At 71.4% G+C, this 57,388-nt stretch carries 52 protein-coding genes and 1 pseudogene; 25 read left to right on the top strand and 28 right to left on the bottom strand.

Going from position 1 to position 57,388, the window contains the following annotated elements; all coding sequences use genetic code 11:
- Positions 1-105: 105 nt before the first annotated feature.
- The 4 genes from ACXAHD_RS06330 to nadA form a co-directional block, all read right to left on the bottom strand.
- A complete protein-coding gene (locus tag ACXAHD_RS06330) occupies positions 106-3,411 on the bottom strand; it encodes a WG repeat-containing protein (protein ID WP_475049104.1) in 3,306 nt (1,101 codons plus the stop codon).
- A 300-nt stretch (positions 3,412-3,711) separates the two neighbouring features.
- A complete protein-coding gene (locus ACXAHD_RS06325) occupies positions 3,712-4,329 on the bottom strand; it encodes a DUF3043 domain-containing protein (protein ID WP_289213271.1) in 618 nt (205 codons plus the stop codon).
- A 177-nt stretch (positions 4,330-4,506) separates the two neighbouring features.
- Positions 4,507-5,931, bottom strand: a complete 1,425-nt coding sequence (murA, locus tag ACXAHD_RS06320; protein WP_281550761.1) for a UDP-N-acetylglucosamine 1-carboxyvinyltransferase — start codon at positions 5,929-5,931, stop codon at positions 4,507-4,509.
- A 281-nt stretch (positions 5,932-6,212) separates the two neighbouring features.
- Positions 6,213-7,382 (bottom strand): quinolinate synthase NadA, encoded by a 1,170-nt coding sequence (gene nadA, locus ACXAHD_RS06315; RefSeq protein ID WP_281550760.1) that lies wholly within the window; start codon positions 7,380-7,382, stop codon positions 6,213-6,215.
- 69 nt (positions 7,383-7,451) lie between these two features.
- Between nadA and ACXAHD_RS06310 the strand changes: the two genes are divergently transcribed.
- From ACXAHD_RS06310 to ACXAHD_RS06300, 3 genes are all read left to right on the top strand, one after another.
- Positions 7,452-8,618, top strand: a complete 1,167-nt coding sequence (locus tag ACXAHD_RS06310; protein ID WP_289213270.1) for a glycerate kinase family protein — start codon at positions 7,452-7,454, stop codon at positions 8,616-8,618.
- A gap of 181 nt (positions 8,619-8,799) precedes the next feature.
- Positions 8,800-9,168, top strand: a complete 369-nt coding sequence (erpA, locus tag ACXAHD_RS06305; protein ID WP_278170370.1) for an iron-sulfur cluster insertion protein ErpA — start codon at positions 8,800-8,802, stop codon at positions 9,166-9,168.
- A 185-nt stretch (positions 9,169-9,353) separates the two neighbouring features.
- Positions 9,354-10,331, top strand: a complete 978-nt coding sequence (locus ACXAHD_RS06300) for a carbohydrate kinase family protein (RefSeq protein ID WP_289213269.1) — start codon at positions 9,354-9,356, stop codon at positions 10,329-10,331.
- Between the two features lie 168 nt (positions 10,332-10,499).
- Here the strand turns inward: ACXAHD_RS06300 and ACXAHD_RS06295 are convergent, their stop codons facing one another.
- Together ACXAHD_RS06295 and ACXAHD_RS06290 are read right to left on the bottom strand one after the other, a co-directional pair.
- Complete coding sequence (locus ACXAHD_RS06295) at positions 10,500-10,700, bottom strand: DUF397 domain-containing protein (protein WP_281550757.1); 201 nt, start codon at positions 10,698-10,700, stop codon at positions 10,500-10,502.
- A 14-nt stretch (positions 10,701-10,714) separates the two neighbouring features.
- Positions 10,715-11,563, bottom strand: coding sequence for a helix-turn-helix domain-containing protein (locus tag ACXAHD_RS06290; RefSeq protein ID WP_475049097.1), 849 nt, complete (start codon positions 11,561-11,563; stop codon positions 10,715-10,717).
- A 102-nt stretch (positions 11,564-11,665) separates the two neighbouring features.
- Between ACXAHD_RS06290 and ACXAHD_RS06285 the strand changes: the two genes are divergently transcribed.
- Entirely contained in the window at positions 11,666-11,974 is a 309-nt protein-coding gene (locus tag ACXAHD_RS06285; RefSeq protein ID WP_475049094.1) for a hypothetical protein, read from the top strand.
- Between the two features lie 10 nt (positions 11,975-11,984).
- Here ACXAHD_RS06285 and ACXAHD_RS06280 read toward each other — a convergent pair whose 3' ends face one another.
- The 3 genes from ACXAHD_RS06280 to ACXAHD_RS06270 all read right to left on the bottom strand — a co-directional run bounded on the left by ACXAHD_RS06280 (position 11,985) and on the right by ACXAHD_RS06270 (position 14,256).
- Positions 11,985-12,599, bottom strand: a complete 615-nt coding sequence (locus tag ACXAHD_RS06280; protein ID WP_475049091.1) for a class I SAM-dependent methyltransferase — start codon at positions 12,597-12,599, stop codon at positions 11,985-11,987.
- Positions 12,600-12,829: 230 nt separating this feature from the next.
- Positions 12,830-13,054 (bottom strand): sulfurtransferase TusA family protein, encoded by a 225-nt coding sequence (locus ACXAHD_RS06275; protein ID WP_281555642.1) that lies wholly within the window; start codon positions 13,052-13,054, stop codon positions 12,830-12,832.
- Positions 13,055-13,116: 62 nt separating this feature from the next.
- Positions 13,117-14,256: a cysteine desulfurase family protein gene (locus ACXAHD_RS06270; RefSeq protein ID WP_475049089.1), complete on the bottom strand. Its 1,140-nt coding sequence runs from the start codon at positions 14,254-14,256 to the stop codon at positions 13,117-13,119.
- Between the two features lie 203 nt (positions 14,257-14,459).
- Here ACXAHD_RS06270 and ctaC point away from each other — a divergent pair, with 203 nt between their 5' ends.
- A complete protein-coding gene (gene ctaC / locus ACXAHD_RS06265) occupies positions 14,460-15,425 on the top strand; it encodes an aa3-type cytochrome oxidase subunit II (RefSeq protein WP_475049086.1) in 966 nt (321 codons plus the stop codon).
- A gap of 9 nt (positions 15,426-15,434) precedes the next feature.
- Complete coding sequence (locus ACXAHD_RS06260) at positions 15,435-15,860, top strand: cytochrome c oxidase subunit 4 (protein WP_123602747.1); 426 nt, start codon at positions 15,435-15,437, stop codon at positions 15,858-15,860.
- Positions 15,861-15,915: 55 nt separating this feature from the next.
- On the opposite strand, the gene ACXAHD_RS06255 is transcribed toward ACXAHD_RS06260, so the two are convergent.
- The 4 genes from ACXAHD_RS06255 to ACXAHD_RS06240 form a co-directional block, all read right to left on the bottom strand.
- Positions 15,916-16,302, bottom strand: a complete 387-nt coding sequence (locus ACXAHD_RS06255; RefSeq protein WP_281550752.1) for a glycosyltransferase family 2 protein — start codon at positions 16,300-16,302, stop codon at positions 15,916-15,918.
- 48 nt (positions 16,303-16,350) lie between these two features.
- Complete coding sequence (gene trpD, locus ACXAHD_RS06250) at positions 16,351-17,433, bottom strand: anthranilate phosphoribosyltransferase (RefSeq protein ID WP_281550751.1); 1,083 nt, start codon at positions 17,431-17,433, stop codon at positions 16,351-16,353.
- Positions 17,434-17,536: 103 nt separating this feature from the next.
- Positions 17,537-17,944: a hypothetical protein gene (locus ACXAHD_RS06245; protein ID WP_278170359.1), complete on the bottom strand. Its 408-nt coding sequence runs from the start codon at positions 17,942-17,944 to the stop codon at positions 17,537-17,539.
- Between the two features lie 73 nt (positions 17,945-18,017).
- Complete coding sequence (locus tag ACXAHD_RS06240) at positions 18,018-18,923, bottom strand: cytochrome c oxidase assembly protein (protein ID WP_475049081.1); 906 nt, start codon at positions 18,921-18,923, stop codon at positions 18,018-18,020.
- Positions 18,924-19,030: 107 nt separating this feature from the next.
- On the opposite strand from ACXAHD_RS06240, the gene ctaE reads away from it, so the two are divergent.
- From ctaE to ACXAHD_RS06215, 5 genes are all read left to right on the top strand, one after another.
- Positions 19,031-19,630 (top strand): aa3-type cytochrome oxidase subunit III, encoded by a 600-nt coding sequence (ctaE, locus tag ACXAHD_RS06235; protein WP_123602742.1) that lies wholly within the window; start codon positions 19,031-19,033, stop codon positions 19,628-19,630.
- A 79-nt stretch (positions 19,631-19,709) separates the two neighbouring features.
- Positions 19,710-20,570, top strand: a complete 861-nt coding sequence (gene qcrC, locus ACXAHD_RS06230; RefSeq protein ID WP_281550749.1) for a cytochrome bc1 complex diheme cytochrome c subunit — start codon at positions 19,710-19,712, stop codon at positions 20,568-20,570.
- Positions 20,567-21,673, top strand: a complete 1,107-nt coding sequence (gene qcrA / locus ACXAHD_RS06225) for a cytochrome bc1 complex Rieske iron-sulfur subunit (protein WP_475049077.1) — start codon at positions 20,567-20,569, stop codon at positions 21,671-21,673. The genes qcrC and qcrA overlap by 4 nt, the downstream gene beginning before the upstream one ends.
- Positions 21,670-23,334, top strand: a complete 1,665-nt coding sequence (gene qcrB, locus ACXAHD_RS06220) for a cytochrome bc1 complex cytochrome b subunit (RefSeq protein ID WP_475049074.1) — start codon at positions 21,670-21,672, stop codon at positions 23,332-23,334. Before qcrA ends, qcrB begins: the two co-directional genes overlap by 4 nt.
- A gap of 223 nt (positions 23,335-23,557) precedes the next feature.
- The gene (locus ACXAHD_RS06215; RefSeq protein WP_289213262.1) at positions 23,558-23,950 is read left to right on the top strand and encodes a peptidase inhibitor family I36 protein; all 393 of its coding nucleotides are present in this window, start codon (positions 23,558-23,560) and stop codon (positions 23,948-23,950) included.
- A gap of 149 nt (positions 23,951-24,099) precedes the next feature.
- Here the strand turns inward: ACXAHD_RS06215 and ACXAHD_RS06210 are convergent, their stop codons facing one another.
- The 5 genes from ACXAHD_RS06210 to ACXAHD_RS06190 all read right to left on the bottom strand — a co-directional run bounded on the left by ACXAHD_RS06210 (position 24,100) and on the right by ACXAHD_RS06190 (position 29,555).
- Positions 24,100-24,387 carry an Lrp/AsnC family transcriptional regulator gene (locus tag ACXAHD_RS06210; RefSeq protein WP_281550745.1) on the bottom strand — a complete coding sequence of 96 codons (288 nt, stop codon included), beginning with the start codon at positions 24,385-24,387 and terminating at the stop codon, positions 24,100-24,102.
- A 55-nt stretch (positions 24,388-24,442) separates the two neighbouring features.
- Entirely contained in the window at positions 24,443-25,303 is an 861-nt protein-coding gene (locus ACXAHD_RS06205) for a nucleotidyltransferase family protein (RefSeq protein WP_281550744.1), read from the bottom strand.
- Entirely contained in the window at positions 25,300-25,836 is a 537-nt protein-coding gene (locus ACXAHD_RS06200; RefSeq protein ID WP_281550743.1) for an NUDIX hydrolase, read from the bottom strand. The genes ACXAHD_RS06205 and ACXAHD_RS06200 overlap by 4 nt, the downstream gene beginning before the upstream one ends.
- Positions 25,837-25,879: 43 nt before the next feature.
- A complete protein-coding gene (locus ACXAHD_RS06195; RefSeq protein WP_281550742.1) occupies positions 25,880-27,661 on the bottom strand; it encodes a RelA/SpoT family protein in 1,782 nt (593 codons plus the stop codon).
- Between the two features lie 124 nt (positions 27,662-27,785).
- A complete protein-coding gene (locus tag ACXAHD_RS06190; protein ID WP_475049116.1) occupies positions 27,786-29,555 on the bottom strand; it encodes a DEDD exonuclease domain-containing protein in 1,770 nt (589 codons plus the stop codon).
- Between the two features lie 177 nt (positions 29,556-29,732).
- On the opposite strand from ACXAHD_RS06190, the gene ACXAHD_RS06185 reads away from it, so the two are divergent.
- The 4 genes from ACXAHD_RS06185 to ACXAHD_RS06170 all read left to right on the top strand — a co-directional run bounded on the left by ACXAHD_RS06185 (position 29,733) and on the right by ACXAHD_RS06170 (position 33,990).
- Positions 29,733-31,127 (top strand): NYN domain-containing protein, encoded by a 1,395-nt coding sequence (locus ACXAHD_RS06185; RefSeq protein WP_281550741.1) that lies wholly within the window; start codon positions 29,733-29,735, stop codon positions 31,125-31,127.
- A gap of 144 nt (positions 31,128-31,271) precedes the next feature.
- On the top strand, positions 31,272-31,505 hold the full coding sequence (locus tag ACXAHD_RS06180; protein ID WP_281550740.1) for a hypothetical protein: 234 nt from the start codon (positions 31,272-31,274) through the stop codon (positions 31,503-31,505).
- A 104-nt stretch (positions 31,506-31,609) separates the two neighbouring features.
- A complete protein-coding gene (locus tag ACXAHD_RS06175; protein WP_281550739.1) occupies positions 31,610-32,869 on the top strand; it encodes a M48 family metalloprotease in 1,260 nt (419 codons plus the stop codon).
- Positions 32,866-33,990: a glycosyltransferase family 4 protein gene (locus tag ACXAHD_RS06170; RefSeq protein WP_289213261.1), complete on the top strand. Its 1,125-nt coding sequence runs from the start codon at positions 32,866-32,868 to the stop codon at positions 33,988-33,990. The genes ACXAHD_RS06175 and ACXAHD_RS06170 overlap by 4 nt, the downstream gene beginning before the upstream one ends.
- Positions 33,991-34,047: 57 nt before the next feature.
- On the opposite strand, the gene ACXAHD_RS06165 is transcribed toward ACXAHD_RS06170, so the two are convergent.
- The 5 genes from ACXAHD_RS06165 to ACXAHD_RS06145 form a co-directional block, all read right to left on the bottom strand.
- The gene (locus ACXAHD_RS06165) at positions 34,048-35,829 is read right to left on the bottom strand and encodes a putative bifunctional diguanylate cyclase/phosphodiesterase (RefSeq protein WP_281550737.1); all 1,782 of its coding nucleotides are present in this window, start codon (positions 35,827-35,829) and stop codon (positions 34,048-34,050) included.
- Complete coding sequence (locus ACXAHD_RS06160; protein ID WP_289213260.1) at positions 35,822-36,631, bottom strand: SAM-dependent methyltransferase; 810 nt, start codon at positions 36,629-36,631, stop codon at positions 35,822-35,824. Before ACXAHD_RS06160 ends, ACXAHD_RS06165 begins: the two co-directional genes overlap by 8 nt.
- A 182-nt stretch (positions 36,632-36,813) precedes the next feature.
- Positions 36,814-37,482 (bottom strand): response regulator transcription factor, encoded by a 669-nt coding sequence (locus ACXAHD_RS06155; RefSeq protein ID WP_123602728.1) that lies wholly within the window; start codon positions 37,480-37,482, stop codon positions 36,814-36,816.
- Positions 37,483-37,489: 7 nt separating this feature from the next.
- Positions 37,490-39,130, bottom strand: a complete 1,641-nt coding sequence (locus tag ACXAHD_RS06150; RefSeq protein ID WP_281555640.1) for a GAF domain-containing sensor histidine kinase — start codon at positions 39,128-39,130, stop codon at positions 37,490-37,492.
- A 71-nt stretch (positions 39,131-39,201) separates the two neighbouring features.
- Complete coding sequence (locus ACXAHD_RS06145; protein WP_289213259.1) at positions 39,202-40,998, bottom strand: AMP-dependent synthetase/ligase; 1,797 nt, start codon at positions 40,996-40,998, stop codon at positions 39,202-39,204.
- Between the two features lie 171 nt (positions 40,999-41,169).
- Between ACXAHD_RS06145 and ACXAHD_RS06140 the strand changes: the two genes are divergently transcribed.
- The 6 genes from ACXAHD_RS06140 to ACXAHD_RS06115 all read left to right on the top strand — a co-directional run bounded on the left by ACXAHD_RS06140 (position 41,170) and on the right by ACXAHD_RS06115 (position 46,514).
- Positions 41,170-41,631 (top strand): SRPBCC family protein, encoded by a 462-nt coding sequence (locus ACXAHD_RS06140; RefSeq protein WP_281550734.1) that lies wholly within the window; start codon positions 41,170-41,172, stop codon positions 41,629-41,631.
- A gap of 14 nt (positions 41,632-41,645) precedes the next feature.
- Complete coding sequence (locus tag ACXAHD_RS06135; protein WP_289213258.1) at positions 41,646-42,353, top strand: hypothetical protein; 708 nt, start codon at positions 41,646-41,648, stop codon at positions 42,351-42,353.
- 105 nt (positions 42,354-42,458) lie between these two features.
- Positions 42,459-43,406 (top strand): ROK family glucokinase, encoded by a 948-nt coding sequence (locus tag ACXAHD_RS06130; RefSeq protein ID WP_289213257.1) that lies wholly within the window; start codon positions 42,459-42,461, stop codon positions 43,404-43,406.
- Positions 43,407-43,430: 24 nt separating this feature from the next.
- On the top strand, positions 43,431-44,258 hold the full coding sequence (locus ACXAHD_RS06125) for an endonuclease/exonuclease/phosphatase family protein (protein WP_289213256.1): 828 nt from the start codon (positions 43,431-43,433) through the stop codon (positions 44,256-44,258).
- A 37-nt stretch (positions 44,259-44,295) separates the two neighbouring features.
- Positions 44,296-45,699, top strand: a complete 1,404-nt coding sequence (locus ACXAHD_RS06120; RefSeq protein WP_281550730.1) for a flavin-containing monooxygenase — start codon at positions 44,296-44,298, stop codon at positions 45,697-45,699.
- A complete protein-coding gene (locus ACXAHD_RS06115) occupies positions 45,696-46,514 on the top strand; it encodes an alpha/beta hydrolase (RefSeq protein WP_281550729.1) in 819 nt (272 codons plus the stop codon). The genes ACXAHD_RS06120 and ACXAHD_RS06115 overlap by 4 nt, the downstream gene beginning before the upstream one ends.
- A 23-nt stretch (positions 46,515-46,537) precedes the next feature.
- On the opposite strand, the gene ACXAHD_RS06110 is transcribed toward ACXAHD_RS06115, so the two are convergent.
- From ACXAHD_RS06110 to ACXAHD_RS06095, 4 genes and pseudogenes are all read right to left on the bottom strand, one after another.
- Positions 46,538-47,950, bottom strand: a complete 1,413-nt coding sequence (locus ACXAHD_RS06110) for an alpha,alpha-trehalose-phosphate synthase (UDP-forming) (RefSeq protein ID WP_289213255.1) — start codon at positions 47,948-47,950, stop codon at positions 46,538-46,540.
- A 167-nt stretch (positions 47,951-48,117) separates the two neighbouring features.
- Positions 48,118-48,948, bottom strand: a complete 831-nt coding sequence (locus ACXAHD_RS06105) for a DUF308 domain-containing protein (protein ID WP_281555639.1) — start codon at positions 48,946-48,948, stop codon at positions 48,118-48,120.
- A pseudogene (locus ACXAHD_RS06100) lies at positions 48,928-49,200 on the bottom strand (DUF308 domain-containing protein); the annotation flags it as partial. The gene ACXAHD_RS06105 and the pseudogene ACXAHD_RS06100, both read right to left, overlap by 21 nt.
- 150 nt (positions 49,201-49,350) lie before the next feature.
- A complete protein-coding gene (locus ACXAHD_RS06095; RefSeq protein WP_289213254.1) occupies positions 49,351-52,932 on the bottom strand; it encodes an ATP-binding protein in 3,582 nt (1,193 codons plus the stop codon).
- A gap of 218 nt (positions 52,933-53,150) precedes the next feature.
- Here ACXAHD_RS06095 and ACXAHD_RS06090 point away from each other — a divergent pair, with 218 nt between their 5' ends.
- Positions 53,151-53,345: a hypothetical protein gene (locus tag ACXAHD_RS06090; RefSeq protein ID WP_281550726.1), complete on the top strand. Its 195-nt coding sequence runs from the start codon at positions 53,151-53,153 to the stop codon at positions 53,343-53,345.
- A gap of 80 nt (positions 53,346-53,425) precedes the next feature.
- Here ACXAHD_RS06090 and ACXAHD_RS06085 read toward each other — a convergent pair whose 3' ends face one another.
- Positions 53,426-54,118 carry a Crp/Fnr family transcriptional regulator gene (locus ACXAHD_RS06085; protein WP_281550725.1) on the bottom strand — a complete coding sequence of 231 codons (693 nt, stop codon included), beginning with the start codon at positions 54,116-54,118 and terminating at the stop codon, positions 53,426-53,428.
- Between the two features lie 358 nt (positions 54,119-54,476).
- Here ACXAHD_RS06085 and ACXAHD_RS06080 point away from each other — a divergent pair, with 358 nt between their 5' ends.
- The 3 genes from ACXAHD_RS06080 to proC all read left to right on the top strand — a co-directional run bounded on the left by ACXAHD_RS06080 (position 54,477) and on the right by proC (position 57,140).
- Positions 54,477-54,983 carry a polyadenylate-specific 3'-exoribonuclease AS gene (locus ACXAHD_RS06080; RefSeq protein ID WP_281550724.1) on the top strand — a complete coding sequence of 169 codons (507 nt, stop codon included), beginning with the start codon at positions 54,477-54,479 and terminating at the stop codon, positions 54,981-54,983.
- 177 nt (positions 54,984-55,160) lie between these two features.
- Positions 55,161-56,189, top strand: coding sequence for a 6-phosphofructokinase (locus ACXAHD_RS06075; RefSeq protein WP_278170326.1), 1,029 nt, complete (start codon positions 55,161-55,163; stop codon positions 56,187-56,189).
- A 132-nt stretch (positions 56,190-56,321) separates the two neighbouring features.
- The gene (proC, locus tag ACXAHD_RS06070) at positions 56,322-57,140 is read left to right on the top strand and encodes a pyrroline-5-carboxylate reductase (RefSeq protein WP_281550722.1); all 819 of its coding nucleotides are present in this window, start codon (positions 56,322-56,324) and stop codon (positions 57,138-57,140) included.
- Positions 57,141-57,388 lie beyond the last annotated feature (248 nt).

Below are 57,388 nucleotides of genomic sequence, written 5' to 3'. Positions count from 1 at the left end.
CGGCCCGCCGGGGGGGTTCGGCATGAGCTTACGTACAGCGGTAAATCGATCTCGCGATGGTGCCGACGGACCGGTTGTCCGGTACGGGCGCCGAGTACCGCCGCGTCACAGCAGCGGTTTGGTGTCGGCCAGCAGCCGGTCGATCTCGTCCATCACGTCCGCGCGGCTGGGCAGCACCGGGTCGATCAGCGGTTCCCCGCGCCGGTCCAACGCCCCCCAGTGTCCGTTGGGGGCCGCGACCAGGAACGCCACCGGATGGATCGCCATCGCCGGATGCACCGGTGGTACGACCATGCGTCCGGACCGGTCGACCACGCCCTTGCGCCCACCCGAGTCGATGATCGCCAAACCCTCGTCGGTGAAGCCGTCGATGTAGCGGCCGTCGGTGAGTGCGGTCGGGAAGCCGCCGAACCGGGGCGGGAGCAGCATCCGGCCGGTCTTGTCGACCGCGCCCCAGCCCCCGCGCCGGACCACCGCGACGCCGCGCCGGAACGGGCGTACGTCCTCGAAGCCGGTCCCGATCACCACGGTGTTGTTCCGGTCGATGGCGATCCAGCTGCCGGTGCCGTCGGCGGTGACCCAGGCGAGTCCGTCGGAGAACGAGCCGACCCCGATGTAGCCGGCGGTTGGCGCGATCACCGTCGTCCCCGACTCGTCGATCAGCTCCCACCACTTGGCCTCCGGCCGGCGGACCCAGGCCACCCCCTCGTGGAACGGCTGGACGTCGGCGTAGCCGGGAGCGATCACCAGCTCGCCGTCGACCCCCGCGTACCCCCATTGCTGGGCCCGGTCGTTGAAGGTCGGTCGCGGCGGACGGTGCAGCCGCAGGATCTCCTCCCGGTCCCGGGGGTACGGCCCCCAACCGTTCTCGGCGACCTTGGCGAACACCGCGTCCAGCGCGAGTTCGGTACGCGCGATCAGGTCCGGATCCTCGACCTTGCGCAGCTCCAGCGCACGTTCAAAGTGGTTGCACGCCTCCATGTAGCGGCCCTGGTCGTAGCAGGACCGGCCGGCATGTTCGTGCATCGTGGCCCGGAGCCGGTCGGGTAGCTCGGCCGAGTTGGCCTCCTCGAACAACCGGTCCGCCTCGGCGAAGTCACCCCGCCACTGCAGCACGTGCGCCAGCCGCGCCTGGGCGATCGCGACCCGGCGTAGCTCCCCGGTCGCCTCGGCGTGCGCCAGCGCCAGTTTGGCGTCGGCCAGTGCCTTGCCGAGGTCGCCGAGGATCCGGGAGACGACCGCCCGCAGGCTCAACAGCCGGGCCCGGGTGGCGTTGTCGGTCGCCGGTTCGATCTTCTCGGTGAGCCGGTCCCGGATGGCCCGGAACTCGTCGGGATTGTCCACCAGCTCACGCAGCGTCTCGTGGTGGAAACGCCAGTGGTACGACGACAGCATCTGTTCGGGGTCGCTGAGCTGGGGCTCGGTCTCGTCCGGTGCGGTCTCGGGATCCGGTGCCGGGTCGGGTTCGTCGGCCGGCTGGTCCGGCTGTACGAGCGGGGCCAGCATAGTGGGTGCGCCGAGCGCCGTTGCCGAACCGGCGGCGGTCCCGGTGACCGGTAGGACGGTGTCCGGACTGGCCGGCGGCCCGGTAGGGCCGGAGCCGCCATCGTTGTCGTCCGGGGCGGTACCGGTCGGATCGTCGGTTGGTCCGGCAGCAGGGTCGGTGTCGACCGGGTCGGTGTCGACCGGGTCGGTGTCGACCGGGTCGGTGTCGACCGGGTCGGTACCGGCTGGGTCGGTGTCGGCCGGGCCGCTATTGAGCTGGTCGGGCAGCGGAGCCGGTCCACCGTCGCTGTCCGCAGTGGTGGAGGTTTCCGCAGCGGGCGCTGCGTCCGGCCGTACCAGCGCGGCGGCCGGTGACACCGAAAGGTCCGACTGGAGTGGGGCCTCCGCCGGGACCTCGGCTGGGGCCTCCGCCGGGACTGGGACCGAGGCGTCGGACGGAACCCGACCGGACGGTGCGGCGGTGGGGAAGACCGGCGTCGGCGGAGCAGCCATGGGCACCGTCGGGGAGGCTTGCGCCGGTCGCGGCGGTGCTGGCTGGTCTGGCTGCGGGCGCACGATGTACGGCGGCGGGGCGTGCCGCGGCTCGGCCTTGGCGCGCACCACGTACTCCGGTGTGGCGGCATCCTCCCCTCGGGGGACCGGCCGGATCTGCGGGTGCTCGCCGGTCGGCGTCTGCACCCGGAACTCCGGGGGCGGCCCGGCCGGGGCGGAGACCGGAATCGGCAGTTGTTCGCCGGTCTGACCCGGAACCGGTCGGTGGATCCGGCCGTCGGTGACCGCCCCTGCCGTGGGCATCCGACCCGGCGGTGGCGGGACCGCGCCGGAGACCTGACCCTCCGGGGACGCTGTCGGACGCTCCGGGGCGACCGGAGCGGCTGGCCGGGGCCGTGCCGCCGGAGACGTGGGTGCCAGCGTCGGAGTGGGCGTCGGCGGAGGCGCCTGGGCGGCGGGCTTGACCCGGTACACCTCGTCCGGCCCCGGCTGCCGGGCGTGTTGGCGGGCGGCCGCCGGGCGATCCGGTGCCGGTGTCGGCGGTGCCGTCGGTGGTGCGGGTGCCGTCGGTGGTGCGGGTGCCGTCGGTGGTGGCGCATGCCACCGCTGCGGGGTGCGGCGCGGGTCGGCGTCCGAGGGCTGCTGTCCGTCCCGGCGAGGGCCGTCCGGTGGGCCTGCCCGGTGGTGCTGGTCCCACCGGGACACCGGGCCGTCCGGCCGCACCGGCGGCCGTTGGTCACGAGGCTGCGGCCGGTCCCGGTCGAACGGCTCAGCCGGTTGCCATTGGGGCCGCTCCCGCTCGGCGGGTGGACCACCACGGCGTCGCTCCGGTGGGTGCGGGCGCTCATGGAAGACAGCGTCCGGATGCCGGCGGCGTTGGTGGAACACGTCGTCGGGATGCTGCCGACGGCCGGTCCCGTCGGTGTGGGACGGCTGCTGCTGGCCGCCCTCGGCGAACCAGCCAGCGGCTCCGGCGGCTTCCGGCCCAGGTCCGTTCGGGCGTGGCGCCTCGCGGTGACCGTCCCGCCGGGCCCGGTCGGCGTCAAACTGCGGCCTGCGGGCCGGGGGCTGGTCTGTCCGGTCGCCGACAGGTGCCCGCCCGGATCCGGAACCGGACTGGTAGACGTTGGCTCGCCCACGGCTGACACCGCGGCTGGTCGGCTCCCGTCGGACCGACCGACCCGCGCCGTTGTCGCCGGGGTAGCGCTGACCCGGCAGCGGCACCCATTCGCTGGTCGGATCGGTGACCCAGCCCGGTTCCTGCGGCCGGTGATCCCGCGCCCGGCGCATCGCTTCCCACCGGTCGTCGTCGTCCCAGCTGACGTCACGATGTCCGTCGGCCGAACGGTCCGGTGCGCCGTCGTCTTCCCACTGCCAAGATTGCCAACGACGGTCGAAGTACCCCTCGGTCACGCCGGCACCTCGCCGCGGGTGTCGTTACGGGCGGCCCGCCGGGCAGGCGAGAACCGTGTCAGCGGTCCGTGTGGCTCGCTCACGGCGTGTCACCTCGTCGAATACTCGCTGAGCGACCGTGGCAACCCGATCGGGTCCCCCCGGCCCAGTGGCGGCGTGGTTGCGGATGGAGGGTAGCCGCGCGGGCTCGGTCGACGCCACCGAACCGCCCGTACTGAATCGAAACAGTGTCTTTTCCGCCCTCGCCGAGGCGCTCCGGCTGCTCGGGTGCCGTAGCCCGTCCAGCGCCCGCCGGGCCGGTCAGATCTTGTCGCCGAGCTCCACCCGGGGGATCGGGGTGCGCATCCGGCGGAACGTCATCGCGCGCATGATGGCGTAGAAGTACAGGCCGCCCATCCGCTGGTCCGACTTGGGGAACCGCTCCCGGACCAGTTTACGAATCCGGCGGGAGATCAACACCGAGTCGAGGACCACCAGCACCGCCAGCGTCACCCAGAGCAGATTCGACGCCAACTGCACCACCGGTGGCATCGTCGGCCCGGACCCGATCAACACGAGCAGCGCCCCGCCGAAGAACCAGGTGCCGACCGTACGCCGGGAATCCACCACGTCGCGGGCGAGCCCCCGCTCCGGGGCCCGGTCGCGGGGCCCGCCCTCGCGGCGGAACTCCTCCGAGATCGCCGCCCGCCTGGCCCGCCGCTGCTCGCGGGCCTCCTGCTTGGTCAGCGGCTTGGTGCTGCCCGCCGGTCGGCGGCCGGCACCCGGCCGCTTCGGGGTGACCACGCCGAGTTCCTTCTTGCTCGGCGTGTGGCTGCGGGCACGGGTGGACCCGGCCTCGTCCTGCGACGGGGGAACATCGTCCTCCGGCAGGTCGGCCTCCACGACATCGGCGGACTTGCGGCGAAACAGCGACGGCACGCGTGAAGGGTAGCCAACCAGGTGCGTCACCCGCACCTCGCACCCGGTCGTCGTGCGCCGACCGGTGGGTGAAGGCCCCGCGACCGTGCCCGGTCCGGGCCACAACGGCACGAACCGGGCACGGGTACGTCAGACCCGGGCGAGGACGCGTCGGGTCGGCGACTGGACGCGTTCGGATCAGGGGCGTTCCACGTGGGCGCCGAGGTCGGCCAGCTTGGCCTCGAAGTCCTCGTAGCCGCGGTTGATCAGGTCGACGCCGTACACCCGGGAAGTGCCCTCGGCGGCGAGCGCCGCGATCAGGTGGCTGAACCCGGCCCGCAGGTCCGGGATGACCAGGTCGGCGGCGTGCAGCTTGCTGGGCCCGGCGATCACCGCCGAGTGCTTGAAGTTGCGCCGGCCGAACCGGCACGGCGTACCGCCCAGGCACTCCCGGTAGACCTGGATCGTCGCGCCCATCGTGTTGAGCGCCTCGGTGTAGCCCAGCCGCTGCTCGTACACCGTCTCGTGGACGATCGACAGCCCACGGGCCTGGGTCAACGCGACGACCAACGGCTGCTGCCAGTCGGTCATGAAGCCCGGGTGCACGTCGGTCTCCAGGGCCACCGCGCGCAGTTCGTTACCCGGGTGCCAGAACCGGATGCCGCCCTCCTGGCCGGCGCTGCCGACGCGCGGTGGGCGGGCGTCGGTGACCTGGTACGCGCCGCCGACCGACCGGAACACGTTCAGGAAGGTCATCATGTCGGCCTGCTGCGCGCCGAGCACGTTGACGTCGCCGCCGGTGGCCAGCGCCGCCGCCGCCCAGCTGGCTGCCTCGATCCGGTCCGGGATCGGCCGGTGCGAGTAGCCGCCGAGCCGGGGAACGCCGTGGATCTCGATCACCCGGTCGGTGTGCACCTTGATGATCGCGCCCATCTTCTGCATGACGCAGATCAGGTCGACGATCTCCGGCTCGACCGCGGCGTTGCGCAGCTCGGTCACCCCGTCGGCGAGTACGGCGGTCAGCAGCACCTGCTCGGTGGCGCCGACGCTCGGGTACGGCAGCTCGAACTTGGTGCCGTGCAGACCGTTGGGCGCGGTCAGGTGCAGCCCTTGCGGGGTCTTTTCGACGACCGCGCCGAACTCGCGCAGCGCCTGCATATGGAAGTCGATCGGCCGCGGACCGATGTGGCAACCGCCGAGGTCCGGGATGAACGCGTGGCCGAGCCGGTGCAGCAGCGGGCCGCAGAACAGGATCGGAATCCGGCTGGACCCCGCGTGCACGTTGATCTGGTCGAACGAGGCGCTTTCCACATTGGCCGGATCGAGCACCAGCTCGCCGTCCTCAACGCCGTCGCTGACCTTGACCCCGTGCAGTTCGAGCAGGCCCCGGACGATCTCGACGTCGCGGATCCGCGGTACGTCGTACAACCTGCTCGGCTCGTCGCCGAGCAGGGCGGCCACCATCGCCTTGGAGACGAGATTCTTGGCGCCTCGAACCCGGATCTGCCCGTGCAGGGGAGTGCCGCCGTGCACGATCAGGACGTCGTCGGTCAAGGAAACCTCCAGCGCGTCGATGCTGCCGTCTTGTGGGGTGGAGCTGGCCCGGCGAGATGGGATCAACATGTCCCGACCGGCGGTGAGTGAAACCGGACGACCCGCGTACGGAGCCGGCGGTCGGTGGACCTCGGGTGACATCCGGTTACCGGCTGTCACCGGGGAGCATCGAAGATCCGCGCTGCCCGTTCGTCGCCTGAGGCAGCATAGCGCTCCGTGATGGAAGTGGGATCCCGCAGCGGCTGCGATTGGCACGAATTCGGGAACGATGGCACGTATACGTAGGAGCTAGATTACGTTGGGTGATCTGGTGATGCGGTGTCCGCTATCCGATCAGGGAGCCTGTCCGATCAGGGCAGTGCCAGCATCTGGTCCAACGCGACCCGCGCGAAGTGCGCCGTACGCGGCTCGACCGTGATCTGGTTCGGCACCCGGCCGGCGACCAGCTCTTCCAACGCCCACACCAGGTGCGGCAGGTCGATCCGGTTCATCGTCGAGCAGTAGCAGACCGTCCGGTCCAGGAACATGACCTGCTTGTCCGGGTGGGCCAGCGCCAACCGGCGGACCAGATTCAGCTCCGTGCCCACGGCCCACGCCGATCCGGCCGGGGCGGCCTCGATGGTCCGGATGATGTACTCCGTCGAGCCGATCTGGTCGGCGGCGGTGACCACCTCGTAGCGGCACTCCGGGTGGACCAGCACGTTGACCCCGGGCACCCGCATCCGTACCTCGTCGACGCTGCTGCGGGTGAACCGGCCGTGCACCGAACAGTGCCCCCGCCAGAGCACCATCTTCGCCTCGCGCAACTGCTGCGCGGTCAGCCCACCACCGGGCTTGTGCGGGTCGTAGAGCACACAGTCGTCGGCGTCCAGCCCCATCTCCAGCACCGCCGTGTTGCGGCCCAGATGCTGGTCCGGCAGGAACAGCACCCGCTGACCGCGCTCGAACGCCCAGGTCAACGCGCGCTTGGCGTTCGACGAGGTGCAGACCACCCCGCCGTTGCGGCCGACGAAGCCCTTGATGTCCGCCGACGAGTTCATGTACGTCACCGGCACAGTCGAGTCGGCCGCGCCCGCGTCGGCCAGCGCCTCCCAGGCGGTCTCCACCTGGCCGAGGGCGGCCATGTCCGCCATCGAACAGCCGGCGGCCAGATCCGGCAGCACCACCCGCTGCGCGTCGCCGGTCAGGATGTCGGCGCTCTCCGCCATGAAGTGCACACCGCAGAAGACGATGAACTCGGCCGACGGCCGTGCGGCGGCCTCCCGGGCCAGCTTGAACGAGTCGCCGGTGACATCGGCGAACTGGATGACCTCGTCGCGCTGGTAGTGGTGACCGAGCACGAAGACCCGGTCGCCGAGCGCCGCCTTGGCGGCGGTGGCCCGGGCGACCAGATCCGGATCGCTGGGTGCCGGGAGCTCGCCCGGGCAGTCGACGCCGCGCTCGCTGGCCGGGTCGCTGCCCCGGCCGAGCAGCAACAGGGCGGTCGCGGTGCTGGAAGGCTCAACCCACGTCGAAGTCACGAGATCCATGCTCGCACAGGTCCGCCCGCCTGCGACCAGCCCAAGTGTGGCCTGCCACACTGCCAGACCATGCGGGTCCTGATCTGTCCGGACAAGTTCGCCGGCACCCTGCCCGCCGCCGAGGTGGCCGCCGCCGTCGCCACCGGGTGGCGGGACCGGGCGCCCACCGACGAGCTGGTGCTGCGCCCGTTGTCCGACGGCGGTCCGGGATTCGTCGAGGTGCTGGCCGAGTCGACCGCCGGCCGGCGGGTCCCGGTACCGACGGTCGACCCACTCGGCCGACCGGTACCCGGGGAGATCCTGCTGGTCGACGGCCCGGGGGCCGGGGCGACCGTGACCGCCGGACCGACCGCGTACGTGGAGAGCGCCCAGGCGTGCGGCCTGCACCTGCTCACCGAGGCCGAACGTGACCCGAAACACACCACCTCGTACGGCCTGGGGTTGCTGCTGGTCGCGGCGGTCGAACACGGTGCCCGTCGAGTGGTCGTCGGGCTCGGCGGGTCGGCCACCAACGACGCCGGGGCCGGCATGCTCACCGCGCTGGGGGTCACCCCCCTCGACGCCGCCGGCTACGCCCTGCCGTACGGCGGCGCGGCCCTCGCCGGGGTCGACCGCCTCGACGGCGCACCCCGGCTGCGCGGGGTCGAGCTGGTCGCCGCGACCGACGTCGACAACCCGCTGACCGGGCTGCACGGGGCCAGCAACGTGTACGGGCCGCAGAAGGGCGCCGACCGGGCCGACGTACTGCTGCTCGACGCCGCGCTGCAGCGGTTCGCCGGCATCCTGGTCGCGGACCTGCCCGGCTGCCCGCCCGAGCTGGCCGCGCTGCCCGGGGCCGGCGCCGCCGGAGGCATCGGCGCCGCGCTGCTCGCCCTCGGCGGGCGGTGCGAGTCGGGCATCGACCTTGTCACCGCGTTGATCGGGCTGTCCGCCGCGTTGGACGCCGCCGACCTGGTGATCACCGGCGAAGGGTCGTTCGACCACCAGTCGCTGCGCGGCAAGGTGGTCGCCGGGGTGGCCGGCGCGGCCCGGGACCGGGGACTGCCCTGCGTGGTGGTCGCCGGCCAGGTGTCCACCGGTCGGCGGGAGTCGGCCGCGGCCGGCGTCACCGAGGCGTGCGCCCTGGTCGACCACTTCGGCGGGGAGACCGGCGGTGGGCTGGCGCAGGCGCTGGCCCAGCCGGCGGACGGGCTGCGTGGGATCGCCGCCCGGCTGGCCGGACAATGGAGCCGCTGACGGCGTGCCGGCGGCCGGGGAACGGTGAGTTTCCGGTGATCTTGCGCTGGTGATCTTCCGGATGGTGGGATGCGCGGCGCATCACGTACGGATTGTGGCCACCCGGATTGGGAATCGTCGCCCGGCCGGTTAGCGTTACCTGATACGGACGAATTCGCACCGTCGCAGGGGAGACCTTCACGTGAGCACATCAGCGCAGTCCGAAACGGCCGAGACCGCCGCCTCGACCACCGTCGTCCTCACCGACGTGGCGGCCGAGAAGGTCAAGGCACTGCTCGACCAGGAAGGCCGCGATGACCTGCGGCTGCGGGTCGCCGTCCAGCCCGGCGGCTGCTCCGGCCTGCGGTACCAGCTGTTCTTCGACGAGCGGTCGCTCGACGGGGACATCGTCGACGACTTCGGCGGCGTCGAGGTCGTGGTGGACCGGATGAGCGCCCCGTACCTGACCGGCGCGAAGATCGACTTCGCGGACCGGATCGACGCTCAGGGTTTCACCATCGACAACCCAAACGCGCAGAACTCCTGCGCCTGCGGCGACTCCTTCCACTGAGCCGCCAGGGGGTACGTGTCCGCAGCCGCGTCCGGGGCCGGGAGACCCGACTCGGACGTCGGCTGACGGCGAGGGTTGACGGCGCGGTGATCGTGCCGATTCGAGAGCGGTAGGGGTTCTGACGGTCCCCGTACCGGTAAGCTGGCCCGCGCACGATTTCCCCACCCCGACACCCGAGGGCCGACATGAAGATCGCCGTCACCGGCTCGATCGCCACCGACCATCTGATGCACTTCCCCGGCCGGTTCGCGGGTCAGCTCATCGCGGACCAGCTGGACAAGGTGTCCCTGTCGTTCCTCGTCGACGACCTGGTCGTCCGCCGTGGCGGGGTGGCGGCGAACATCGCCTTCGGGATGGCCCAGCTCGGTCTGCGTCCAGTACTGCTCGGCGCGGTCGGCGCCGACTTCGCCGACTACCGTTCCTGGCTGGAACGCCACGGCGTCGACTGCGACTCGGTGCATGTCAGCGAGTTGGCGCACACGGCCCGCTTCGTCTGCACCACCGACGACGACCTGTGCCAGATCGCGTCGTTCTACGCCGGTGCGATGAGCGAGGCCCGCAACATCGAGTTGGCACCGGTCGCCGCCCGGGTGGGCGGCCTCGAACTGGTGCTGGTCAGCGCCAACGACCCCGAGGCGATGCTGCGCCACTCGGCCGAGTGCCGCGACCGGGGCTACCGGTTCGCCGCCGACCCGTCCCAGCAGCTGGCCCGGATGAGCGGCGAGGACGTCCGCCGGCTGATCGACGGTGCCGAGTACCTGCTGACCAACGAGTACGAGCGGTCGCTGCTGGAGAGCAAGGTCGGACTCATCGGCGACCAGGTGCTCGACCTGGTGTCGGTACGGGTCACCACGCTCGGTGCCGACGGGGTGGAGATCACCGGCCGGGGCATCGAGCGGATCCACGTACCGGTGGCCCGCGACGTGGTCGCCGACGACCCGACCGGTGTCGGTGACGGCTTCCGCGCCGGCTTCTTCGCCGCCCTCGGCTGGGGCCTCGGTCTGGATCGCGCCGCGCAGGTCGGCTGCCTGCTCGCCGCGCTGGTGCTGGAGACCACCGGGCCGCAGGAGTACGCCGTCAAGCCGGACATCTTCCTCAAGCGGCTCGCCGACTCGTACGGCGACGCCGCCGCCGACGACGTCCGCCCCTACCTGCCGGCCTGACCAACTGCTTGCACCGCCGGCCACGCCGCCTACCCGCTCACCCGCTCGCCCCGCAACAGCGTCGGCTTGCGCACCCACGACAGCGTCGGTGGCCAAGATCAGGTGAGCGCCATGGACCTCACCTCGCGGTTGAGACGTCCGCAGCGCTCACCTGATCTTGATCTCTGCTCAGCTCACCTGACGCGCGGTCAACTGGGTGACGAAGGTGATCCATTGGTCGGCGGAGAAGTGCAGCGTCGGTCCGGTGCGGTCCTTGCTGTCGCGGACCGCGACGGCGTCCGGCAGTACGGCGCACTCGACGCAGTCGCCGTTGTTGGCGCTGCGGCTGCTGGTGAACCAGCGGGCGGTGGTCAGGTCGGGGGTGGGCATGACAGCCTCCAGCGCTATGCCGCGTCGGCCAGCTCCCGGATCAGCGCGCGGGAATCGGCGGGCGAGAGAGCGGCCTGACGCAGGTTGTCCGCCACCATCGTATAAGTGCGGACACCGTCCGGGTCCTGGATGTACATGGCACCGTCGAGCAGTTCGGTGTAGGCGATCGGCCGGACCCGGTCGAAGTCCAGCACCACGAACTTGCCGAGCGGCGTAGCGGCATGCGGCCCGTCCTCGGGGCGGATGACCTGGACGGTGACATGCGGCAGGCTGGCGAGGTCGGCCAGGTGCCGCAGTTGTGCGCGCCTGGTGTTGTCGCCGTTGACCCGTAACCGCAGCGCCGCCTCGCCGATCACCGCGTGCAGCGTCAGTGGCTCGTCGTCGGTGAGCCGGCGGGCTCTGGCCTGACGGAACGACACGAACCGTTCAGCGTGGTCGGGCCGGACGAACCCGGTGCCGAGGGTGAGCGCCTGGGCGTACTCCTCGGTCTGCAGCAGGCCGGGGAGCACCATCGACTCGAAGACGAACGCGCTGTCGGCCAGTCCTTCCAACCCGACGTAGGTCCGGAACCAGTCGGGCACGACGTTTGCCCAGGGAGCCCACCAGGTCTTGGCATCCGACCGGCCGGCCAGCGAGGTGAGCCGTTCGATCGTCGGCTGATCGGCGCCGCAGGTCCGCAGCACCTTGGCGATGTCGTCCGGGAACTGCTGGTAGCGGCCGGTCTCCATGTGCCCGAGCTTGGGTTTGCCGATCCCCGTCTCGGCGGACAGTTCACTCAGCGACATCGGCACGTCGCGCCGGTAGCGACTCAGCTCGGCACCGATCAGCCAGCGCAGCGCCGAGGGGTCCATCCGTGTGCTCATCACTCCCGCCTTCCGCTAGCGATGCAGTCATCATTGCCTATTGCCAATCTCGATGCAACTGCTTACGTTAGACGTCTAGTCATCGATGGAGGGGAGCGTGTGGTGAACGAGAGCGAAGAACGATGGTCGTCGGAGACGGTTGACGAGCAGCGCAGGCTGCTGGAAGACCTGCACGGGGAGCCGCCGGCGCGCTTCGCCATCTGTGCGGATACTGAGGCCGGCGAGGACAGCGAGGACGGTGGAGTGCTCGGCTGGGGGCTGGCGTTCGACGACGAAGCCGTGGTCGTACCGACCAACGGCGGCCTGCCCAACCCGTTCAGCGGCATCAAGGCAGCACTGCGGCTGTACGGGATGGTCCACCCCGTACAGCCGGTGTGGGTCGACCCGCCCGACGGTCGCCAGCTGACCTGAACCGCGGAGGTCAGGCCGGTCGCAGCACCGCGACCAGGAAGCCGGAGTCGTCGCGGTACGGGCGCAGGTCCCAGGTCGCCAGCAGCAGATCCTCGACCAGATCGGCGGCGTGCATGTCGGCCAGGAAGTCGGTGACCGGGTAGCCCCGGTCGGTGCCGAACCCGACCACGATCCGGCCGCCGTCGCGCAGGTGCAGCCGCATCCGGCGCAGCACCTCCTGGCGGGTGTCCGGCGCCAGGAACGTCATGACGTTGCCGGCGCTGACGATCGCGTCGAAGCCGTCGGTGATGCCCTGTGCGGGCAGGTCCAGCTCGGCCAGGTCGCCGACCAGCCACCGCGGGCCGGGGTGGTCCTGCCGGGCGGCATCGATCAGCACCGGGTCCAGGTCGACGCCGACGACGTCGTGACCGGCGGCGGCCAGCGCCGCGCCGACCCGGCCGGGTCCGCAGCCGGCGTCCAGCACCCGTGCCGTACGGGGCAGCATCGCGTCGACCAGCCGGGCCTCACCGTCGAGGTCGGCCCCGTCGCGGGCCAGCGACCGGAACCGGTCGACGTACCACTGTGAGTGCCCAGGGTTGGACTCCAGCAGCTTGCTCCACCCGTTCTGCGCGCTCACGCCCGCCATCCTCGCACGCCGGCATTCTGCTGGGCCTGGTGCCGTGGACCAACAGGCCTGGCCGAACGGCACGACGTGCGCTCCGCCGGAGGGCGGTTGAGGTGTATCCCGAAGAGGTGTCTCAACCGGCTGTCGCGGACACGCCGATGTGAGGCTGAGTTACGTATCAACGAGCAGGTTAGGTACCTCAGCCTCACATCGGTGGCGCTGCTGATCGACTAGCAGTTCGGCGGGAGGCTTCAGTGGCTGCGGCGGACGTCGAAGGCGGGGGAGTCGGCGACGGTCGACGCGGCGACGAACTCCTGGCCCCGGATCCGGCACCAGGCCGGGATGTCCAGGGCGGCCGCCGGATCGTCGGCCAGCACCCGGACCACCGACCCGACCGGCAGCTGCGGCAGCCGCCGGGCCAGCGCGATCACCGGCAGCGGGCAGCGCTGACCCAGGCAGTCGAGAGTCTCCGCCACCTCGCTACCAGGTGGCTGCGCCGTCTCGCCGCCGGAGCGCTGCGGTGCCGTGTCGTCGTCGGTCACAGGCCGACCACCCCGGCCTCGGCCCGCAGGTCGGCCACCACCTGCGGCAGCTCGGCCAGGAACCGGTCGACCTCCGCGTCGGTGGTGTCCCGGTGCAGCGACACCCGGACGTTGCCGTGTGACAGCACCCCCATCGCCTCCAGCACGTGTGACGGGCGCAGCGTGGACGACGTACACGACGAGCCGGAGGAGACGGCGAAGCCGCGCCGGTCCAGCGCGTGCAGCAGCGCCTCACCGTCGACGTACAGGCAGGAGAAGGTGACCAGGTGCGGCAGCCGGTCGGTCGGGTCGCCGACCACCTCCACGTCGGGCACCGTCGCGGCCACCGTCGCGCGGATCCGGTCCACCAGTGCCGATAACCGGGCGGCCTGCGCGTGCGCCTCGGCGGCCGCCGTGCGCAGCGCCGCCGCCGACGCGACCACCGCCGGCAGGTTCACCGCTCCGGGCGTACGGCCGAATTCCCGCTCGTCGGCCGGGTAGGGCGACTCCCACCGGGTGCCCTTGCGGACCACCAGCACCCCGACGCCCGGCAGCCCGCCCCACTTGTGAGCGCTGGCCGTCAGCACCGACCAGCCGTCCGGCACCGGCATCCGACCCACCGACTGGGCGGCGTCGACGTACAGCGGCACCTCGTGCGCGGCGCAGGCCCGGGCCGCCTCGGCGACCGGTTGGACCGTACCCACCTCGTGGCTGGCGCTGATCAGTGCGGCGAACGCCACACCCGGCCGGGCCACCGCCCCCGACCAGGCGGCCATATCGAGCCGGCCGAGCCGGTCCACCGGCACCGGCACCGCCTCGCCGCCGTCGGCGGTGTGCCGCTGCCCGGCGTGCAGCACCGCCGAATGCTCGATCGCCGAGTGCACCAGGGTGCGCCCGACCCGACGCCGCCCGGCGAGACCGCCGAGGACGGCGGCGTGTGCAGCGACCGTACCGCTGGGTGTGAAGGAGATCTCGTCGGTGCGGACCCGCAGCACGTCGGCGGTGACCTCGCGGGCCGCGTCGAGGAGCTGACCGGCCCGGCGGGCCCGGGTGTACAGCTTGGCCGGGTCGGCCCAGCCGTCGGTCAACGCCGCCGACAGTGCCTCCCGGGCGACCGGGTGCAGCGGTGCGGCGGTCGCGGCGTCGAGATAGTCCACAGCCGTCGACGGTACCGGCCGTGGGCTGGCCCGCCGGTGGTCGTGGCGGGTGACAAACCAGACCCCACGCCGATGGTGACCCGTCGGGTCGAGTAATCTGCGACCGTCGGTGACGCCTTTGATCGCCGATGTCGTCACGCGTGGCCAGGTCGATCCGGTTGCCACAGGTGGCATCGGTGGCACCGCGAGGGAGGCAGGACCAGGTGGTCGCAAGCGATTCAGCAGGGCAGCCGTCGGCCGTCGGCCGGCAGCCGACGCACGCACGGCGCGCGCCCGGTCGGCGACAGCTCCGGTTCCGGGCCGCTGGGCTCGGTCTCGGCGGCGCGGCACTGCTCACCCTGCTCACTGGCTGCGACGTCGGGGAGGCGTTCGGCGGCTTCGGCTGGCCGCAGGGCATCACACCGCAGGCCCACCGGATGTACGACCTGTGGATCGCCTCGGTGATCGCGGCGCTCGCGGTCGGCGTCTTCGTCTGGGGTCTGATCTTCTGGTGCATCATCCGGTACCGCAAGCGCGGCGACCAGTTGCCGGTGCAGACCCGGTTCAACATGCCGATGGAGTTCCTCTACACCATCGCGCCGATCCTGGTCGTCTCGGTGCTGTTCTACTACACGGCCGTCGTGCAGACCGATGTCGACCGGCTCAGCGAGGACCCGGACGTCACCGTCGAGGTCGTCGCGTTCAAGTGGAACTGGCAGTTCAACTACCGCGACGGGGTCGGTGAGGACGCCAACACGGTGGCGTCGACGGTCGGTTCCTCCGACATCATCCCGGTGCTGGTGGTCCCGTCGGAGCGGACCATCCGGTTCGAGGAGACCAGCACCGACGTGATCCACTCGTTCTGGGTGCCGGAGCTGCTGTTCAAGCGGGACGTCTTCCCGGGCAGCATCCGTAACCAGTTCGAGGTGACCATCGAACAGAACGGTGCCTACGTCGGCCGGTGCGCCGAGCTGTGTGGCACGTACCACTCGATGATGAACTTCGAGATGCGGGTGGTCGACCCGGAGCAGTACGACCAGTTCATCGCGGCGAAGCAGGCCGGTAGCTCGACGCCGGACGCGCTGGCCGCGATCGGGGAGGAGCCGTACGCGGTGACGACCTTCCCGTTCGACACCAAGCGTGACGCGCAGAACTTCGGGAACGCGAGCGCCCAGGGCGCGGGAAGCTGAGGGCCGGTCATGAAGACCGAGTGGCGACTGTTCGGCATCGTCGCGGCGTTCCTGCTCGTCGTGTCCGGTGTCTACCCGGCGTGGACCTACGGGCAGCTCGGGCACGTCGAGTGGATCGGCACCACGGCGCTGATCCTGTCCTTCCTGCTCTGCACGATGTGTGGTGGCTTCTTCTGGTTCGTGTCGCGCCGGATCGATCTGCGCCCCGAGGACCGGCCGGACGCTGAGATCTCCGACGGAGCGGGCGAGGTCGGCTTCTTCAGCCCGGGCAGCTACTGGCCGTTCGGGGTGGCGCTGGCCGCGACCGTCGCCGGTCTCGGCCTGGTCTTCTGGCAGTGGTGGCTGCTCATCTTCGGGCTGCTCTCGGTGATCGCCACCGCAGCCGGTCTGCTGTTCGAGTACTACACCGGCACCCGGCGTACCGCCGAGCACTGAGCCGGGCCGAGCACTGAGCCGGTTCGTCGCCGGCGTCGGCTGAGCCGGCCGACCGTCACCGGCTGTTGCGGCGGCGCAGCTTGGCGCCCCAGCCGGCGACGGCTGTCGGGGCGCCGCCGACAGCTACCGGGGTGCCGATCCGCTCCGGCGAGGACCAGACACAGCGGTCGACGGTGGGTTGGCGGACGGCCTTGACCGCCGCGTGGACGAAGATCACCCGGTAGATCACGTCGGCGACCATGATCAGCGGGAGCAGGAGCAGCAGCTGCCGGTGGTGTAGCCGCCAGGCGGACAGCACCCAGCGCAGGATCAGCAGCAGGTACGCGTAGTCGAAGGTGCTGACCTGCCGCCCCACCCGGTGACCGAGGATGCCCCGGAAGGTGCCCCAGAGCCAGCGCAGATTCTGCTTGTACCAGTCCCGCAGCGAGGTCGGGTCCTGCAACAGCGCGGTGGCCCGGGGCGCGTGGACGACAGGAGTCGCAGCGGGCGGTCAGCCGGCGGTGGTACCCGCAGCCGACTGGGCCACCTGCACCCACCGGTCCAGCAGCGCGGCGGCCGCGCCGCTGTCCACCGCCTCGGCGGCCCGGCCCAGCTGCGCCCGCATCGTCTCCAGCAACCCGTCAGCCGGCGCGGCGCCGGTCTGTACCGCCTGAGCGGTCAGCGCCGCTGCGGCGTTGACCAGCACCGCGTCCCGGACCGGACCGGACCGTCCGGCGAGCAGCCGGCGGGTGACATCGGCGTTGAAGGCGGCGTCCCCACCCCGGAGATCGCCGGGGGCGCTGCGGGCAACCCCCAGGTCCTCGGCGGCGTCCACGACCATCGCGCGCACCACGCCGTCGGCGGCGAACCAGACCCTGGTCGGGGCGGCGGTGCTGAGCTCGTCCAGCCCGTCCTCACCCCGCATCACCAGTGCGGTGTCGCCCCGGCTGGCGAACACCTGCGCCATCACCGGCGCCATCCGGGTGTCGAAACAGCCGATCGCCCCGGCCTGAGGCCGGGCCGGGTTGGTCAGCGGGCCGAGGAAGTTGAAGGCAGTCGGTACGCCGATCTCCCGCCGGGTCGTCCCGGCGTGCCGCATTCCCGGGTGGTACCGGGCGGCGAAGCAGAACCCGATGCCGACCTCGGCGACGCACCGGGCCACCCCCTCGGGGCCCAGGTCGAGCGGGATGCCGAAGTGCTCCAGCAGGTCGGCGGCCCCACACGACGACGAGGCGGCCCGGTTGCCGTGCTTGACCACCCGGGCACCGGCGGCTGCCACCACCAGCGCCGCCATCGTCGAGATGTTCACCGTGTGGGCCCGGTCGCCGCCGGTACCGACCACGTCCACCGCGTCGGCGCGCAGCGCTTCCGGCAGGTCGACCGGTACGGCGTCGGCGAGCATCGCCTCCACCAGACCGACCAGCTCCGCCGGGGTCTCGCCCTTGGCGCGCAGCGCGACGGCGAACCCGGCGATCTGGGCCGGGGTGGCGGAGCCCGCCATGATCTCGCCCATCGCCCAGGTGGTGTCGGCGGTGGAGAGCTGCTCGCCGGCGAGCAGCGCACTGAGCAGATTCGGCCAGGACCGTTCACCCATGGGGTCTCTCCCAGGTGCGATGGGGCGTGTGCGCGATGCGGTACGGGACGGTGCGGCGGAACGTGGACGGTGCAGCCCGGTGCAGGTGCGGTGCGGGGGTGGGTCAGGCGGCGGGCAGCTTGCCGGACCGGCCGCGCAGCATGCCGGCGACGGTCTGGCCGGTGGTCACCGGGTCGAGCGGGTGCATCAGGGTGGCGTCGACCTCGGCGAACGAGGCCAGCCAGCGGTCGGCGGCGCGGGCGATCACCACGCAGGTCGGCGGCGCGTCGGCGCGGTCGTCCTTGATCTGCCGGGCGATGCCGAGCCCGCCGCCGGGGGTGGCCTCACCGTCGAGCAGCATCAGGTCGATCTCGTACTCGTCGACCAGCCGGACGCACCCGGCGTAGTCGGACGCCTCGACGAACTCGACGGTCAGGTCGGTGGCGGGGCGGGTGCCGACGGCCAGCCGCATCCGGTCCCGCACCTGCGGGTCGTCGCTGTAGAGCAGGACGGTGTGTACGCGCTCGGTCATCTTGTCGCTCGACTCCCACCTCGTAGCTGCGCGCTGATCGTACCGTCCGACCGCGTCGCGTCCGGCGAGCGGGTCAGTCGGCGGCGGCCGCCGCGCGGGCCTGCCGTGCCTCCTGACGGTCGAGTTCCCGGTCGACGCGTCGGGCCTCCCGCTCGGACTGGCGCATCCACTGCACCACCAGTACGGCGAGCATGGTGACGCTGACGAACTCCCCGCCGGCCCACAGGACGCCGCCGGCCACCTCCTGGTCGGCCCACGGGTCGGCCCAGGTCAGCCCGAGCGACGGGTACCAGTCGCCGCCGAACAGGGTGTTGCTCTGCATGACGGTGAGCCCGAGCACGGTGTGGAACGGCACGGAGAGCACCATCAGCAGCGCCCGGGCCGGGTACGGCCAGCGGCCGGGCAGCGGGTCGAGCCCGACCAGCGGCCAGAAGAACAGGCAGCCGGTCATGATGAAGTGGGCGTGGACGAACTCGTGGGCGAGGGAATTTTCCAGGGTCAACCGGTACAGATCAGTGAAATACAGCACAAACGGGTTGATGACGAACAGGCCGAAGGCGACCAGCGGGAAGGTGAGCACCCGGGCGTACCGGCTGTGCAGGACGGCGAGCAGGCGACGCCGCGGCGCGCCGGGCAGGGTGCGCAGCGCCAGGGTGACCGGTGCGCCCAGGGCGAGGAAGATCGGCGCGATCATCGACAGCACCATGTGCTGGACCATGTGCACCGACAGCAGCGTGGTGTCGTAGGCGCCCAGCCCACTCACGGTGACGGCGGCGATGCCACCCAGTCCGGGGCCGAGGAACAGTACGGTGCGTGACACCGGCCAGTGGTCGCCGCGTAGTCGTAGCCGGTGCACTCCGTACAGGTAGAGGCCGGCGGCCACGACGAGCACCAGCGCCAGCCAGTTGGTCAGCTGGATCTCGGTGAACATGGCCGAGACCGTGAACGGCGGGACGGCGATCGCAGCGACATCTGCCACGTGACGAGGCTAGGCCAGCGGCCTCGGTCGACGTTATCCGGCCCTCCAGTGGGTCGGGTTTGCCACCCCGCCGTCCGTGGGCACTGACCGGCAGCAATAATGACCGCGTGACTGCGGCCCCAGCGATTGACAAGAGCCGGATCCACTCGCTGACTCGACCGAACATGGTCAGCGTCGGGACGATCGTGTGGCTCTCCAGCGAACTGATGTTCTTCGCGGCGCTGTTCGCGATGTACTTCTCCATCCGCGCGGCGGACTACAGCATGTGGGAGGAGCACACCCCACAGCTGAACATCCCGTACGCGACGGTCTTCACCGCGATCCTGGTGGCTTCCTCGGTCACCTGCCAGATCGGGGTGTTCGCCGCGGAGCGGGGAGACGTGCACGCGCTGCGGCGGTGGTTCACGATCACCTTCGTGATGGGCCTGATCTTCCTGCTCGGCCAGATCAACGAGTACCGGGAGCTGGTCCACCACGGCATCAAGATCAACGGCGACGGGTACGGCTCGGTGTTCTACCTCACCACCGGCTTCCACGGCCTGCACGTGGCGGGCGGCCTGGTCGCCTTCCTGATCTACATGGTCCGTACCACGATGGGGCGGTTCACCCCGGCGCAGGCCACCTCGGCCATCGTCGTGTCGTACTACTGGCACTTCGTCGACGTGGTCTGGATCGGCCTCTACTTCATGATCTACTGGCTGCAATGATCATCAAGCGGTCACTCACCGTGATGGTGCGGCGTCGTGCCGACCAGGCAGGTCGCAAAACCGACAAGGATTCAGGTCAATGACATCTGACACCCCCGCCGACCGGCGAGCCGACCGCGGACGCGGTCTCCTCGCCCGGCTGCGCAGCGGGCGGGCCACGCCGCGAGGTCGGGGCCGCCGCCGGCTGGGCACCGCGGTCCGGTTGCTCGCCGCGCTGTTCCTGGCCGGCGGTGCGTACACCGTCTTCGCCCCGGGCCTGCAGGCACAGGACACCCCGCAGCTGTCCCAGGCGGCCGAGGACGGCAAGGCGCTGTTCGACCAGAGCTGCATCTCCTGCCACGGGCGCAACGCCCAGGGCGTCGAGGGACGCGGCCCCAGCCTGATCGGTGTCGGATCGGCGTCGGTGGAGTTCCAGGTCGGCACGGGCCGGATGCCGATGGCCCGGCAGGAGGCCCAGGCCGAGCGCAAGCCGGTGGTCTTCACCGAGGAGGAGATCCGCCAGCTCGGCCAGTACATCCAGGAGCTGGGCGGCGGCCCGCAGCTGCCGGACGGTGAGATGCTGCGTACCGGCGGTGACATCGCCGTCGGTGGCCATCTCTACCGGATCAACTGTTCGTCCTGCCACGCCTTCAGCGGCGGCGGCGGCGCGCTGTCCTCCGGCAAGTACGCACCGAGCCTGGAGCCGGCCACCGACCGGCAGCTGTACGCCGCCATGCTGACCGGTCCGCAGAACATGCCGGTCTTCGGGGACAACCAGCTCACCCCCGAGCAGAAGCGCGACATCATCGCCTTCGTGCAGGAAGGGCTGAAGACCGACGGTGACCCCGGCGGGCTGGCCAACCTCGGCCGGTACGGTCCGGTGACCGAGGGCATCGCCATCTTCCTGGTCGGCATCACCGCGCTGGTCTTCGCCAGCCTGTGGATTGCGGGGAAGTCATGAGCACCGACATCGACACCACCCAGCAGCACCGCCAGTCAGCGCAGGTGAGCCTGGACGACCCTCGGCTGACGCCGTTCGACGTGCTGCGCGAGGGTGCCCGTCGCGACGACATCGAGATCGTGCACTACGAGCCGCCGTTCCCGGTGCCCGGCACCAGGGCGGAGCGTCGGATCAGCCGGTTCGTCGCCGGGCTGTTCCTGCTCGCCGGGCTCACCGCGACCGCGTTCCTGGTGGTCTACATCTGGTGGCCCTGGGAGTACGAACTCGGCACCGGGATCAGCAAGTTCTACACCCCGCTGCTCGGCGTCAGCCTCGGGCTGACCCTGCTGGCCATCGGCGTCGGCATCCTCACCTGGGGCAAGAAGCTGCTGCCCCACGAGGTGGCGATCCAGGACCGGCACGATGGTCCGTCCAGCCCGGACGACCGCAAGATCACCGGCGGCACGCTCACCTACATGGTGGACGAGCTCGGGGTCAAGCGCCGGCCGCTGCTCGGGGTGTCGCTGCTGGCCGGGTTGGCTCCGGTCGCCGCGGTCGCGGCCGCTCCACTGGTCGGCGGCCTGATCCGGGATCCGCACACCGACAACCAGATGGCCACCACCGGCTGGGAGCCGGTCGAGACGACCGGTGGCGGCACCGAGCTGGTCCGGCTGACCAGGGAGGACGGCTCACCGATCCGGCCCGCTGACGTCAGCGTCGGTGGTCAGATGACGGTCTTCCCCGGAATTCCCGGCGGACACACCAACCGGTACGCCGACTCGCCGACCCTGCTGATCCACCTGCGGCTGGACGACGCCCGGACCGCCCGGCAGAACAACGAGGCGGCGGGCAAGCCCGACTACATGTGGGGCAACTACATCGCGTACTCGAAGATCTGCACCCACGCGGGCTGCCCGGCGAGCCTGTACGAGCAGCAGTCCAACCGGCTGCTCTGCCCCTGCCACCAGTCGCAGTTCCTGATCACCGACAACGCCAAGCCGGTCTTCGGCCCGGCCAGCCGTCGGCTGCCGCAGCTGCCCATCTCCGTCGACGACGAGGGCTTCTTCGTCGCCACCTCCGACTACACCGAGATCGTCGGACCCGACTTCTGGGAGCGGCCATGAAACGCCGTAAGTTCGACGCCCGGGCGCTGCCCGGCCAGGCCGCCGGGCAGCTCGACGACCGGTTCCAGGCAGCTACGCCGCTACGCAAGCTGCTGAACAAGGTCTTCCCGGATCACTGGTCGTTCCTGCTCGGCGAGATCGCGCTCTTCTCGTTCGTCGTCGTCCTGCTCACCGGTGTCTACCTGACCTTCTTCTTCGACCCGTCGATGGAGGAGGTCGTCTACGACGGCAGCTACGCTCCGCTGCGCGGGATCCCCATGTCGGCGGCGTACGCGTCGACGCTGGACATCTCGTTCGACGTCCGGGGCGGCCTGATCATGCGGCAGATGCACCACTGGGGGGCGCTGCTGTTCATGGCCTCGATCGTGGTGCACATGCTGCGGGTGTTCTTCACCGGCGCGTTCCGCAAGCCGCGTGAGGCGAACTGGATCATCGGCTCGCTGCTGTTCTGGGTCGGCTTCCTCGCCGGCTTCACCGGCTACTCGCTGCCCGACGACGGCCTGTCCGGCACCGGGCTGCGGATCGCCTCCGCGATCATGCTGTCCATCCCGGTGATCGGGTCCTGGGTCACCTCGTCGATCTTCGGCGGTGAGTTCCCGGGCACGATCATCATCAGCCGGTTCTACATCGCCCACGTGCTGCTGATCCCCGGTCTGCTGGTGGCGCTGATCAGCGCACACCTCGGCCTGGTCTTCAAGCAGAAGCACACCCAGTGGGCCGGCCCGGGACGGACCAACGACAACGTGGTCGGTGAGCGGATGTTCCCCCGCTACGCGATCAAACAGGGCGGCTTCTTCATGATCGTCTTCGGGGTGGTCGCCCTGATGGCGGGGGTCTTCCAGATCAACCCGGTGTGGCTGTTCGGCCCGTACGAGGCCGCCGTCGTCTCGGCGGCGAGCCAGCCCGACTGGTACGTCATGTTCCTGGACGGCTCCACCCGGTTGATGCCAGCCTGGGAGCTGACCATCCCGATCGGCGACGGGTACGTGATCCCGCCGCTGTTCTGGCCGACCGTGGTGCTGCCCGGCATCCTGGTCATGCTCTCCCTGGCGTACCCGTTCCTCGAAGCGCGGTACACGAAGGACAAGGCCAGCCACAACCTGCTGCAGCGGCCCCGGGACGTGCCGGCCCGTACCGCCGTCGGCGCCATGGCCGTCACCTTCTTCATCGTGCTGACCATCTCCGGCGGCAACGACGTGTTCGCCGACAAGTTCTTCATCAGCCTGAACGCGATGACCTGGGCCGGTCGGATCGGATTGATCCTGCTGCCACCGCTGGCCTACTACGTGACCTACCGGATCTGCCTCGGTCTGCAGCAGCACGACCGCGAGGTGCTGGCGCACGGCGTCGAGACCGGAATCATCCGCCGGCTGCCCGACGGCCGCTTCGTCGAGGTGCACCAGCCGCTCGGGCCGACCGATGAGCACGGCCACGGCAAGCTGGAGTACGTCGGCTGGGTGGTACCCAAGAAGATGAACCGGCTCGGCGCACTCGGCCCGGCCGTCAAGGGCTTCTTCTTCCCGATTGAGAAGCCGGCACAGGTTCCGCCGCCGGCGCATGTGGCGATCGACCCGGCCGAGGAACAGCCGGCCGAACTGCGGTCGGCTGGCAAGGAGAAGCAGCCGGCCGACCGCGAGGAGATCAGCAGCGGCAGCCGCTGACCACCGCGCACCCGGAGTTGACAGAGGCGTCCGCCGAGCAGATCGGCGGGCGCCTCTGTGATCTCACACCTGCACCGGCCGCCCCCACAAGCCCTGTCGCCACGGTAGTAGCGGTATCCCTAAGAGACTGCGGTGATCCATTGGTGACGGTTTCCTCTCGACGTAGCGTCATGGTCGACAGTGATCGATCAACCGCAAGGTAGTCGCTCGGAGGAGGAGCTACGTGAAGCTGGCAAGGAAGTTGCTGACGTGGGCCATGGGCGCCAGCATGGCCCTGGTAGTCGTGACGCCGTCGCCTGCGCAAGCCGCGTACTGGGACTGTCCGACCAACGCCATGTGCATGTGGGAGCACAGCGGAGGTAACGGCCTGATGGTCTGGGTATCGGTCAACACCGGCAATCAGCCGGATCTACGGGCATGGAGCTTCGACGACAAGATCAGTTCGGTCCGGAACACTTCCGCCCGGGGCGTCTGCCTGTATCCTGACCTCAACTACGATGGCAACTGGTACATCTTCGTCCCGCCGTACAGCGGCGGTGGCAACGTTGATCCGCTCGCGAACGATCAGATCACCTCGTTCCGCTGGGCACCGTCGACCTCACCGCCCGTCTGCTGACGGGCAGTCGACGTCAGACACCGAACGGTAACGCGGCTGGTAGCCAGTGGGTCTGTGGCCCCCGACGACCAGCCGCGTCGTTATGTCTCCTGGGCGGCTCTGCCTGCGGCAGCTGCCAGTTCCCGCTGTTGGCTCAGCGCTGTCGTCGGTCAGTCCGCGTCGGCCAGCCCGATGGCGAAGGCCGCCTCCAGATCGTGCTGTGAGTAGGCGCGGAAGGCGATGTGCGACTCGGTGTTGAGCACCCCCGGAACCTTCGAGATCCGTCCGGCGATCACGTCGGCGATCTGGTCGAACTCCCGCACCCGGACGATCGCGATCAGGTCCACGTGCCCGGCCACCGAGTAGACCTCGCTCACCCCGTCGAGACCGGCGAGCGCCTCGGCCACCTCCGGGATCGAGTCCGTGGCGCAGTCGATCAACACGATGGCAGTGATCACGCAGGTCCTCCGTCTCTCACCGGCGTCCGCCGCCGATGTTACTCAAGCCGGGTGCTCAGCCGGCGGACACCGTCAGATCGCTGTCCACCCGGATCGCGTCAGTCAGCCGTTCCCCCGTATGCACCTGTGCGCCGGGCCACACCACCGAGCGGACCAGCGTCCCCCGTACCACCGCGTCGGCGCCGACGACGGAGCGGTCGACCGGGCCCGTCACCGTGGCCGACGGGTCGACGAGGCTCCGGCCACCTGCCGCGTGCAGATTGGCCGCGAGGTAGTCCGGTGGTGTCCCGGTGTCCAGGTAGGTCCCCGAGTAGTTGATCACCTGCAGCGCGCCGGCGGCCTCCGCCGGCCGCCAGACGGTACGGACCAGTTCGCCGGGAGTGGCCGCTAAACCGCTGACGTAGCGCCACGGCAGCAGCGAGAAGCCGGCGAACCGGTGCCCGTCGAAGCCGCCCCGGGCGGCCGGGTGGGTGAACCGCTGGCCGAGCAGCCGGACGGTCTCGCCGTCCCAGCCGTCGAGCAGTGCCGCGATGTCCGGCCCAGGGTCGAGCTCTGGATGGGCGAGATAGCCGTCGACGTTGCCGACCAGCACGCCGCGACCGCTGATCCAGTCCCGTAGCCGGCCGACGCCGCCGGAGGTGCCCAACGGGTCTCCTGGCTCCACGGACAGCTGTGCCCGGTCGCCGACCTGGGTCACCACCTGCCGGCCGAGGTAGCAGGCGTTGACCGCGACCGCCGCCGGCCCGGTGAAACCGAGGGCACCGACCCGGGCGAGCGCCCGGTCCAGCAGCGGTACGTTCCCGACCGGGCAGAGCGCCTTCGGGACGAGACCGGTCAACGGCCGCAGCCGGCGGCCTTCACCGGCGGCGAGGATCACCGCGCAGATCCGGTCCGGTCCGGCCGCCGGTGCGCTCACCCCGGCTCCTGGGCCGCTGGCGGGCTGACGAGTGGACCGATGCCGTAGCGCGCGAGTAGCCGGGCGGTCGCCGGGGTCAGCCGGGGCAGGTCGTCGAGCCGGTGCCAGGCGGCTTCGTACACCTCGGCCCCGTCAACCACCAGTTGGGTTCGCGACGCTGCCACGGAGGCTTCGAAGACCACGTCCACCCAACCCTTGGCGTGCACCACGGCATTCGGCACCGCCGGGCGTAGCTGGTCCGGGGCGAGCCGGATGCCGGTCTCCTCGGCGAGCTCCCGGGCCGCGCCGACCACCGGCGCCTCGCGGTGTCGCAGCAGACCGGCGGGCAGTGTCCAGCCCCGGCCGGGCGGCTGGCGCAGCAGCAGTAGCCGGGCGGGTGTCGACGGGCCGACTTCGGAGTCGGTCACCAGCGTCACGGCGCCGACGATGTACTTCTGCACGGCGAGCCGGACCAACCGCCGACGGACCGGGTGCGGTAACCGGTAGAACACGCCGTACAACAGGGCGCGTGCGGGGGATCGGCGGGTGATCATATGGTTCAGGCTAGAGGTAGCCGGTCGTCGGCGCCGGGTCAGGTCAGCCCGGCTGGTCGACCAGGGCGATGAGCTGGTCGACGACGGCCTCGGGCTCGATGGTCCGGTCCACCACCGCGACCAGCAGGGTCTCCATGTCCGGGTACTTGAGGTTCTCCGCGAGCTGGCGCAGTGGTTTGTCGTTGGACAACGCCCGGTCGTGTTTGCGCAGGATCAGGCTGACAGTGGCGCGGCCGAGGCGTACCTTGTCGCTGATGCTGATGCCCGGTTCGGAGTGTTCGGCGAACCAGCGGTTGATCTGCATCTGGGCCTGCGGCGACTTGACGAAACCCAGCCACTCCTTTCGCGGCCCGGCCGACGTCGGTGCCGTCCCGGTCGGCTGGTCGTCGGTCTCGGTGAAGATCTCGACCACGTCGCCGTCGGTCAGTTCGGAGGCCAGTGGGGCCAGCCGGCCGTTGATCCGTACGGCGAGACAGTGCGCGCCTTTGCGCGGATCCAGCTCGTATGCGAGGTCGACTGGCGTCGACCCGGCCGGCAGCACGATCGGGCGGCCGTCGGTGAAGACCTGGATCTGCGCGTCGACCAGGTCGCAGCGCAGCGAGTGGACAAATTGGTCAGCGTCGATGTTTTCCTGCGACCAGTCGATCGCCCTGCGGAGCCAGGCCAGCTCGTCGGCGCGGGCAGCGGCACGACTGCGGCCGGGCTTGGGGAAGTGGTACGGCGCGGCGATGCCGAACTCGGCGGACCGGTGCATCGCGTCGGTCCGGATCAGCACCTCGAGCGGACGCTCGTCCGGGCCGATGACGGTGGTGTGCAGCGAGCGGTAGAGGTTGTTCTTCGGCGCCGCGATGAAGTCCTTGAACCTGCCCGGTACCGGTCGCCAGCGGCAGTGGACCGCGCCGAGCGCCGCGTAGCAGTCGGTGTCCGGCCCGGTGACCACGACCTCGATGCGGGGTAGGTCGAACGGTGCCCGGTGGCCGCCGGTGACGGTGTCCTTCCAGATCGAGTAGCGGTGCCGTGGCCGGGGCGCGACCCGGGCGGCGACCTTCTCCCGGCGCAGCGTCACCCGTGCCTGTCCGCAAACGGCGTCCAGGTACGTCGCCCAGCCCGGCCGGTTGGCCAGGTGCTCCTCGATCTGCTGGTAGGCCTCCGGCTCCAGGTGGAACAGGACGATGTCGTCGAGCTCCCGCTTGAGCTTCTGGATGCCGAGCCGGTCGCAGAGCGGGACCAGCACGTCCAGGGTCGCCTTGGCGATCCGGGCCCGGGAGGCAGGCGAGCGCACACCGAGGGTCCGCATGTTGTGCAGCCGGTCGGCGAGTTTGATGACCAGCACCCGGACGTCCTTCGACGCAGCGATGATCATCTTTCGGATGGTCTCCGCCTCGGCGGCCTTGCCGTAGAACGCCTTGTCGAACTTGGTCACCCCGTCGACCAGGTGGGCGACCTCGTCACCGAAGTCCGCGGCCAGTGTCGGCAGGTCGTACGTGGTGTCCTCGACGGTGTCGTGCAGCAGCGCGGCCACCAGGGTGGTGGTGTCCATGCCGAGCCCGGCGCAGATCTCCGCGACGGCCAACGGGTGGGTGATGTACGGCTCGCCGCTCTTGCGGTACTGCCCGGCGTGCATGCTGTCGGCGATCTGGTAGCCGCGGCGCAGCACCGCCGGGTCCGCCGACGGGTGGATCGACCGGTGGACGCGGATCAGCTCGGCGACCGGGTCCGGTGAGCCGGGAGACCAGGACAGCCAGGCTCGCAGGCGGGCGGACAGGGGTGTCGTGGTGGGCAGGAAACGTCCGATGGCGGCGCCGGGACCGGCGTCGACGTCCACGCGGAGACACCTCCTCACCCATCGCCCGGCGGGTCGACCGCCCGGACGCACGCCACGAATCGGGCGTTGGCTGACAGGACTGCACTTCTCTAACAGCCTAAGCGAGCGAGCGTAGTACGATCGGCTACTTGCGGGTGATCGATCGGTCGAGTCTTTGGTCTGCTTCGTCGACCCCGGCCGTCGTCCGGGCGGCTTCCTCGGCCTTGACCAGCAGATAATGGAATCGGCCGGCGCCGCCGGCCGGTGAGGCCCAGTCCCCGCTCACCCTGACCAGCCGGGTCTGTTCCGGCTCCAGCCAGGACAGGATCCGCTCGCTCTCGGCCGCGCTGGCCCGGGGCACCGGGCCGTGCCCGGCCGGCACCGTCTCCGCGGTGGCGCACAGCAGGTCGATGGTGGCCCGGGGGTGCTGCCGTGGCGGCGACACGCCGGCAGCGGCGAGCCGACCGTGCCGGACGATCGCCAGCTCCCAGCCACCGTGCCCGGCCCGTCGCGCCGCGACCAGCTCGGCGATCCTGGTCAGTGCGGTCAACCGCTGCATTCGGACGGTCGCCCGCAGGAATGCGGCCAACCGGCCCCGGACCACCGCCGCCTCCTCGAACCGCTGCGCGGCGGCGAGCCGGTCGATCCGGGCGAGCAACGTGTCGACCAGTGGCTGCGGGTCGGTCTCGAGTGCCGTCCGCAGCGGGGCGACGGCGAGTTCGGCGTACTGCTGCGGGTCGATCCGGTGCTCGCACGGTGCCGGACAACGACCAAGCTCAGCCAGCGCGCAGGCCGGGGTCCGGGTCCGGGCGGACAACCGGTGGGTGCACTGACGCAGCGGCAGCGCGTCGTGGATGCCGGCGGCGGCCAGCTCGGCCGCCCGGCGGGAGGCGAACGGCCCGAGCACGGTGGTGTCGGCCGGTGAGATCGCCCGGACCGTGGACAGCCGTGGATAGACCTCGTCGGTGACCTTCAACCAGACCACCCGCTCCGGATACTTCGACCGGCGGTTGTACGGCGGCGCGTGGGCGGCGATCAGCCGCAGCTCACGTACCTCGGCCTCCAACCGATGGGCGCACTCGACCGCGTCGACCCGCGTCGCCGCGGCCAGCATCTCGGACATCCGCGCCCGCCGCTCGGCGGCGGTGAAGTAGCTGCGTACCCGGGTGGCGACGTCGCCGGAGGTGCCGACGTACAGCGGCCGGTCGTCGGCCGCCCGGAAGATGTACACCCCGGGGGAGCGGGGCAACCCGTCGGCGAGGTGCCGCTTGCGTCGCTGGACGTCGCTGACCGCGCGGCTGAATTCGACCGCGTCGCCGATGCTCGTCACCTGGTGCCCGCCGAGCCGGGCGATCAGCCCGTGCAGCACGTCCACCGTCGCCTGGGCGTCGGCCAGGGCCCGGTGGGTGGGCCGCCGAGGGGTGCGGAAGTAGCCGGCGAGAGTGCCGAGCTTGCGGTTGGGCACCTCGTCGCGGGTCAGCACCCGGCGGGCGAGGGCCGCGGTGTCCAGCACCGTCGGCGCCGGCCAGGGATAGCCGTGCCGGGCGCACGCGGCCTTGAGGAAACCCACGTCGTACGGCGCGTTGTGCGCCACCAGCACCGCGTCACCGAGAAACTCCAGCAGGCTGGGCAGCACCTGCTCGATCGGCGGCGCGGGAACGAGCATCGCCTCGGTGATGCCGGTGAGCACGGTGATGAACGGCGGCACCGGTCGGCCCGGGTTGACCAGCGTGGCGAAGACGCCGAGCTCCTCGCCGCCGCGCACCTTCACCGCGCCGATCTCGGTGATGCCGCCACCGTCCGGCGCGCCGCCGGTGGTCTCCAGATCCAGCACGACGAAGGTGGTCTCCCGTAGCGACCGGTCCGCGCCGGTCGACAGCGGCCCGCCCTGTCCGGCTGACAGCAGCGAGTCGATCGAGCCCTGGGTGTAGGCCGGTCGAGGTACGGGATCAGGCGGTGCCACGGCGCAGACGATAGGACGTGGGTACGACACAGCCGTCCCATGCGTACCACCGGTAACGATCCGATCGACTCTGCGAGATCATTCTTCCTGTCGGGCACGCGGCGGCCACCCGGTGGGAGACTGGGGTGCATGGCCGCACCGGATCCGACCGACGCTCGTCCCGAGGGGGCGGCGCCGACGACCGGCGCCCTGCCCCCGTCCGCCGACCAGCCGGCCGGTGGTCCACCCGCCGAGCCGGTGCTGCCCGAGCCGGTGCGGTCGCGCATCGTCGTGCTCGCCGCCGCCGCGCTGCCCGAGATCCCGACCGACGAGATGCCGCCTCCGTTGCGCAAGGTCGCCAAGTTCGCGCCGAACCGGCGGGCCCGCTACGGTGCCGCGGCGATCGCGGCGGCGCTCACCAACGATCCGTCACTGCGGCAGCGGGTGGCCGCCCGCGCGCTGGCCGAGACCGGCGAACTGGGTGCGGCGGTCAGCGAAGGTGTCTCACCCGCGGCGGCGGACCCGGTCGAGGTCGCCGCCCTGGCGTACCTGATGCGGCCGGCGGGCTGGCGTGAGCTGGTCGACGCCGCCGGTGCGGCGGTCCGGGCCGAGGCCGACCGGGCCGCCGTCGCCGAGCTGATCCGCGATGCCGAGGCCCGCGCCAACCGAGCCGAACACGACCGCACCGTCGCCCGGGTCGAGGTGGAGAAGCTCCGCGACGAGCTGGCCCGGGTACGGGAGGAACTGGGCCAGCTCCGCGAGGAGTCCCGGCAGCTGTCCCGCACGCTGCGTGAGGCACAGGCGCAGCAGCGGCGGGCCAACGAGCTGCTCGCCACCGAACGCGGCCGGGCCGCGCGGGCCGCCGCCGACCACGACGCCGAGCTGCGGCGGCTGCGCGCCAAGCTCGCCGACGCGGAGCTGACCGCCGGGACCGCCCGGCAGTCGGCGAAGGAGGCCCGGGCGGTCGACGACGCCCGGCTGTGGCTGTTGCTGGAGACGATCGGGCAGGCGGCCCAGGGGCTGCGGCGGGAGCTCGCCCTGGACCCGGCCGACCGGTTGCCGGCCGACTACGTCGCCGACGCGTTCACCGACCGACCGGCGGCGGCGACGTCGACCCGGGCCCGCGACACCGACGACCCGGCCCGGCTGGACGACCTGCTCGCCCTACCCCGGGCGCACCTCGTCGTCGACGGCTACAACGTGACCAAGCGGGGCTTCGGCGAGATGCCGTTGGAGCAGCAACGCAAGAGGTTGATCACCGGGCTCGGTGGGATCGCCGCGCAGACCGGGGACGAGGTGACAGTGGTCTTCGACGGCGCTGAGCGGATGCACGGGTTGCCGCCGGCTCCACGTGGCGTGCGGGTGCTGTTCTCCCGAAAAGGGGAGACGGCCGACGAACTCATCCGCCGGCTGGTCCGGGCCGAGCCGTCCGGCCGGGTGATCGTGGTGGTCTCCTCCGACCGGGAGGTGGCCGACGGGGTCCGGCGGCACGGCGCGTACCCGATGGGCGCCGACTCGCTGCTGCGTCGACTGGCTCGTTCCTGAGCCGACACCCGGTCACGCGGAACTGTCGTACCTGACGCCTATCGTCGATGTCACTGGCGGTGGTCGGTCGGCGATGCTGCGTCGTACGGGGGCCGATCACCGCCGGCCGACCGTTCGACGGCACCGCCACGTGAGGAGACGACCATGCTGATCGACTGTGACACCTGCGCCGTCGAGCGCGGCCCGAGCTGCCGGGGTTGCCTGGTCAGTGCCCTGATCGACAGCCCGGACACGGTGGCCCACCTGGACGCCGGCGAGCGGTACGCGATCGAGGTGTTCGCGCGTGCCGGGTTCGACGTCGAGGTGCTCGGCGAGTCGCCGGCAGCGGCGCGCGGCCGCCGGCAGCGCCGGCCCCGGTCCCGAAGACAGGTCGCCTGAGCGATCGACCGGTCCGCCTGAGAGGATCCGGTCGCCCGAGTGTGGACCGGGGCCGCGCCGGCACACCTAGGATGGTCGGGCGACCGGTCGGCGGAAGGAGCCCGATGACGCCTCGCGCATGGGCGCTGGTGACCTTCGTCGTCCTGGGGGTGGCGGTCGTCGTCGCGGCGGCCGTGCTGGTGCCGTGGCACCGGCCGCCGGTGCCCCGCGCCGATCAGCTCGCCGCCCTGCGTGAGCTGCCCGTCGACCAGGTCGAGCGGGGGAGGGCCCTGCGGGCGGCGCTGCGTCCCGGTCGCTACGGCGCGATGCTGGTCGGCCTGCTGGCGGCGCTGCTGCTCGGGTTCACCCCGGTCGGTGCCCGGCTGGTGTTGGTCGCCGGCCGGCCGTTCGGCGACCACTGGGTCGCCCAGGCGCTGCTCGGCGGGCTGCTCGTGGTGTTCCTGGCCGACCTGCTGACCCTGCCGTTCGCCGCCTGGCGGCACCGGATCCTGACCGAGCACGGACTGGCCACCCAGGGCTGGGCCGGCTGGGGAGTGGACCTGGTCCGGTCGTACGCGGTCGGCGCGGTCATCGCGACGGTGGCCCTGCTCGGCTTCTACACCGTCGTCCGGCTCGCCCCCCGCTGGTGGTGGGCGCTGGCCGCGACCGGCGCGGCCGCCCTGGTGGTGCTGCTGTCGTTCGTCCTGCCGGTGCTGGTCGAGCCGGTGTTCAACAAGTTCACCCCGATGCCGGCCGGTCCGGTGCGCACGCAACTGCTGGAGCTGGCGGAACGCGACGGTGTCGCGGTGCGGGACGTGCTGGTCGCCGACGCGTCCCGGCGCACCCGCGCGGTCAACGCCTACGTGTCCGGGTTCGGTCCCACCCGGCGGATCGTCGTCTACGACAACCTGCTGCGCGAGGCGCCCCCGGCGGAGCTGGCCGCCGTGGTCGCCCATGAACTGGGCCACGCCCGCGCGCGCGACGTGCTGACCGGCACTCTGTTGGGCGCGCTCGGTGCCGCCGCAGCCGTGGTCGGGCTGTACCTGCTCGGCGGCTGGCGGCCGGTGCTGCGGGCGGCCGGCGTCGCGGACATCGCCGAGCCGAGGGCGATCGCCCTGCTGCTGGCGGTGGTCACGCTGGTCGGCCTGGCGGCGACACCGGTGCAGGCACTGGTGTCGCGCCGGGTCGAGGTCCGCGCTGACGCGCACGCGCTGACGCTGCACGGTGATCCGGCGGCGTACGCGGCGGTGCACCGCCGGCTGTCCGCGATCAATCTCGCCGATCCGGATCCGCCCCGCTGGGAGTACCTCTACTCCGCCACGCACCCGTCGACAGTGGAACGAATCGCGGCGGCCCGCAGGTACGCCGACCGGGCGGGCCGATGAACCGCACCCTGCTGGTCACCAACGACTTCCCGCCGCGACCCGGCGGCATCCAGTCGTTCGTGCACAATCTGGCGCTGCGGCAGCCCGCGCAGACCATCGTGGTCTACGCGTCGAGTTACGACGGTGCCGAGCGGTTCGACGCCGACCAGCCGTTCGAGGTGGTCCGTGACCCAACCGGCATGCTGCTGCCCACACCGGCGGTGGCCCGGCAGACCGCCGCTTTGGCGCGGGCCAGGGGCTGCGACACGGTCTGGTTCGGCGCGGCCGCGCCGCTCGGGCTGCTCGCCGACGGCCTGCGTCGACGGGCCGGGATCAGCCGGGCGGTGGCTCTGACCCACGGGCACGAGGTGGGGTGGGCCGCGTTGCCCGGCGCGAGGTCGATGCTGCGCCGGATCGCCCGCGCCACCGACGTGGTGACCTACCTGGGCGAGTACACCCGGGTGCGGCTGGACCGTGCGGTCGGCGGGCTGACCGAGCTGCGTCGGCTCGCCCCGGGTGTGGACACCGATGCCTACCATCCGGGCGTCGACGGCGGCGAGGTGCGCCGCCGGCACCGGTTGTCGGACCGGCCGGTGGTGGTCTGCGTGTCCCGGCTGGTGCCCCGCAAGGGTCAGGACACGTTGATCCGGGCATGGCCGCTGGTACGGCGTCGGGTGTCGGGCGCCGCGTTGCTGATCGTCGGCGGCGGTCCGGACCGCAACCGGTTGCAACGGCTCGCCCGGCGCGTCGGGGTGGCCGACGACGTCACCTTCACCGGGGCGGTGCCCTGGGCGGAGCTGCCGGCGCACTACGCCGCCGGGGACGTGTACGCGATGCCCTGCCGCACCCGGCGCGGCGGGCTCGACGTGGAAGGCCTCGGCATCGTCTACCTGGAAGGGTCGGCGACCGGGCTGCCGGTGGTGGCCGGGGATTCCGGCGGCGCGCCGGATGCGGTCCGCGACGGCGAGACCGGGTACGTCGTGAACGGCCGGGATCCGAGCCAGCTGGCCGACCGGCTGGGTGTCCTGCTGACCGACCGGGAGCTGGCCCGGCGGATGGGCGCCGCCGGTCGGGCCTGGGTGGAGCGTGAGTGGCGCTGGGACACCCAGGCGCAGCGGATGGCGTCGCTGCTGGCCGGCTGAGCGGCGTGACCCCGGCGGCGCGCCTGGCCCTCCTGCGGTGTCCGGCTGCTTGCGGCGTCAGCCGAGTCGTTCGGTGATCCCGTCGGCTGGTCCAGGACGGCCGAAATGCCAGCCCTGGGCGGCGTCGCAGCCGATCGCCCGGAGCCGCTCGGCCTGCCCGGCGGTCTCCACTCCTTCGGCGGTGACCGTCAGCCGCAGCGTGTGGGCCAGCGTCACCAAGGTGAGCAGGATGCTCTCGTCGGTGCGGTCGGTGCCTGCCGAGGCACGGAGCCCTTCGACGAACTTCCCGGCCAGCTTCAGCTCGTGCACCGGCAGCGAGCGGAGGTAGGACAGGTTGGAGTAGCCCGTCCCGAAGTCGTCGATGGCGATCCGTACGCCCAGATCGGCCAGCTCGCGCAGGGTACGGACCGGTCCGTCGGCGGTGCTCATCAGGGCGCTCTCGGTGATCTCCAGCTGCAGCCGGCCGGCCGGTAGCCGGGTGTCGGCGAGTACCTCGGTCACGTACCGGACCAGACCGGGGTCGTTGACCTGCCGCACAGCCAGGTTGACACTGACGAACGGGGCGTTCGCGCTGCGGTCCAGCCAGCGCCGGGCCTCCCGGCAGGCTTCGGCCAGCACCCACGATCCGAGCCGGACGATCAGCCCGGAGTCCTCGGCGAGGGAGATGAACCGGTCCGGACCGAGTACCCCCATCGTAGGGTGCCGCCAGCGGACCAGCGCCTCGACGCCGAGCAGCGCGCCGCCGGCGAGCGCGACCAGCGGCTGGTAGTCCAGGAAGAACTCGCCCCGGTCGAGAGCGGTGGGCATCGCCGCGGACAGCGCGTACCGCGCCAGCTGGCGATCGTTGCGCACTGGATCGAACAGCGCCCACCGGCCCTTGCCCGCCGATTTCGCCCAGTGCAGAGTGACGTCGGCGGCCCGCATCACCTCGCTCGGGGTGGTGCCTGCGACCGTGCGCTCCACGATGCCGATGCTGGCGGTCACGGTCAGCTCGTGACCGTCGACGACGACCGGTTCGCCGATCGCGGCGAGCGCGGCCTCGGCGACCTTGAGCACGTCGTCGGTGCAGGTGGTGTCGGCGACCAGGATGACGAACTCGTCGCCACCGATTCGGGCCACCAGGTGTTCGCCGACGCCACGGCGCAGCCGCTCGGCGACCGAGACCAGCAGCAGGTCCCCGATGTGGTGGCCGAGGGTGTCATTGACGATCTTGAAGCCGTCGAGGTCGACGAAGCAGACGCCGAGTCGGCGTCCGTCCCCGCCAGTACGACCCGCCGTGCTGAACACGTCGTCCAGCCGCTGGGTGAACAGGCTCCGGTTGGGCAGGTCGGTGAGCGGGTCGTGGGTGGCCCGGTGCCGGTATCGGGCCTCGCTCTCCCGCAGCGCGATCTCGGCCTGCTCCCGGGCGACCAACGCCGCGCGGCGGATGGTCTCCTGCTCGTCCAGGGTGCGGTCGCGTAGTGCCCGGGTGTAGCCGGTGGCGATACTGCCGAGCAGCCGTGCCATCCGGTCCGGCATGTCCGGGTCGTCGATGTCCAGGTCGCGCAGTAGTCGCAGGTCGAGTACCTCGATGGTGCGGCCGAGCCCCTCAGCCGAGGCGATGTGCGCGGCGACCAGGTCCGAGCCGACCTGGTAGCCGACCCGGACGGTGAACGGCTCGGCGCGCAGTGCCGTGACGAGCCGTACGGTCAGGTCGCCGAGAAACGCCTCCAGCTGCTCCTGGGCCAGCGGCAGGTAGCTGGTCCCGGTTACCGCTTTGGCCCAGGCCCGGGCGACGGCGGCGACGCCCGGTGGCCGTCCACCGGGCGGATCGGCGGCCGGGTCGGACTGCTCAGCCACCGAGTCGGCCTACCCCGCCCATGAAGACGGCACGCTCGGCGTCCTCGGCCGCCTCGGGCGACTCAGGGCGCCACTGCGGCACCCAGACCACGCCCGGCGGTAGCAGGTCGAACCCGTCGAAGAAGCTGGTCAGCGCGGCCCGGGACCGGATGCTGAGCGGGTTGTCGGTGCGCCGGTAGATCTGGTCCGCCTCGCGGCGTTCCTCATCGCTGCGGCCGTCGTCGCTGGCCTGGGACAGGACCAGATGGCTGCCGGGCGCGAGCGCGGCGCGTAGCTCGGCCAGGATCGCGGCTGGGTCGTCGGAGTCCGGCACGAAATGCAGGACCGCGACGATCAGCACCGCGACCGGCTGGTCGAAGTCGAGTAGCTTGCGCACCTGAGGATCGTGCAGGATCCGTTCCGGGTTGCGCAGGTCCTCCTGCAGGATCGTGGTCCGGTCGTTGCCGGCGAGGATCTCCCGGCTGTGTGCGACGGCGACCGGATCGACGTCCACGTAGGCGACCTTCGATTCCGGTGCCAGCCGTTGAGCGATCTCGTGCACGTTGCCCACAGTGGGGATCCCGGAGCCGATGTCGAGGAACTGCCGGATTCCCGACTCGACGAGGAATTGCACGACGCGGCGCATGAAGGCTCGGTTCGCCTGGGCCATCAACGGGGCTTCGGGAACGGCCGTGATCATCGCCTGGGCGGCGGCCCGATCGGCGGCGAAGTTGTGTGAGCCGCCGAGATAATAGTCGTACATCCGGGCGACGCTCGGCCGCTCGACGTCGATGCTCTCCGGTGCCCAGTGCGGCCGATCCATCTTCGCCCCTTTTGTCCCTGTCTGACCGTTTGCTGGCTGGCTGCTGGCGCTAGCTAGCCATTGTGCCCGCTGCGTGCCCGGGCATCCAGAGCGTCCGACCCGCGAGGTTCCCGCCCGCACCGATCAGAGCCGCCACGGTCGACGTGGGCCGGCCCACCCGCCGCCGGCACCACGTGACCAGGTCAGAACTTCGGAGCGTCCGGCGCCTCCAACAGACCGAGCCGCAGCGCCGTCATCAGCGCCTGGGCCCGGTTCGCCGCGCCGAGCTTCTCGTACAACTTGGAAATATGCGTCTTCGCCGTCGACTCGCTGACGAACAACTGCTTGGCGATCCCGGCCACGCTCATCCCATCGGCGAGCAGGCGCAGCACCTGGCCCTCCCGGGGGGACAGTTGCGGCCCGGACGGCGCGAGCCGGCGTTTCATCGCCTCGGCCAGGTCAGCTGCGGTGAACGCGCTCGGCGACGAGGCCGCGTGCCGGGCCGCCGCGACCACCTCGTCCGCCGGTGCGGTCTTCGGCACGAACGCGCTGGCCCCGGCCTCGAGGGCGCCGAACAGCTGGTCGTCGCCAGCGTACATGGTCAACACCACGATGCCCATCGTGGAGCTGGACTTTCGCAGCGCCCGGGTCGCTTCAAGGCCGCTGCCGTCCGGCAGCCGCAGGTCCATGATCACAACATCTGGTTGCAGGGCGCCCGCCTGGCGTACACCCTCGGCCGCCGTCGCGGCCTCACCGACGACCTCGAACTGGCGGTCGCGCTCGAAAGCGTGCCGCAGGCCCTTCCGGATGAGGTCGTGATCATCGACAAGCAGGACCTTGGTCCGGGTGGTCGGTGTGGGGCTGGTGGTCATGCTGTGGCTACTCCCCTTCTGGTGCTGTCACGCTATCGCGCACGCTATCGCGCCGGGGCGAGGTTCCGAGCACCACTGCCACGGTCGTTCCGCTCGGGTGTCGTGGCCTGATCTCCAACCGGCCCCGGATACGTTCCGCTCTCTCTGCCATGATCGCAAGACCGTACCGCCCATCCGGACGCTGGTCGGCGATCCCCTGACCGTCATCCGACACTTCTATTTGCGTGTACGGCGGGTCAATGTCGCACGTGACCCACAGATTCGCGGCGCCGGCATGCTTGCGCGCATTGGTAATCGCCTCCTGGGCGATGCGCAGTAGTTCCGCCTCGGTGGCAGCCGGCAGCCGGGCCCCGGACTCGTCCAGCGACAGGTGCACCCGCAACCGGCCGGACGATCCGACGGTACGGGCGTACTCGGCGATCGCGGCCGCCAGCCCGCCGTGCCGGTCCACCTCACTGCGCAGCTCGAACAGGCTCAGCCGCAGCTCGGTGATCACCCGGGTGACCTCGCCGCGCAGTGTCCGCAGGTCCTCGGCGGTCTCGTCACTGCCCTCCGGCAGGGTGGCCAGGGCGTTGTCGATGCCGTACCCGACCATCACCAACTCCTGGGCCACCCCGTCGTGGATCTCCCGGGCCAGCCGTTGCCGTTCCTCGTTGGTGGCCAGCGACCGAACCTCGTCGAACAGCAGCGCGGCCTCCAGCCGCAGCGCTGCCGGGCGGGTCAACGCGGTGATCCGGGCAACCACCGGCGGTGGGTAGGCGTTGGCGCTGTCCGTCTCCAGAATCACCAGACCGACCGTGCGCACCCCGGCGACCAGCGGCACCACCAGCGCCGACACGTCACCGCCGGGGTGCGATCGGGCCTGGGACCGGGCCGCGGTCTGGGGCAGTTGGCTGGCCCAGGCGTCGGCAATGGCCGAATCCGCGTCCAGGGTCGTCTCCCAGTCGACCCGGTCCAGGCCGGCCTGGGCGAGCACCACCAGCCGCCCCCCACCGCTGCCGGAGAGCACCGCGGTGCGACCGGTCGGCGCCACCGCGCGCAGCTCCTCGATCAGATGCTCCGAGATGCTGCCCGGGTCGAGCGTGGCACCGGGCAGCTGCCGCGCGACGCTGCGCAGCTGGGTGAGCAGCCGGGTCGCCTCCGCGTACGGGGCGGGCTTGCTCTCCCCACGGGCCTGCATCACCTGCTGCAGCGTGCCGGCGGCCAGGATGCCCAGGCTGGCCAGGATCAGCCACTGGGTGCAGACCGCGACGAAGCCGAGCTGGGCCAGCTGCGGTCGGCCGTCGATCGTGGTGAACAACCCGCTGAGGGCCAGGGTGAGCGCGGTGACGCCGAGCAGCGCGGTCGCCTCGCGGGTCCGCCGTTGCAGCACCGCCACCGTCAACGGCACCGACAGGTACGGCAGCATCGCCGAGGCGCCCAGCCCGGCGCCGATGGAGCCGCGCAGGTTGGCGGCGGCGGCCACCTCACTCGTGGCCAGGCCGACGATGACGACCTCGGCGAGGCGGCCGAGCATGCTGATGACCGGGTGGCGGGGGACGAGCACCGCCGGAGCGCCGGCGACCGCCAGCAGCGCCACCCAGCGCAGTTCGCCGAGATCCCGGGTGGTGATCAGGGTCAGCACCGCGACGAGCGCGAGCATGACCAGGCGCGCCACCGCGGCGAGTGGATGCGGACGGGGCGCGTCGGACGTCGGTGCGGACACGTGACGGATGGTAGTCAGCTCCCGTAGATTTCGGCGATCTCGGCTTCGTGGTTGGCGTGCACCATCGCCCGTTTCACCTTCAGCGACGGGGTCAACTCGCCGCTCGCCTCGGTGAAGTCCCGGGCCAGTACCCGGAACCGCCGGATCGACTCAGCGGCCGAGACGGCGCGGTTCGCCTCGTCCACGGCCTGCTGGAGTTCAGCCAGCAACGCCGGATCGTCGCGTAGCTCGGCGACGGTGCGGCCAGGCGGGTGACCGTTGCGTTCCAGCCAGGCCGGCCAGGCGTCCTCGTCGACGGTGAGCAGCGCGGCGATGAACGGCCGGCGGTCGCCGACGACCACGCACTGGCTGACCAGCGGGTGGGCTCGCAACTGGTCCTCCAGCACGGCCGGCGTGACGTTCTTGCCGCCGGCGGTGACGATCAGCTCCTTCTTGCGACCGGTGATGGTCAGGAAGCCGTCGTCGTCGAGCCGGCCGAGGTCCCCGCTGCGGAACCAGCCGTCGTCGGTCAGCACCTCGTCGGTCTGCTGTCGGTTGTTCCAGTACCCCTGGAACACCAGATCGCCGCTGACCAGCACCTCGCCGTCGTCGGCGATCCGGACGCTGACGCCGGGCAGCGGCCGGCCGACGGTGCCGATCCGGATCGCGTGCTGCAGGTTGACCGACACCGCCGGGGAGGTCTCGGTCAGCCCGTACCCCTCGTAGACAGTCACCCCGATGCCGCGGAAGAAGTGCGCCAACCGGGCACCCAGTGGGGCACCACCGGAGATCGCGGTGCGGCACCGGCCGCCGAGCGCGGCCCGCAGCTTCCGGTAGACCAGCCGGTCGAACACCGCGTGCCGGGCGCGCAGCCCGAGCCCCGGCCCACCAGGGGTGTCCAGCGCCTCGCTGTAGGCGACGGCCACCTGGTCGGCCCGGTCGAAGATGGCGCCCTTGCCGCCGTCGTATGCGCGCTGCCGGGCCGCGTTGTAGACCTTCTCGAAGACCCGGGGTACGGACAACACGAACGTCGGGCGGACGCTGGCCAGGTCGTCGACCAGGTTCTTCGGGTCGGCGGCGTGAGTCATGGTGGCCCGGGCGTGCACCGCGCCGATCTGGATCAGCCGGGCGAATGAGTGCGCCAGCGGCAGGAACAGCAGGGTGGCGGCACCCTCGTGGAACAGGTTCGGCAGGCCGGGCACCGCGTTGGCGATGTCGGCGTACATGTTCCGGTGGCTGAGCACACAGCCCTTCGGCCGTCCGGTGGTTCCACTGGTGTAGATGATCGTGGCGATGTCGTTCGAGGTCAGCTGCTGGCGGCGGTGCTGCACCTGAGCGGCGTCGACGGTCCCGCCCCGGGCCAGGATCTCGTCGAGACCACCGGTTTCCAGCTGCCACACCTCGCGTAGCGCGGGCAGCCGGTCGCGGACCGAGGCCAGGGTGATCGCGTGTCCGTTGGTCTCCAGCACGCAGGCGACCGCGCTGGAGTCGGCCAGGATCCAGGCGACCTGCTCGGCGCTGGACGTCTCGTACACCGGCACGGTCACCGCGCCGATCGACCAGATCGCGTAGTCGAGCAGCGTCCACTCGTACCGCGTCCGGCTCATCAGACCGACCCGGTCGCCGGCGGTGATGCCCGCGCCGATCAGGCCGCAGGCGACCGCCACCACCTCGTCGCGGAACTCCCGGCAGGTCACTTCCTGCTGCCCGTGGGGGCCGGGCCTGGTGAACTGCACCGCGTCGGGTGCTGACTCGGCGTTGTCCCAGACCGGATCGGTCAGGTTGGCGGCATCACCGACCGTGACGACCGGTGGTACGGAGAACTCGCGCACCTGCACTCCTTGCGCTCGCGGGCTGAGGCGGACCGGACCGGCGGTGCACGTCCGGCTACCCGCAACCTACCGGGCGGCCGATGACCTGCGCGGTCAGCCCGCTGCCGGGGGCGGCCGGATGGTTGTCGGCCACTGGCTTGATCTTGCCCGGCACCGGGTAGCCTGCCCCACATGGCGGAGTCCTCCACCAAGTCGATCGTCGTCGCCGCACCCGCGTCCCGGGTGACGGCGGTGATCTGCGACTTCGTGCGCTACCCCGAGTGGACCGAGGCGCTGGACCGGGTCGAGGTGCGCCAGGAGTACGAGGACGGATACGCGCGTGAGGTCCGCTTCGTGCTGGATGCCGGAGTGCTCGCCGACGAGTACACGTTGATCTACGAGTACTCCGAGGACCTGTCCCGAATCGAGTGGCGGCTGGCTGAGCCGTCCCGGATGCAGCGTCGGCAGGACGGTGCGTACGACATCGAGGACAACGGGGACGGGTCCACCACGGTGACCTACACGCTGGAGGTGGAGCTCTCCGTCGGGATGCTCGGGATGTTCCGCCGCAAAGCCGAAAAAATGATCATGGATGCTGCCCTGACACAGCTCAAGCACCGAGTGGAACAGCTCGGTACGACGGAGACAGGCTAGGGGGCGGGCCGACGGTGGGAACGGATCCTCGCTCGGCGCGGGCGGAGGCGGAACGGTTGGTGGCGACCGCGTTGGCGATGGCGCAGCTGGCGGCGCGCGGCCAGCGGCTCGGCGCTGGTGCCGCAAGTGGCCTCGGCCTGCTGCGTGACCTGCTGGGCGGCACCGGTCCGGTCGCCACCGGCGACCCGGCCTGCTGCGTCTGCCCGGTCTGCCGGGCCATCACGGTATTGCGTGATCCCAGTCCGGAGCTGGCCGACCGGCTGGCCGCCGGTGCCGGGGACTTCGCCGCCGGAGTCGCCAGCCTGTTGCGTGCCCTGGCCCCGGACCGTACGGCTGACCCCGCGGCGGCCCCGGACCGTACGGCTGACCCCGCAGCGCAGCCGGAGCCTGCGGCTGGTTCGCCGGCTGCGGATCCCGCCGGCCCGCCGCCGGACCGGCACGATCCGCCGACCGGCCGGATGACCTCGGACGACGAGGTCTGGCGCCAGGCCACCTGGACCATGGATGATTCGGACTCAGCGGGTGATCGGGACGTCTGGTCGGCCGCGACGAACGCCCCCGTCGACGTCGCCGGGACAGGCAAACCACCAGCCCGGGGCCGCCCCGGTGGTCCGGCGGTGACCGCCCCGGTGACACCCGGCGCGGATGCCGACAGGGCGGAGCCGGACCGGTCGGGTGCCACCCGGCCGGACCACGGCCGGCCGGGACCTGATCTGGCCTGATCCGGCACCGTCCGGCCGGACCACCGTCCAGCGGTGGACCGTCGCCGGAGGGGACCCGGTGCGGACACCGGCGCGCGAAGAGCACAGCAGAGGGGAGCGGCAGCGGTGACGCTGACCATCGGAGTCGACATCGGTGGCACCAAGGTCGCCGGCGGGGTCGTCGATCCGGACGGAAAGGTCCTGGCCCGGACCCGGCACGAGACGCCGGCCGACGACGTGGCCAAGACCCGGGACGTGATCGTCGAGGTGGTGCTCGAGCTGGCGGCGAACCACTCGGTCGGCGCGGTCGGCATCGGGGCCGCCGGTTGGATCGACGAGCGTCGCTCAACTGTGCTGTTCGCCCCGAACCTCGCCTGGCGGGACGAGCCGCTGCGGGACTACGTGAGCGCGGCGGTCGACCTGCCGGTGATCGTTGAGAACGACGCCAACGTCGCGGCCTGGGCAGAGTTCCGGCACGGCGCCGGCCGGGACGCCGCCGACTCGATGGTCATGTTCACCGTGGGCACCGGCATCGGCGGCGGCATCGTGTACGGCGGCGAACTCGTCCGCGGCGCGCACGGCATCGCCGCAGAACTCGGCCACATGCTTGCGGTTCCGGACGGACACCAGTGCGGCTGCGGCCGGCAGGGCTGCATCGAGCAGTACGCCAGCGGCAACGCACTGGTCCGGTTCGCCCGCGCCGGTGCCCGGCAGGAACCGGACCGGGCAATCAAACTGCTGGCCCTGGCCGGTGGCGACGCCGAGGCGGTGACCGGACCGATGGTCACCACCGCGGCCCGCTCCGGTGACCCGGTCTCCTGCGAGGCGTTCGCGCAGATCGGGCGCTGGCTCGGCATCGGCCTGGCCGACCTGGCGCAGATCCTCGATCCCGAGGTGATGGTGATCGGCGGCGGCGTCGTCGACGCGGGTGACCTGTTGCTCGGCCCCGCTCAACGGGCGTACACCGACGCGCTGGCCCAACGGGTCCGCATTCCGGTGGCCGAGGTGCGGCCGGCCGAGCTGGGCAACGCTGCCGGTGTGGTCGGTGCGGCCGACCTCGCCCGCCGGATCTGAGCCCATCGGGCCGAGGAGGGGACTGTGACGGCTGACCAGACGACCGCGCCACAGCGGGCCGGTGTGCGGTTGCGGGTGCTCACGTACAACATCCACGGCCAGCGTGACGACCGGGCCGCGCTGGCCGAGGTCGTCCGCCAGGTCGCACCGGACGTGGCGATTCTGCAGGAGGCACCGCGCCGGTGGCGGTGGCGTACCAGGTCCGCCGCGCTGGCGAACGCGTTCGACATGGTCGTCGGAGCCGGTGGGCCACCGCCGTTGGGCAATCTGGTGCTGACCACGCTGCGGGTACGGGTGACGGGTACCTGGTCGGTCCGGTTCCCGCTGACGCCCGGTCGGCACCTGCGCGGCGCGGTGTTCGCCCGCTGCGCGGTCGGCCCGGCCCGCTTCGTGGTGGCCGGATCGCATCTGTCCACTGATCCGACGGAGCGGCCGGCGCAGGCCCGGCTGCTACGTCAGGCCTGCGCCGACGTCGACGGATCGGTGATTCTCGGCCTGGACGTCAACGATCAGCCGGCGAACCCCGACGACCCTCCGTCGCCCGGCACCGACGCCCGGCCTGCGCCCGGCACCGACGCCCGTCCGCCGGGCGACACCGGTGCGGCGTGGCAGTTGGCCGCCGCCGGGTTCACCGACGCCGCTGCCGCCGTCGGGGCGGACCGGGCCGGCACGTTCCCGGGCCGCGACCCCCGCCGACGGATCGACGCGATCTTCGTCGATCCCCGCATCGAGGTGGCCGGCTGCCGGGTGGTGGACACCCCGGCGGCGCGGCGGGCAAGTGACCATCTTCCGGTCGTTGCCGATCTGGTGCTCACCGATCCGGCACCGGGACTGGACAAGCGGGGCGGCTAGCCGGCACGATTTCGCAGCCGTACGAAGGAGATTGCCGGTGTCTACTTCCGCTGACTACGACAGCCCCATCACCGGCACCGACCGGTGGCGGGACGACCGCCCGATCTCCGAACAGGGTGAGAACGTCTGCGTCATCGGTGCCGGGGCGAGCGGGTTGTGCGCGGTCAAGAACCTGCGCGAACAGGGGTTCGGGGTCGACTGTTACGAACGGGAGACGGGCGTTGGCGGTGCCTGGAACTGGCGCCACGACCGCAGTCCGGTCTACGCCAGCACCCACCTGATCTCGTCGAAGCCGTTCAGCCAGTACCCCGACTTCCCGCTGCCGGACAGCTGGCCCGACTACCCGCACCACAGCCAGCTGCTGGCCTATCTGGAACGCTACGCCGACCACTTCGATCTGCGCCGGCACATCTGGTTCGGCACCGAGGTGGTACGGGTCGAACCGGCGCCGGGGGACCGGTGGGACGTGACGACCCGCAGCGCCGGCGGCAACGGTGCCCAACGCACCCAGCGCTACGCCGCCGTGGTCGTCGCCAACGGACACAACTGGGCACCCCGGCTTCCCGACTACGAAGGATTGTCCGGTTTCACCGGGCAGGTGATCCACGCGTCGGCCTACCACGACGCCACTCAGCTGCGCGGCCGGCGGGTACTGGTGGTGGGCGGCGGCAACACCGGCTGCGACATCGCCGTCGAGGCCGGGCAACAGGCGGCCCGCTGCTGGCACTCCACCCGTCGCGGCTACTGGTACACCCCGAAGTACCTGTTCGGCCGGCCGAGTGACCAGGTCAACGCGGGGCTGCTCGCCCGGCGTCTGCCACGCTGGCTGCGCCAGGGAGTTCTCCACCGGCTGCTCCGGTTGGTCGTCGGCGACCAGACCCGGTTCGGGCTACCGGCTCCGGAGCACCGGGTGTTCGACGCCCATCCGGTGGTCAACAGCCAACTCGTCCTGCACATCGGGCACGGTACGGTCCGCCCGGTGCCCGACGTGGCCAGGTTCCGCCGGCATACCGTAGAGCTCACCGACGGCACCGAAGTGGATCCCGACCTCGTCGTGCTCGCCACCGGTTACCAGCCCCAGTTCGACTTTCTCGATCCGCGGGTGCTCGGCGTCGACGCGGACGGTCGGCCCCGCCTGCACCTGCACGCCTTCGCCCCGGGACACCCGACGCTGTCGGTGGTCGGGCTGGTGCAGGCGGAGTTCGGGGTCTTCCCGGTGGTCCACTGGCAGAGCGTGGTGGTCGCCCGGTGGCTGCGCGCCCGGTCGGCGGATCCGGCGGTCACCGCTGCCCTGGCCGGCCGGATCGAGGCCGGCGCGGGACGGCCCTGGCACGACGCCAAGGTGGCCGACCCGGCCCGGCGCTGGTTCGAGGTCAGTCACGACACCTACCTGCGCGCGCTGCAGGAGACCTTGGACAGTCTGGAGGTGGCGGCCCGATGAGTCGTACCCTTGCGGCCCCCCGCATCGTCCGTACCCGGGAGTGGGCCAGACCGGTCCCGGCGGTGCGTCGCGAGGTGCTGCACGCCGACGTGTCGCGCGACGAGGGCCGGCCGCCGCTGCTGTTCGTGCCCGGTTTCGGGCACGGTGCGTGGGTTTTCGCCGAGCATTGGTTGGAGCGGGCCGCCGAGCGCGGATTCCCGGCGTACGCGGTCAGTCTGCGCGGGCACGGGGACAGCGGGGCGGCGCCGCAGGCCGACCTGCGGGCGTACGTGCACGACGTGGTGCAGGCTGCGGCCGGCCTGCCCCGGCAGGCGGTGCTGATCGGGCACGGCGCTGGGGCGTTGGTGGTCGGTCACGCGTTGGCCCGCTACCCGGCGCGGGCCGCGGTGCTGGCCGCTCCCGTACTCGGTGGCTGGCCGCTGCTCGGCGCCGCGCTGCGTCGCAACCCGTTCGGCACCCTGCCGGCCGTCTTCGGCGGGGCGGTGCGGCTGCGCGCCGGTCAGCTGTTCAGCCGGGAGCTTCCGGAGGCCGTCGCGCTGTCCTACGTAAACCGTCTGGGGCGCGCGTCGGCCCGGGCCCAGTGGCAGCTGCTGGCCCGCCAGCGGGTCGAGCCGCCGGTCGGCGACCCGCCGGTGCTCGTTCTCGGTAGCCCGGACGACCGGGTGGTGCCGGTGTCAGTATTGGACCGCGCGGCCCGGCGGTACGGGGGTGCTCCGTTGCTGTTCCCCGGGATGGGCCACGATCTGATGCTCGACGCGCGGTGGACGGAACCGGTCGACGCGATCCTCGACTGGCTGGACAAGGGAGCCGGCTGACCGGCGACGGTAGACCGGTAGGATCAGGCGGTGAGCCGGGCGGCGAGGGAACCGGTGCGGTCCAGCGCGGTGAGGTAGCCGTGCACCCAGGCCCGGATGTCGTGGGTGCGCAGGTGCTCGCGCATGGAACGCATCCGGTCCGCCACGTCGGTGGGTGACGCCTCCAGCGCGTGCATCAGCGTCAGTTTGAGCCCGTCGAGATCGTGCGGGTTGACCAGGTACGCCTGCTGGAACTCAGCGGCGGCACCAGCGAACTCGCTGAGCAGCAGCGCACCGTCGTTGTCGACCCGGGCTGCCACGTACTCCTTGGCGACCAGGTTCATCCCGTCCCGTAGCGGGGTGACCGCCATGATGTCGGCGACCCGGTACAGCGCCGCGAGGTCGGCCCGGCTGAACGACTGGTTGAGGTAGTGGATCGCCGGTTCGCCGACCCGGCCGAACTCGCCGTTGATCCGTCCGACCTCGCGTTCCACCCGGTCGCGCAGGATGCGGTACTGCTCGACCCGTTCCCGACTGGGCACCGCGACCTGGACCATCACCGTGTCGCGGACCTTGATGTGCCCGTCGGCGATCAGTTCGCTGTACGCCTTGAGCCGTTGCTCGATGCCCTTGGTGTAGTCCATCCGGTCCACACTGAGGATGACGTGCTGCGGGTCACCGAGGTCGGACCGCAGCTGACGGGCCCGGTCCAGCACGTCCGGCCGGCCGGCGAGGGACTCCATCTCGGACATGTTGATCGACACCGGGAAGGCGCCGATGCGTACCACCCGGCCGTCGATGGCGATCCGCCGGTCGGTGGCCGGCACCTTGAGCACCTTCGTCGCCAGCTGGGCGAAGTTGTGCGCGGCCTGGGCGCGTTGAAACCCCACCAGGTCGGCGCCGAGCATGCCGAGCATCAGCTCGGCCCGGCGGGGCAGCTGCATGAACAGCTCCGGCGGCGGGAACGGAACGTGCAGAAAGAATCCGATCAGCAGGTCGGGCCGTAGCGCCCGGAGCATTCCGGGTACCAGTTGCAGGTGGTAGTCCTGCACCCAGACCAGCGCGCCCGGCTCGGCGGCGGCCGCCGCCGCCTCGGCGAAGCGCTGGTTCACCCGCTGGTACGCCTCCCACCACCTACGGTGGTATGCGGGCTGCTCGACGGAGTCGTGGTACAGCGGCCAGAGTGTGGCGTTGGCGAACCCCTCGTAGTGGTCTCTGATGTCCTCATGGGACAGAGCGACGGTGTGCATCCGTACGCCGTCGATGTCCGGCAGGCTCGGTGCCGGGCCGGCGCCACCGGCCCAGCCGACCCAGGTGGCCGGGGTGTGCTGCAGGATCGGGTGCAGGGCGCTGACCAGACCACCGGGGCTGCGACGCCATTCGCACGCGCCGTCGCGCGCGACGCTGTCGTCCACCGGCAGTCGGTTCGCCACCACGACGAGAGAACTCTGACGCATGAGGGGACCTCGTTTCGCTGCGGCGGTTGCCGCGCATGGCGAGTGATCACGAACTCGTGGGGGGATCGGCTACGAGAGTTATTCCTACTGAGACCAAGTTACGCGAGTGTTACAGAGTGACCACAGTCGTCAATGAATCCGAATTTTCGCCATCCGTTGGTCAGGTTTCAGACGACCGCGCCGTCGTCCAGATCGTCATCCTCGTCGTGATCCGGCCGCAGCCGCCAGATCAGCGTGACAAACCCACCGACCACGCCAGCGAAACCGAGCAGGATGGCCAGTCCACGATCCACCGGAAGCACCGTCGGGAAGACGAAGAGGATGAAGCCGGCGATGATCGCCAGTACCCCGAGGACCGCAGCCGACGACAACCGGGGCAGCGGAGGCGGCAGGGGAGGGGTGTATCCCTCCTCCGGCTCGTCGGGTAACCGGGCACCGAAGGTGTCCAGCCCATCCAGTAGGGACGGCTCGTCGTCTCGCCGTCCGACGGAGATGTTGGTGTAGCCGACCGCCCACGGCAACGGGTCCGGCGTGCCGGTGGCCGTGATCTCCGGCTCGGCGCGGCCGCGACCGTCGTCGCTGTCCCGGCCGTCGCTGTCCCGGTTGAGGCCGGCCCGATCGGTCGTGCCCCGGCGATCGGTGGCGTCCCGGCCGGCCGGCTCACGGCCGTCGCCCTCGCCTGCGGTCCCGTCCCGGCGTGGACCGTCGGCGAGCGGATCCCGACCGGTCGACCGGCCCTCCACCGGCAGGTTCTCGACCGGCGGCAGATTCTCGGCGGCCGGCCAGGGCGCGGCGGTGGGGTCCGCTGGAGCCGGAACGTGGTAGTTGGCGATGATGCCGGCCCAGACGGCGTCGACATCGGCGTCCCGACCGGCCTGCTGCCCCGCGCCGGCCGGAACAACCGGGTCCGACGCCGGCGACGTGGTCTGCCCGGACCCGGTCGTCGGGGAACCGGAGCGGCTGCCCGGCGCGACCGGGCCGTCCTCGGCCAACTGCACCAGGTAGCCCCGGGCGGTGTCCAGGTGCGCCCGGTCGACGAAGAGCCGGTCCACCGGCCGGGCCGGCACGGTGGTCGTGCGGGTGACCGGATTGACGTCCGACGACGGCTGAAGGTAGGCCGCGATCCCACCGGCGGCGAGCACGTCGAGCAGGTGTTCGCCGACCCGTGGGTCGACGTCGCCGGCCACGGCGTACTCGGATGCGTCGAGGCCGTTGTCCCGCCGCCCTCGACGCGCGCCACCCGCAGACACCGAATCAACTCCTCACCGGCCGCCGTCGGGCCCTGTCCGCCGGCGGACCCCCGGCCGGGGGCGTGCCGTGCCCTTGAATCGTGACACGCCGGTAGGTGGTTGTGGGAGTGCGTTGTGCGGTGCCGTGCCCGTGAACCTCGCCGCCTGCGGTCACGACGCCAGGGTCGGAGACCAGCGGTAGCCGCCCGCGTCCTGATCGCCGAGGTGCAGCAACCCGGGTGCCTTGTTGCGCAGCGCGAAGCTTCGCACCTCGGCCAGCGCCGCCGCGTCGGCATCGCGGTCGCCGCCACGCCGCCACGCCGCCACGGCCAACGCCAACGCGATCATCCGGTCGGTGGTCGCGTCGATGTCGGCGAAACCGGCCGCCGCGGCAGCATACAGCTCACCTGCCGCGCGGTTTTCGCCGTCGGCCGCCGCCACCGCCGCGGTCACCGTCCGCAGCGCGGCCTCGGCCCACGGGGTGCGATGCTGCACCCGGTCGAGCATCGCCCGGACCTGCACCGCCGCGCCACGCCCGGCGAACGCGGCGGCGAACGCGGCGGCCGCGATCCACTCGCCGCTGGCCAGCGCGGGCACCTTCGACCAGGACCGGTCCAGCTCGTCGAGCAGCGCTGCAGCCTCCACACCCCGTCCCTGCAGCGCCCGGCACAGTGCGCCCAACCCGAGGCTGTTCCAGTACGGCCGACGGAAGCCGCTGTCCCGGGCCGCGCGCACCGCGTCGGCGACGTCGTCGACCCCGCTCTGGTCGGCCATCGGCACCGGATCGCCGCGCAGCACCCGCAGACACGCCCGTAGGCCCCGTACCTGGATGTCCCACCGGCCACTGGGCGTCGCGACGAAGGCGTCGGCCGCAGCGAGGAAGGCGGCGAAGTCCCCGGCGAAGTAGGCACGCATGGCTTCGCCGGAGTATCCGGTGCTCAGCCCGGAGCCGGAGGCGGCACCGGACATCAGCTCCTGGGCGCCGGACCAGTCGCCCTCTTCACACAACGCGTACGACAGGTTCTGCAGTGCCCGGGGCAGCGCGAGCAGTTGGTGCTCGCGACACATCGCGGTGGCCGCCCGCAGCTCGTCGAGCCCGGACCGGTCCCCGGACTGGTACCGGGCCATGGCAACGGTGATCCGGGCGTTGACCAGCGTCTCGGTCAGCCCCAGCCGGTCGGCGATCTCGGCCGCCGCGCCGGCCGCCGCGACCGCCGGATCCCGTTCCAGGTTGAGCATGTGCAGCCGGCCCAGCTCGGCGTACGCGTCGGCCTTCTGATCGGTGTCCGGCAGCGCGTCGAACAGCTCCACCGCCCGGTCTAGGCAGCGCAGCGCCTCGTCCCGGTCGGTCCGCAGCCAGGCGGCCCGCCCGAGCAGGGTCCAGGCCCGGGCCGCGCACCCCTGATCGTCGACGTCGGCCAGCTGGTCGGCGAGCGTACTCAGCCGTTCGGTGCCCCCGTCGGCGAGGAAACCCGGGCCGTCGCGCAGAAACGCGAGCTCGGCACCGAGCAGTTCGAGCTGCAACCGCTCACCCAGCCCGTCGGTGCCGGCGACGGTCACCAGGCGCAGCGCGCGTTCCACGTGCCCGCTCGCCACGTCCAGCGCGTGTAGGGCGTACGCCCGGCGGGCCGCACGGTGCAGGGCGTCCCGGGCGGCCCCGGCGTACCCGTGGGTCTCCAGACCCAGCGTGTCCGCGATCTCGTGCGCCGCCCACCGGTGGTGGGCCAGCACCTCGGCCAGGTCGGTGTCCCGGTCGCCGGCGAGGGTGTCCAACCAGTCGGCGGTCCGGGCGTGCCGGGCGACCCGTTCGTTACGGGGCAACCGCTGGTAGCAGACGTCGCGGACCAGCACGTGGCGGAACCGGAACTCGGGTTGCTGCGCCATCGTCGAATCCGGCTGTTCGTGGACGAAGTCGCGCTGCTCCAACCGGCGCAGCGCCCGGTCGACCAGCTCCACCGGCTGGCCGAGGGCGGCGGCGACCGCGCCGGGCCAGAACTGCACCCCGACCACGGCGGCGGCGAGCAGCACCGCCCGGTCGGTGGCGTCCAGCAGATCCATCCGGTTGGCGATCACCCCGTGCACACTGTCCGGGATCGGCAGCCGTCCGCTGCGGGTCAACGCCCAACCACGGCCGCTGCGCCGCAACGCCCCCTGCTCCATCAGCATCCGCACGTACTCGTGGGCGTAGAGCGGGTTGCCGTCGGCCACCTCGATCAACGGGCCGAGCAGATCGGCCGAGAACGGCGCCGCGCCGAACATGTGCGCGTACAGCGCGGCCACTCCGGTGTCGCGCAGCGGCGGCAGGGTGATGGTCAGCGCGCCCGGGGTGGTGCCCGCCCAGGCCGGCTCACGGCTGGTCAGCTCGGGCCGGGCGGTGCACAGCAACAGCAGCGGCACCTGCCGGGCGGAGGCGCCGAGCAGCTCGACGAAGCGCAGCATCGCCTCGTCGGCCCAGTGCAGGTCCTCGAAGACCAGCACGGTCGGCTGCCGGGCGGCCAGGGCGAGCAGGAAGCGCCGCCACGCCGACTCGGTCTCCTCGGCCGGCAGGTTGCGGTGCGGCAGCCCGACCAGTGGGCGCAGCGCGTCGACCAGCCGGTCCGCCTCCGGCCCGACCAGCCCCTGGACCCCGGCGGCCAGCTTCTGCTCGGCGACGGTGGCCAGGTCGGTGTCGAGGATGCCGGCCTCGGCCTTGACGATGTCGGCGAGCGCGGCGAACGTGACGTTCTCCCCGAACGGCGGGCAGCGCCCGATCCGCCAGGTGACCGGCTGGTCGACCAGGCGTTCGGTGTGCCGCAGCAGCTCCCGGACCAGCCGGCTCTTGCCGATGCCGGCCTGGCCGAGCAACGTGAGCACCTGGGGCCGCTGGTCGCGGATCGACCGGTACAGCGCGTTGACCAGCAACCCCAACTCGTGTTCGCGGTCGATCAGCGGGGTCGCGTCGGTCTGCCGGTCGGCCGGCACCGGACGCAACGGGGCCAGCGCCAGCCACACCTCGGTCGGTGACGACCGTCCGCGCAGCGTCACCGCCGGTTGCGGATCGTAGCGGATGGCCTCCTTGGTCAGCCCGTGCGTGACGCCACACACCAGCAATCCGTCGGTCGGTGCCACCGACTGCATCCGGGATGCGGTGTTGACCACGTCGCCGGCCAGGAACGCCTGGCCACCGTCGCGGGCCGCACCGGTGTCGACCAGCGCCTCGCCGGTGGCCACGCCGATACGGAACCGGAGTCCCTCGCCGGCGGAAGCGGTGAACTCGGTCAGGGCGCGGCGCAGGTCGAGCCCGGCCCGGACGCAGCGCAGGGCGTCGTTCTCGGTGGCCACCGGCGCACCGAACAGCGCCATCACCGCGTCGCCGATGTACTTCTCCACCACCCCGCCGTACTGGCCGACGACCCGACGCGCGATGGAGAAGAAGTTCGTCTGCATCCGCCGGACCTGTTCGGGATCGACCCGTTCCACGTACGGCGTGAAGTTGATCAGGTCGATGAACAGGACGCTGACCCGACGTCGGTCCTCCTGACTCGGCTCGGTCGGCCGTCGGCCGCCCTGCGGCTGCCCGCAGGAGGTGCAGAAGCTCGCGTCGGCCGCCAGCGGGCGTTCGCAGTGCGCGCAGACAGGGATGAGCGCCGTACCGCAGCCGCCGCAGTAGCGGTCGTCGTCGGCCGCGGTCCGGCCACACTTTTCGCACGGGGCAGCGATGCCAGCCTCCTCGCGGGAACGTCGAGTCGGGAGCCTACTGTCGCATCTGGCCACCTGCCCTGGCCAGCGGCTTCGCCTGGCCGGGCGTGGTGGTGCCGGACCCGACCTGCCGGGGTGGCCGGACTCACAGGTCACGGCGGGTGCGTCAGGCCGAGTATCGCCGGTGCGGTCAACTGTCCAAAACCGGGCTGTTGGCTAATGGACAGTCCATCTACGGGTGGTACCGGGCTACATTCATCTGGCCAGATCAGACCGAGCAGGGGAGTCCTGACATGGTGTACGTCAAGTTGGAGCAGGACTGGACGGATCCGTCCGGGGCCAGCCACGGCGCGGGGGAGATGATCGATCTCGACGCCGGCACGCTGGCGAAGTTGCAGGAGGAGGGTGTCGTGGCCGAGGAGTGGATCGGTCCGACCGGGGAGAAGGTCGGCACCAACTGGATCGGCCCGACCAGCAGCCAGCCCTGACGGCGGCAGACGTCAGACCCGGCGGTACGCGCGCCACGCGCGTGCCGCCGGTTTCGTCCTCAGCGGTCGGCCACTCCGGCTCAGCGGTCGGCCATCCCGGCCCGGCGGCGCAGCGCGGCCACGTCGGTCACCACGATCCGCCGACCCTCGGTACGCAGCCAACCTCGGTTGCTGAACGATCCGATCGCCTGGTTGACGCTCTGCCGGGAGCCACCGGCCATCTCCGCCAGTTGGCTCTGGTTCAACTCGATGGTGATCATCGGTGCCTGGCTCTCCCCGGCCAGCCGGACCAGCGTCTTGGCCACCCGACCGGGCAGATCGAGGAAGACGTGATCGGCGTTCTGCTCGGTGAGCCGGCGGATCAGCCCACCGAGCGAGCGCATCACCGCGTCGAGGATGCGCGGGTTGGAGTGCACCAGATCCATGAACGCGCCCCGGGACAACGCCAGCGCGGTGCAGTCCTCGATGGCCTCGGCGGACGCCGACCGGGTCGACGCGTCCAGCAGCGACACCTCGCCGAGCACGTCGGGTGGGCGGACGACGGACAGCACTGCACGTTCGCCGGTCGGCGCGGTGCGGAAGACCGCGACGGCACCCCTCTTGAGCACGATGAGCGATTCGCCCGGGTCGTTCTCGACGAAGAGCAACTGACCCCTGCGGTAGGTGCGGGGTACGGCGGCAGCGATGACCCGTTGCCGGACCTCCGGTTCGAGCCCGGCGAACATGTCCACGCCGGTGAGCGCGTCACCCGGCTCCGGCAGGCGCATCTCCACGGTCCAACCCCTCCCCACCAAGGGCACCATCCCACCGGGGGCACCATCGTGCCCGTCCGGGGTGCATCACCCGACCCAGGCGAACATGAAATAGATACCGTTCGGACAACGGTGTCAACATCAGATCATGGCTGCCGTGTCGCGTGGTGTACACCCCCACAATCATTTCTGTGACAGTCCTGTGCCCGACAAACCGGCAGGCTAGCGGCCAGATCCACCGGCGGGTGGGGGCCGACACGGGGGCCCGGCGGATCCGGCCGTGGGGATGCGGTACCGGTCGGAGCGAGCTGGTCGACAGCGACGCTCCGGCCGGTACCCCGATGGGGGTCTATTTCCGGTATCGGCGAGGATGGCGGTAATGATCTACCGCTACTTCTACGACTGCGAGTTCATCGAGGACGGGCGCCTCGTCGACCTGGTTTCGATCGGTGTCGTCGACGAGCACGGCCGGGAGTTCTACGCGGTCTCTACCGAGTTCGACGGTGCCCGGGCGGTGCCGTGGGTGCGTCGTCACGTGCTCGACAAGCTGCCGTCACCGGCCGATCCGGCCTGGCGGTCCCGGTCACGGATCCGCGACGACCTGTACGCCTTCCTGGTCGCGCCGCTGCGCGACGGTTCGGCCACCGAGTTGGAGCTGTGGGCCTGGTACGCCGCGTACGACCATGTGGCGCTGGCCCAGTTGTGGGGGGCCATGCCGGCCCTGCCCCGGGAGATCCCCCGGTTCACCAAGGACCTGCGGCAGCGGTGGGACGACGTCGGTCGGCCGGATCTGCCGGCGTCCGCCGCCGACCGGCACGACGCGCTCGTCGACGCACGCCACAATCTCGCCCGCTGGCAGGTGATCTGCCGGGCGTACCTGCGGTGACCGGGCCACCGACGGTCCGGTGATCCTCGGGGTCTGCTCGCCCGGTCGCTGGCCGGGCCGATAAAGTGCGCACTGACGGCCCGCCCCGGGCCGGCAATGATGCCGACGGTCTGACCGGACTTCGTTCCTGGGGCTCGAGTGGGTCTACCGCACAGTTTCCTGGAGGATGAGCGGATCATGCGTATCGGCGTGCTCACCGGCGGCGGCGACTGCCCCGGCCTGAACGCAGTGATCAGGGCGGTGGTGCGTAAGGGCGTCGCCAGCTACGGTCACGAGTTCATCGGATTCCGCGACGGCTGGCGCGGACCGCTGGAGGGGCTGAGCCGGCCTCTCGGTATCGACGAGGTACGGGGCATCCTGCCCCGGGGTGGCACCATCCTCGGTTCGTCCCGGACCAACCCGTTCAAGATCGACGGCGGGGTCGAGCGGATCAAGGAGAACCTGGCGTCCCAGGGCGTGGACGCCCTGGTAGCGATCGGCGGCGAGGACACCCTCGGCGTCGCCACCAAGCTGCACGAACTCGGCGTCCAGGTGGTCGGCGTGCCGAAGACGATCGACAACGACCTCGGCGCCACCGACTACACCTTCGGCTTCGACACCGCGGTCAACATCGCGATGGAGGCCATCGACCGGCTGCACACCACCGCCGAGAGCCACCACCGCACCCTGGTGGTCGAGGTCATGGGTCGGCATGCCGGCTGGATCGCGCTGCACGCCGGACTCGCCGGCGGGGCGAACGTGATCCTGCTGCCGGAGCGCGAGTTCGACGTCGAGCAGGTCGCCACCTACGTCGAGAAGCGCTTTCAGAAGCAGTACGCCCCGATCGTGGTGGTCGCCGAGGGCGCCCACCCGATGGAGGGCCAGATGGTCCTGCAGAACAAGGAGCTTGACTCCTTCGGCCACGTCCGACTCGGCGGCATCGGCCAGTGGCTCGCCGAGCAGCTGGAGGCCAAGACGGGCAAGGAGGCCCGGACCGTCGTGCTGGGGCACATCCAGCGCGGCGGCACCCCCACCGCCTTCGACCGGGTGCTCGCCACCCGGCTCGGCCTGCACGCCATCGACGCCGCCAACGACGGAGACTGGGGCAAGATGGTCGGTATCCGGGGGACCGACATCGTCCGGGTGCCGTTGGCCGAGGCGACCCGGGAGCTCAAGACCGTGCCACTGGAGCGCTACACCGAGGCCGAGGTCTTCTTCGGCAGCTGACGACCGATTTCGGGCCGGGATGGGCGGCTCTCGCCAGGGCGCCGCTCCGCCCGGTCCGGCGCGGTTCGGTTCGGTCCGGTTCTGGTTCGTCGCGGTTCGGTTCGGACCGGTTCGAGAGAGGATGACGTACGGATGTCTCCCGGCGCGCACAAGGTGGCCGTGATCGGTGCCGGCAAGATCGGCGAACTGGTCCTCTCCGGCCTGTTGCGGGCCGGCTGGCCGGCCGATCAACTGCTGGCCACGACCCGGCGGCGGGAGCGGGCCGAGGACGTCGCGGTGCGCTACGGCGTGTCGGTGGTGGACAACCACACCGCAGTGGCCGAGGCGGAGGTGCTGGCCGTGGCGGTCAAGCCGCAGGACGCCGCCACCCTGCTGGACCAGATCGGCCCCAAGGTGCCGGCGGACAAGCTGGTCGTTTCGCTCTGCGCGGGCCTGCCGACCGAGTTCTTCGCCCGCCGGCTACCGGACGGCACCCCGGTGGTACGGGTGATGACCAACACCCCGGCGCTGGTGGACCAGGCGATGACCGCCATTTCCGCTGGCCGGCACGCCACCGCCGCGCATCTGGCCCTCGCCGAGGAGATGTTCCAGCCGCTCGGTGTCACGATCCGGGTGCCGGAGACCCAGCAGGACGCGGTCACCGCGTTGTCCGGTTCCGGCCCGGCCTATTTCTACCTGCTGGTCGAGGCGATGATCGACGCCGGAATTCTGCTCGGGCTGCCCCGCCAGGTGGCGCACGACCTGATCGTGCAGACGGCGATCGGTTCGGCGGTGATGCTGCGGGACTCCGGCGAGCATCCGGTCAAGCTGCGCGAGGCCGTCACCTCGCCGGCCGGCACCACCATCTCGGCCATCCGCGAGCTGGAGAACCACGGGGTCCGGGCGGCGCTGCTCGCCGCCCTGGAAGCGGCCCGCGACCGTGCTCGGGAGTTGGCCGCGCAGCACGGCTGAGGTATTCATTCACGCTCACCCTCTTCCGCTGAACGTGTCGGTGTGGCTACCGTTTGCGACATAGGTGGTCGTAGGTGGCTCGACGGGAATGAAGCCCGCCGGAGCTGAGCGACCGCCGCACCGGCGTCGTGTCGTGACTTCCCCTGCGGCGACGTCGACAGCCGGCCCTGGCTGCCCCCCTGCGGCCGGCTTCCGGGCGCGTTCCGCCGACGCGCCCAGTGCCGCCACCGGCGCACGGCGACCGGCGG

It is taken from the genome of Micromonospora sp. ABR4_055, from assembly GCF_056160425.1.
This window is presented reverse-complemented; position numbering and strand designations above follow the sequence as displayed.

Coding starts and splice junctions, on each gene's coding strand:
- murA (WP_281550761.1), bottom strand. CDS start 5,931: ATGTTGATCCCATCTCGCCGGGCCAGCTCCACCCCACAAGACGGCAGC.
- ACXAHD_RS06310 (WP_289213270.1), top strand. CDS start 7,452: ATGCGGGTCCTGATCTGTCCGGACAAGTTCGCCGGCACCCTGCCCGCC.
- ACXAHD_RS06300 (WP_289213269.1), top strand. CDS start 9,354: ATGAAGATCGCCGTCACCGGCTCGATCGCCACCGACCATCTGATGCAC.
- ACXAHD_RS06295 (WP_281550757.1), bottom strand. CDS start 10,700: ATGCCCACCCCCGACCTGACCACCGCCCGCTGGTTCACCAGCAGCCGC.
- ACXAHD_RS06290 (WP_475049097.1), bottom strand. CDS start 11,563: ATGAGCACACGGATGGACCCCTCGGCGCTGCGCTGGCTGATCGGTGCC.
- ACXAHD_RS06280 (WP_475049091.1), bottom strand. CDS start 12,599: ATGGCGGGCGTGAGCGCGCAGAACGGGTGGAGCAAGCTGCTGGAGTCC.
- ACXAHD_RS06260 (WP_123602747.1), top strand. CDS start 15,435: ATGAAGACCGAGTGGCGACTGTTCGGCATCGTCGCGGCGTTCCTGCTC.
- trpD (WP_281550751.1), bottom strand. CDS start 17,433: ATGGGTGAACGGTCCTGGCCGAATCTGCTCAGTGCGCTGCTCGCCGGC.
- ACXAHD_RS06245 (WP_278170359.1), bottom strand. CDS start 17,944: ATGACCGAGCGCGTACACACCGTCCTGCTCTACAGCGACGACCCGCAG.
- qcrC (WP_281550749.1), top strand. CDS start 19,710: ATGACATCTGACACCCCCGCCGACCGGCGAGCCGACCGCGGACGCGGT.
- qcrA (WP_475049077.1), top strand. CDS start 20,567: ATGAGCACCGACATCGACACCACCCAGCAGCACCGCCAGTCAGCGCAG.
- qcrB (WP_475049074.1), top strand. CDS start 21,670: ATGAAACGCCGTAAGTTCGACGCCCGGGCGCTGCCCGGCCAGGCCGCC.
- ACXAHD_RS06200 (WP_281550743.1), bottom strand. CDS start 25,836: ATGATCACCCGCCGATCCCCCGCACGCGCCCTGTTGTACGGCGTGTTC.
- ACXAHD_RS06185 (WP_281550741.1), top strand. CDS start 29,733: ATGGCCGCACCGGATCCGACCGACGCTCGTCCCGAGGGGGCGGCGCCG.
- ACXAHD_RS06180 (WP_281550740.1), top strand. CDS start 31,272: ATGCTGATCGACTGTGACACCTGCGCCGTCGAGCGCGGCCCGAGCTGC.
- ACXAHD_RS06175 (WP_281550739.1), top strand. CDS start 31,610: ATGACGCCTCGCGCATGGGCGCTGGTGACCTTCGTCGTCCTGGGGGTG.
- ACXAHD_RS06170 (WP_289213261.1), top strand. CDS start 32,866: ATGAACCGCACCCTGCTGGTCACCAACGACTTCCCGCCGCGACCCGGC.
- ACXAHD_RS06160 (WP_289213260.1), bottom strand. CDS start 36,631: ATGGATCGGCCGCACTGGGCACCGGAGAGCATCGACGTCGAGCGGCCG.
- ACXAHD_RS06155 (WP_123602728.1), bottom strand. CDS start 37,482: ATGACCACCAGCCCCACACCGACCACCCGGACCAAGGTCCTGCTTGTC.
- ACXAHD_RS06140 (WP_281550734.1), top strand. CDS start 41,170: ATGGCGGAGTCCTCCACCAAGTCGATCGTCGTCGCCGCACCCGCGTCC.
- ACXAHD_RS06115 (WP_281550729.1), top strand. CDS start 45,696: ATGAGTCGTACCCTTGCGGCCCCCCGCATCGTCCGTACCCGGGAGTGG.
- ACXAHD_RS06110 (WP_289213255.1), bottom strand. CDS start 47,950: ATGCGTCAGAGTTCTCTCGTCGTGGTGGCGAACCGACTGCCGGTGGAC.
- ACXAHD_RS06090 (WP_281550726.1), top strand. CDS start 53,151: ATGGTGTACGTCAAGTTGGAGCAGGACTGGACGGATCCGTCCGGGGCC.
- ACXAHD_RS06080 (WP_281550724.1), top strand. CDS start 54,477: ATGATCTACCGCTACTTCTACGACTGCGAGTTCATCGAGGACGGGCGC.
- ACXAHD_RS06075 (WP_278170326.1), top strand. CDS start 55,161: ATGCGTATCGGCGTGCTCACCGGCGGCGGCGACTGCCCCGGCCTGAAC.
- proC (WP_281550722.1), top strand. CDS start 56,322: ATGTCTCCCGGCGCGCACAAGGTGGCCGTGATCGGTGCCGGCAAGATC.